We start from the raw sequence: 55960 nt of genomic DNA, 5'->3' as shown, positions 1-55960 counted from the left end.
CAGCTCGACACCCACTCCGATGGCTACGGGCCACTCCGGGGCACGCTCGGCACCGGACGCATGGGCATGATCTGGCTCGCGGCGAATCTGGTGGTCACCACACTCCTCACCGGCACCCTCTTCGTCCCGGGCGTGACCTGGCCCATGGCCGTCGCCATGATCGTGCTCGGCACACTGATCGGCGGCTCCGTGCTGGTCCTGGTGGGCAACATGGGCACCCGGACCGGGCTCGCCACGATGTCCCTCACGAAGGGATCGTTCGGTCTCCGCGGATCCTTCCTGCCCGTCGCCGCCAATCTCGTCACACTCATGGGCTGGAGCTGGGTGCAGGCGATGCTCGCCGGCGTCACGGTGAACTTCGTGGTCGAGGAGATGACGGGCTTCTCCAGCCCTGTCCTCTTCTCGGTGCTCTGCCAGCTGCTGGTGGTGTGCCTCGCGATCTTCGGCCATGCCGGCATCGAGCGCGTGGAGCCCTGGCTGGCCCTCGTGATCCTCGTCTTCATGGCGTACATCTTCATCACGGCCTTCCTCGCCTACAGCCCCGCCGAGTTCGCTGCGATCCCGCAGGACACCGCCGCCGGGTGGACCCCCGCCGTCGTCCTCGACGTCGTGATCGCCACCGCCATTTCCTGGACCGTGCTCTCGGCGGAGTTCAACCGCCTGGCCCGCACGCAGGCCGCCGGCATGATCGGCTCCGGTGTGGGCTACGTGCTGTCCACGGTGCTTGCGATGGTCCTCGGAGCCACCGCCATCGGTTTCGTGGTGCTCGATGGCGGCGACGCGGTCGCGTTCGATCCCACCGTCATCGTCGCGATCTTCGGCGCTCCGCTCGCCGTCGTGATCTTCCTGTCCGTGATGGCCACCAACACGATGGTGGTCTACGGCATGGTGTCCTCCGTGGTGAACATGGTAACCTCGCGCCGCGTCACGTTCCTTCCCACCGCGCTCGTGCTCGGTGCCGTCTCCATCCTCGGGGCAACCTGGCTCGCACTGCTCGACCGATTCGCGGCCTTCCTCACCGTGGTCGGAGCTCTGTTCATCCCGGTCTTCGCGGTCATGCTCGTGGACTACTACCTGGTGCGGTCCCGCCACTACAACAGCGACATCCTCCGCGGTCGCGGCGGTGCGTACTGGTTCACGGGCGGTGTCAACATCGCCGCCGTCCTCGTGTGGCTGGTCGGCGCGGGGACCTCGCTGTTCCTCACGTACACCGTGCCCAGCCCCATCGGAGCGACGATCCCCACCTTCGTCCTCTCGGCGCTGCTCTACCTGGGCTGGGCCGCTGCCACCGGCCGCATCGATCGCACCGCCAGGAAGCACACGCATCTGCTGGACGAACCGGAGGTGGCGGCGGACCATGCGCATCGTTGATCTGTCCCAGCCGATCCACACCGGCATGCAGGTGTTCCCGGGTGATCCTGCTGTCACGGTGACCACCGTGGCGACGGTGGTCGAGGACGGCTATCAGGTGGCCGAGCTCCACGCCGGCTCCCACACGGGCACGCACCTCGATGCCCCACTCCATTCGATCGTCGACGGCGAGCCCGTGGACGCCATTGATCTCCGCCGCCTCGTGGGTACGGCGCGCATCGTGGACTGCGCGCAGGTGGGAGCGCACGACGTCGTCCCCTGGGCAGCGGTCGAGTCCCGGCTGGAGCGGCTGGAGGGGATCGCCATGGTGCTGTTCCGCACCGGCTGGTCGGAGCACTTCGGCGACCGGCGCTATCTCGAGCACCCGGTCCTGGCGCCGGAGATCGCCACCCGGCTCCTCGAGGCGGGGGTGACGGTGATGGGAGTGGACAGCCTGAACCCGGACCCCACCCTCGACAACGACGGGCAGTTGCCGTTCCACGCGATCTTCCTCGGGGCAGGGGGTGTGATCGTGGAGAACCTGACCAATCTGGCCGCGGTCACGTGGGACGATCCGCTGGTCTCCGTCCTCCCGCTTCCGCTCGTCGGGGGCGACGGTGCACCGGTGCGCGCCGTCGCCCTCGAACTGGACGTGCTGCCCGCCCGCTAGGGTGCTGGGCCGGGCTCGCGCGGCGCTACTCCGTGCGGGAGAGGACCTCGATCTCCTCGCTGGAGAGCTCCAGTTCGGTGGCCTGCGCCGAGTCCTGGATGCTCTCGGGCCGGGAGGAGCCCGGAATCGGGATGACGGTCGGGGCGAGCGCGAGCTCCCAGGCCAGGCAGACCTGGTGCGGGCTCACGCCGTGCCTGTTCGCCACGTCCTGGAACGGCGCGAAGTTCTCCCCGAGGTCTCCGGCCTTCTTGATGCCGCCCAGCGGACTCCACGGCAGGAAGGCGATCCCGTTCTCGCCGCAGTAGTCCAGCTCGTCCTGGCTCGACCGGAACGCCGGGGAGAACTGGTTCTGCACCGAGGCCAGGCCGCCGTCCAGGATCTCGTTCGCCTTCCTGATCTGATGCACGGTGGCGTTCGAGATACCCGCCATGCGGATCACGCCCTCGTCGAGCAGGTCCTTGAGCGCACCGATCGAGTCCTCGTAGGGCACGTCCGGGTCGGGCCGGTGGTACTGGTAGAGACCGATAGCGTCGCCGCCGAGCCGCTGCAGTGAGGCCTTCGCCGCGTCCTTGAGGTAGTCGGGGTGGCCGTTCAGGGTCCAGGAACCATCACCTGGGCGCTGCGCACCGCCCTTCGTGGCGACGAGCACACCGGAGGCGTCGGAACCGTAGCTCTTCAGGGCCTTCGCGATGAGCACTTCGTTGTGGCCCACCTCGCCGGCATCGCGGTGATACGCATCAGCGGTGTCGATGAGGGTGATCCCGGCGTCGAGCGCGGCGTGGATGGTACGGATGGAACGGTCCTCGTCGGGCCGCCCCTCGATCGACATGGGCATCCCGCCCAGGCCGATGGCGCTGACCCGGGTTCCTCCCAGTGAGCGTTGCTGCATGGTCTTTCTCCTTCGGATAGACGTGCGGACCATCGTAGACACCGTCGAGCGCGCATCGCGAGTGCCGATCTAATCGTCCAGGGTGAAGATCCTCCGGACCACGCGTCCCTCCGCGAGCGCGTCGAGGCTCTCGTTGAGATCACCGAGCGGCCGGGTGTCGGTGTGGAGCAGCTCCACGGGAAGCCGCCCGTCCCGCCACAGCTCCAGGTAGAGGGGGATGTCCCGTTCAGGGACGGCGTCGCCCATGTAGGAGCCGAGCAGCCGCCGGCCCGTACCCGCGAACTGCAGCGCGGCCGTGATGAGCTCCTGGTCCGGGTGGGGCAGGCCGACGGACACGAGGGCACCGCCGCGGGCGAGCAGCTCCAGGCCCGCCTCCATGACACGGGCACTGCCCACGGCTTCGATGACGACGTCGGCCCCGCCGTCGGTCGCCCGGCGCACCAGCTCCGCGGCGTCGTCGGGTGAGCCGGCGTGCTGCGCGCCGCACTGCAGGCCGAGTTCCTGCTTGGACGCGAGGGGGTCGATGGCGATCACCGTGGTCCCGGGGATCTGCGCGGCGGCCATGACCGCCATCAGCCCCACCGCGCCGAGGCCGAAGACCACCACGGATTGTCCCTCCTGCACGGCGGCCGTGTTCAGCACCGCGCCGATGCCGGTCAGTGCGGCGCACCCGAACATGGCGGCGATGTCGAACGGGACGTCGTCGTCGATCACCACGGCCGATTCGCGCGCCACCACGGCATGCTCGGCGAAGGCGGAGACGCCGAGGTGATGATTGATGCGCTCGCCGCCGCCTGTCTGCAGCAGTGCCGGGCCGTGGAGGAGATCGCCGCTCCCGTTGGATTCCGCGCCGCGGTAGCACAGGGCAGGTCGACCCGCCGAGCAGGCGCGGCAGGAGCCGCAGGCCGGGACGAAGACGAGGACCACGTGATCGCCCACCCGGACGTCCTCCACGCCGTCGCCCACCGTCTCGACGACGCCGGTGGCCTCGTGGCCCAGTGCCATGGGAAGGGGGCGGAGGCGGGAGCCGTTGATGACCGAGAGGTCCGAGTGGCAGAGGCTGGCCCGTTCGATGCGCACCAGGAGCTCGCCCGCACGGGGCTCCGGCACGGGAAGCTGCTCGATCCCCAGCGGGGTGCTCTCCGCGTACGGCGCGGTCCGGTCGTTGGTACGGAGCACTGCGGCGCGCATCATCGGGCTCATGGCATCCCCTCGTGGTGGAGTCGTGGTGGGGGCCAGTCTAGGCGTGGAGGATCGGCGGCGTCCGGACCCGTTCCGCGAATGCGCCTCAGGTACTCAGTTTCAGGCCGATCACGCCGCCCACGATCATCGTGAGGAAGACGATCTTCAGCAGCGAGGCGGGTTCGGTCCCCGTTGCCATGGCGTACACGACCGTGAGGGCCGCGCCGATCCCCACCCACACCGCGTAGGCGGTGCCGATCGGCAGCGTCCGCATGGCGTAGGCCAGACCGGCCATGCTCGCGGTGATGGCGATGGCGAACACCACTGTGGGCGCCAGCCTGCTGAAGCCCTCCGACCTGCCGAGGGCCGTGGCCCAGACGGCTTCGAGGACACCCGAGACGACGAGGACGATCCATGCCATGACTTACTCCCGTGGGCCGTCTTGTCGCACACCGGGTACGGCACCCCTCGTCCGGGAGGCGGTGGACACGCGCCTCGGGTCTCATGGTGTCACGAACGGGCACCGGCCCCATGATCCTCGAGGGCGTCCGTGGTCACCACGGGACGGGCTCCGCCTATCCGATGGTGACCCGGCCGTCGTCGACCTGCCAGCGGGCGTCGAGCCGGACGTTCTCGAGCAGCCTGCGGTCGTGCGTGACGAGGAGCAGGGCGCCCGTATAGGACTCGAGGGCGTCCTCGAGCTGCTCGATCGCCGGAAGATCCAGGTGGTTGGTGGGTTCGTCCAGCACCAGGAGATTCACGCCGCGTGCCTGCAGCAGCGCGAGCCCCGCCCGGGTCCGCTCGCCCGGTGAGAGCGCTGCGACGAGGGCCCGCGCCTGGTCGGCCTTCAGCCCGAACTTGGCGAGCAGCGTTCGTACCTCGCCCTGCGTCAGCTCGGGCACGAGGTTCTCGAAGGCCGTGCTGAGGGGGAGGGCGTCCGCGAGCTGACCCCGGGCCTGGTCGATCTCACCGACGGCCACGCTCGATCCCAGGGCCGCCGTGCCGTCGTCGGGCTGCTGATGACCCAGCAGGAGGCGCAGGAGCGTCGACTTGCCCGCTCCGTTGGGACCGATGATCCCGATGCGCTCGCCCGCAGTGAGCTGGAGCGACACCGGTCCGAGGGTGAACCGGCCCTGGCTGACCGAGGCGCTGCTGAGGGTCGCCACCACGGAGCTCGAGCGCGGCGCCGACCCGATGGTGAACTTCAGCTGCCACTCCTTGCGCGGCTCCTCAACCTCGTCGAGCCGGGCGATCCGCGACTCCATCTGCCGCACCTTCTGCGCCTGCTTCTCGGAGGACTCGGCGCTCGCCTTCCGGCGGATCTTGTCGTTGTCCGGGCTCTTCTTCAGTGCGTTCCGCACGCCCTGCGACGTCCATTCGCGCTGCGTTCGGGCACGTCCCACGAGGTCCTGCCGCTTCTCGGAGTACTCCTCGTAGGCTTCCCGCGCATGCCGCCGCGCCACGGCTCGCTCCTCCAGGAACGCGTCGTACCCGCCGTCGTACACGGACACTTTGGCCTGCGCCAGATCGAGCTCGACGACGGTGGTGACGCAGCGCGCCAGGAACTCGCGGTCGTGGGAGACGAGCACCGCGCCGCCGCGCAGTTCCCGCACGAAGGATTCGAGGCGTTCGAGGCCGGCGAGATCAAGATCGTTCGTGGGCTCGTCGAGGAGGACGATGTCGAAGCGGCTCAGCAGCAGGGCCGCAAGGGCCACCCGGGCCAGTTGGCCCCCGGACAGGGTGATTGTGGGGGTCGACGGGTCGATCCCACCGGCGACGTCCGCGAGGACCGCGGGCATCCGGTCCTCGAGGTCCACCGCGCCGGAGATCATCCAGTGCTCCAGGGCAGCCGAGTACGCGTTGTCTGCGTGCTTCCCGCCATCGCCGAGAGCCTCTGCGGCCTCCTCCATGGCGGTGGTGGCTGCCGTCGTGCCTGTCCGGCGTCCTATGTAAGCCGCGACGGTCTCGCCGGGGCGGCGCTCGTGTTCCTGCGGGAGCCAGCCCACGAAGGCGTCCGGCGGCGTGGTGGAGACGGTCCCGGCGACCGGCTGGTCCGCTCCCGCCAGCAGGCGCAGCAGGGTCGTCTTGCCGACGCCATTGGCCCCCACCACGCCCACCACGTCCCCGGGAGCCACCGTGAGATCGAGCTTCGAGAAGAGCGTGCGGTCCGCCGGGCCCCCGGACAGATCCTTCGCCACGAGGGTTGCGGTCATGCTCCCAGTCTAGGAGGCGGAGGGGCAGGGCCGGGCGTGAGCTTCCGTCAGGCCTCCTGGACGGCAGGATCCGCAGGCGCGTCGTCCTTCGGCGGCGTCGGCGGACCCGGTGTCGCGACCCGCCGTGGAAGCGTGAAGACCAGCAGGAGCGCGACGGCGGCGAAGGCCGCGCTGACCCCCATGGCGGCAGCCGAGGCGTCGGTGAAGCCTGCAGCGCGCCCGGCGGCCGTTGCCATCTCGCGTCCACCCGGCAGTGAGCCGAACAGCACGCTGCCGATGATCGCGATACCCACTGCCGAGCCGATGCGCTGGATGGCCGAGATGACCGCGCTGGCCGACCCGGCGTCCTGCCGGTCCACCGTGGCGACGATGAACTGCACATTGGGCGCGATGAAGAAGCCGTTGCCGAGCCCCGCCAGCAGCAGCGGGACGGCGAACAGCCAGTTGGTCAGATCGGACGGTGCCGTGGTCAGCAGGATCAGCCACGACCAGCCGAGTCCCACCGTCACGAGGGCCGTCCCGAGGACCAGCACGTTGCGGCCGAGCTTCAGGGCCAGGCGATTGCTCTGCGAGGAGCTGATGATGCTCCCGATGGCGAACGGGATGGCCACGGCCCCGGAGGCGAGGGCGGAGTAGCCCAGTCCCGACTGCCAGAGCAACGAGATGGTGAAGAAGATACTGGTGAACGCGGCGAAGTAGACGAGGGCGAGAATGACTCCACCGGTGAACGATGCATGCGAGAACAGCGTCGGAGGGACCAGTGGCACCCGTCCCTTGCGGTCGGTATGGACCTCCCACGCCCCGAAGAGTGCGAGCAGGACGATTCCGCCGACAAGGGAGATCCAGGTCCACAGCGGCCAGCCGTCCTCCTGGCCCTGGATCAGGGGGACCAGGAGAGCCACGAAGGCTGCGGACACCAGGGCGATGCCCATAGCGTCCAGGCCCTTCGCGGCCCGGGGCAACGTCTTGTCGCGGGGCGGCAGCAGGGCGGCGGCTGCGATGCAGGTGATGATGCCGACCGGCAGATTCACGAAGAACACCAGACGCCAGCCATTCTCCACCCCGAAGGCCTCGATGATGAGCCCGCCGATGATGGGCCCGAGCGCCGAGGAGACGCCGATCACCGCGCCCATGATCGCGAAAGCGGTTCCGCGGGTCCTTCCGGGGAAGAGCAACTGGATGAAAGCCGTGACCGCCGGGACGAAGATGCCGCCGGCCAGGCCCTGGAGGACCCGGAAGATCACCAGCTGCAGGTCGCTCTGGGCGAAGCCGCAGGCGAGGCTGGCGACGGTGAACAGGGCGACACCGGAGAAGTAGATCCACTTGTGGCCGATGCGGTCGCCGAGCCTGCCCGCAGGGATCAGCGTCAGGCCGAAGGCCAGCGCGTACCCCGAGATGATCCAGGAGAGCGTGGACTCCGACGCATCCAGGCTGGTGCGGATGGTGGGGAGTGCCACGTTGACGATCGTGGTGTCGAGGAGCGCGATGCTCATGCCCAGCAGGAGGGCTGCGAGGGCGAGCCAGGACTGGCGGGGGATGGTCGGCGCGGCGGCGTCGTTCATGGTCGTGCTCATGCGGAGCCTTTCGCGGGTACGGGGGCAAAAATCGTTTCAGGAGCGTGGTCCGGCCTCGGCACGGCGTTGTGCATGGCTCTCGCGCGGGTGACTTGCCGTCCCATAGTCTACCGAGTGGGCGCGGCGTAGCGGACGAACATCCGGCGCCCGGCCACGGGATGCGTGGCGCGACGAGATGGTGAAGGGATGGCGCCGATGGCACGGTTCACGAAGGACGGCAAGGTCAGGTCGGAGACCCTGCCGAGTACGCTGCAGCGGTCCGGTACGGAGGCGCAGGACACGTTCGCGGCAACGCTGGACTCCGCGGAGGAGCAGTACGGCGACGGGGAGCGGGCCCACCGCACGGCCTTCGCGTCCCTGAAGCACGGGTTCGAGAAGGTGGGAGACCACTGGGAGCAGAAGGAGTCGAAGGGACCCTCGGACCAGCAGGCGGCAACGGGGCGGGCCGAGTCGCGCCCGACGGCGGGAGGGGTCGACGCCAATGCCTCGAAGGCTCATCTCTACGACCTCGCCAAGAAGCTCGAGGTACCGGGCCGCTCCTCGATGTCGAAGAGCGAACTGGTCGAGGCGCTCCAGTGGGCCAATGATCGTGAGACCCGGAGGGCCCGTGACTCCTGAGGACTGTACCGGGGAAGGACTTTTTCCGAGAGGCTAGGGTAGGCTAACCTTACTTTCAGCTGTTCATCCGCCCTTCTCGGGCCAGAAGCCAGGGAGCCCCATGGCCACCTCACGCCTGCTCCGCCTGCTCGCCGTCACCGTCGTCGCAGCGCTGTCCCTCTCCGCCTGCTCCACGGGTCCCTCGGACGGTGCGGGCACCACGACTGCCGGCAGCGCGGCGGAGGCCGATGCGGCAGCCTTTCCGGTCACCATTGATCATGCCTTCGGCCAGACGACGCTGAGGGAGATACCCGAGCGCGTTGCGACAGTCTCGTGGGTCAATGCCGACGTGGCATTGTCGCTCGGCGTCGTCCCGGTGGGCATGCCGATCGATTCCTACGGGGGCAACGAGAACGGCTCCACTCCGTGGAAGGACGCGAAGCTCGAGGAGCTCGGAGCGGCCATTGGCACGAACGGCGCCCCGGTGCAGTACTCCGAGGCCGACGGCCTCGCCTTCGACGACATCGCAGCCACGGATCCCGATGTCATCCTCGCCGCCTACTCCGGTCTGTCGCAGGAGGACTACGACACCCTCAGCAGGATCGCTCCGGTCGTCGCGTACCCCGAGGTGGCCTACGGCACCGCCTGGCAGGACTCCACCCGGATCATCGGGGAGGCACTCGGTCTATCCGGTGCTGCCGAGCAGCTCGTCGACACCACGGAGCAGGCCATCGACGACGCCGCCGCCGAACACCCCGAGCTCGACGGGACCACCTTCATCTACGGCAGTCTCACCCCCGGGGCAGCGGACAGCGTGAGCGTGTACACCGCGAACGACAATCGACCCCGCTTCCTGACGGAGCTCGGCATGGTCCAGGCGAACGTGGTGACCGAGGCCACGGGTGGTTCGGAGGCGTTCTTCATCCCCTGGTCGGCTGAGCGGGCGAACGAGCTCGACTCCGACATCTTCGTGACCTGGGTGGCCGACGAGGACGCGGCGGAGGCCATCGCGGCCGATCCACTGCTGGGCCAGATCCCCGCGGTGGGACGCGATGCCCTGGTGACCACGTCGGACGACACCCTGACGCTGTCCGTCTCCGCCGCGAACCCCCTGAGCCTGGTCTGGGCCCTCGATGCCTTCGTGCCGCTGCTCGCGGGCGCCGCGGCCGGCCGGTGACGGCGGTTTCCGATTGCCCTTCTGCCGCATCTGGGCTGGAATGGACACCGAAGCACCACTCGTTCCAGGAAGGGAACCCCGATGGCTCAGGGCGACATCAGCAAGCTCCAGGCAGCAACGGCCTGGGACAGTGCGGGCAAGAAGCTCGGTGACGTCAATGACGTCCACCTCGAGAAGGAATCGGGCATTCCTGCATGGATCACGGTGTCCCTCGGTATCCTGAACTCCCGCAAGCACTATGCGCCACTGGCCAATTCCCGCCTCGAGCGGGAGGAACTCCATCTGGCCTGGACAAGGAGCCAGATATCCGGCGCACCGGGTGCCGGTAGCGCAGCCGCTCTCTCTGCCGAGGAGGAATCGGCACTGATCGACTACTACGAACTCCGCGACGGCGCGGAATAGGCCTGTAGAGGCAGGTCGCCGTCCTAGGTGAGACCGAAGAGGCCCACGATGTTGCCCACGATGAAGATGAGCACCAGAAGGACGATCAGCCCCACGACGCCGATCCAGACGGCGGTGACCCCCTTTGACTGGGGCTTGTCCTCGGTATGGTTCTGCTCCCAGGTTGTGCTCGCCTCGGCAGGCGGGGTCTCGCCCGGAGGAACACCGCCTCCTGGCTCGAGGCCCGTGATGTTGTTGTCCTCGGGATCGGGATTGCCCGCGTTCGAATTTCCAGGATCGGGGTGCCGGTCGCTCATGGTGTCCTTCGCGTAGTTGGCCGAATGCTTCTGGACCACACTACTCCGAAGATGATCAGCCGACTTATCGATAATGGGCGCCTACGTTCAACGGCGATGCTGGTAGGAGAGCCCTACTGTCCTACCCCTGCGGTGCTGCCGCCGGTCGGGTCGAACCCCTGACCGGCCGCGCTGTGGGAATCGTCGTCGGGCGGTGCGCTGTCCTCGCCGGCATCGGCGGCCACCGTCAGCTCCTCTTGCTCGCGCGGCGTCCAGGACATGGTGATGGACACTCCATCGTCCGTTCCGGTCACGTTGAGGTGCAACTCCTCACCCACCAGCGCCTCGTCGTGCACCGGATCACCGGCCTGCCGGGCCAGGTCCGTGAGTCGGCAGATGGCGACGGCCATGGCTCGCCCCCAGTCCTGCGGGTGCCTGCTCGTCGACTCCTCGGTCACGGTGAACTTCTTGTCGGTCATCGTCGTCGTCTCCCTGCCGTGAACTCACTGCTCCACTGCTCCTCGGTGTGAGCGAGCCTACCAGCGCGGGTGGAGGTGCGGCCGGGATCACCCGAGGGTAGCTTTTTTGGGGGAGGCGGCGGCTATCGTCATCCACGCCATGGTCTAGCAGCAGGCCCTGGCCCCCGACCACCATCGGATACCCATGACAGAAACCGTGATTGCCCTCGACGACGCCGTCGACACCCCGGTGCTTCAGTCGGTCCTGGAACCGCAGCCCGACACCCGCATGACCCCTGTCCTCGCGCCTCCCACGAAGCGGGAGCGCGAAGCGCAGTGGCTCGAATGTGCTGTTCGGGCCGGTAATCTCGCCGACCTGCCGCTGGCCGATCTCCGCGTCATGGCGAACAGGATGTTCCGCCTGCTCGACGGGGAGACGCCACCCGTGGAAGCCCACGAGCGCTACACCGCGGCCGTGGAGGAGATCGAATCACGACTCGAGCGTTCGACTCCCGACGACGAGGACGGGCACGACCGTGCGGTGTTCAAGGACTCCGCCTTCTCCTCGCGCTATGAGCTGTACCTCGACGGTGCCCTTGCCGCCTACATCCGGTACTCCATCGTCAGCGGGCAGCTCACGCTCCGTGCCCTGGTGGAGAAGCCGGGATACGAGGACAGGGGGCTCGATCGGATCCTGCTCCGCCATTCGTTCCTGAACGCGCACCGGCGTCGCCTCGCCGTGGTGCCCGCCTGCCCCGCGGCGCACACCTTCCTCGATCGATATCGGCAATACAGGACCCTCGCGCGCATGGGGGACTGATCGGCACCTCACCGGGGTCGGTCTCGAAGGACGACGCAGGATTTGCGCTGATTCTGCCAGGGTGGGCGTGGAGCGACCAGCCAGACCGTATGATGTGTGGCACAGCGGCCGGGTCTCAGGCCGCCTGCCGTCGGAGTGGTCTCGACCGCGGTGCACGGACAATTCTTGTGATCGGGTAGTGGCATGAACATGGGGTGGGGGCAGGCAGCCGCCGGGAGGCTGACGGCGTTGCCTTCGTGGACGGTTCATGCGGGATTCGCCCTCCTCCTCGCAGCTACAGCGGTTTTCGGACGCACCATCACGCTGGAGTCCTCGAATCTCGCCCTCGTCTGGCCCGCTGCGGCCATCCACTTCCTCTGGGCGGTGTGGGGACTGCGATCCCGTCGCGACCTCGTCATCGCCCTGATCGCCGCCGTTCCGGTGCTGGCCGCGGTCACCCTGGTGACGGGTCTCGGATCCGCATTGGTTGCCGGGGTGGTGCTCGGAAGTACGGTGCAGACCGTCATCGCGGCCTTCCTCCTCCGTCGGTTGGTGCCGCACGTCGGTGTCCGCAACGTCGGTGACTACCTCCGGCTCGGCGGGATCGCTCTCGTCGCCTGCTCCGTCGGTGGGTTGTTGGTCGTCGGAGCCGATGCCCTGGGGGGCGGGCTCTCGCCTGCCTCGGTGTTCGTCCCCTGGCTCATCCGGCACGCCGTGTCCCTGACCGCGATCGGCTCCCTCGGCCTGGTCCTCGCTACAGCCATCTCGGTTCGTGCCTCCGGTACTGCGGCCCCGAAGTCGCGTGTCCGGCCCCTTGAACATGTCCTGATCGCCTTCGTGTCCATCGCGCTGTACACGACAACATTCGGCGCGGACACCGCCTTGCCGATCTCCTACATCGCCATCCCGGTCCATATGTGGGCGGGCCTACGGCTCCTGTCCGGGTGGGCCATGCTGCATGGTCTTGCAAGTGGAGGGATCCTCCTGTTCTTCACGGTGGCCGGCCGGGGACCGTTCCAGGAGCTCGATGGGGGGACCGCGGCCTATGTGGCACAGTCCTTCATGTTCATCGCCTTCTCCCTCTCGGCGGTCCTGGCGCTGAGCATGGACGAGCGCCAGCGCCTGATCACCGGGCTGTACCGCGCGAACGAGGAGGCGGAAGCGTCGGCCGCGCTCCGCGATCTCGTGATCAGTCGGATGCATGACGGAGTGCTGGTGTCCGGACCGGACGGACGTCCGGTCTTCCAGAACGAGATGAGTGCGCGCTGGCTCGGTCCATGGACGGCGCAGCCGGCGGAGGTGTGGCGGCGTGGTTACGACGTCACCACGGTGAACGGTGAGCCGCTGACAGACGCGGACGAGCCGCTCACGCTCGCCCTGCAGGGGGTGGTCACCGAGCGTCTGGATCTCGACCTGACCCACTCGGACGGGCACGTGGTGTATCTGTCCGTGGACGCCATCCCCCTGCCCGATGAGCAGGGGGCCGTCGTCGTCACACGCAACGTGACCGACGACCGTATGTACCAGCGGGATCTAGGCCGCTTCGCCTCCGTGGTGGCCCACGACCTCATGACGCCCCTCACGGTGTTCGACGGGTGGCTCGAGATGTTGGAGGACCCTGACCTACCCGTCGCCGAGCAGCAGGCGAGCGTGGCACGCCTCCAGCAGGCCAGCCTGCGGATGCGCAACCTCATCCGGAATCTGCTCGTCTACAGTCTTGCGAAGGAAGAACGGCTCGCGCCGTCGCATCTCGATGTAACCGACATCGTCGAGGGGATTATCGATCTGCGGACCGCCCTGCGCGGGAGGGACGTTCCGCTGGTGCGCTTCCACGTGCGGACCGCCCATCCGGTGTATGCCGACGAGCGCATGTTCCTGCAGCTCGTGGAGAATCTGGTGGGCAATGCCCTGAAGTACGGCAGGACCGACGGTACGGCGGAGATCACCGTGGCGACTTCGCTCGATGCCGCTACCGGCCGGACGCTGATCTCCGTCCGCGACAACGGTATCGGCATTCCCGAGGCCGACCTGGAACGCGTCTTCGATGACTTCCACCGGGCAGAGAACGGTCTGGGACGGGCCTCGGGAACGGGCCTCGGTCTGGCCATCTGCCGCCGCATCGCGGTGAGCCATGGTGGCTCGATCAGCGTGGCGAACGTACCCGGCGGCGGCGCCGAGTTCACGATCAGCCTGCCTGCCGGACCGGACCACCTCCCTGCCGGGGTGGCGCAGACCGATGCGGACGACGTCTCGATGGTCCCGGCGCACTGATGGTCGCGCTACTTCGGAACACTGACTCCCGGGAGTCAGTGTTCCGAAGTCCTTCAGCCGTCCCGGGCTTCCGTGCGCGGATAGAGCTTCGGCGAGCCGATGTGGCCCCGCCCCGATCTCATGCCCTCGATCACCGTACCCATGGCCTCGCGTGAGGTCCGGCGGGCCTCCCAGCCCAGTTCGGTCCGGGCGCGGGTGGTGTCCATGACGGGGGACTGGGCGGCCATGTCGATCCAGCCAGGATCGGTGCGCTGCAGGCCGAGTGCCCAGCTCCCACCGACGACCCACCTCAGCACGCGGACAGGGATGCCGAGGACGCGGTGTGCTCCCAACAGATCAGCGACGCGCTCCGGAGTGAGTTCCGGCTCCGCCGCGATGTTGAACGCGCCCGATGCATGCTGCTCGACGACCCGCCAGTAGGCCTCGGCGATGTCCTCCGCATGGACGGCCTGGAAGACGAAGGCATCCGGGATGGGTACGATCGGCAGGGGCACCCGGCCCAGGAGGAGTTTCGGGACCAGGGGGCCGAGGAAGTAGCGACCTATTTCACTACCGGCCTGACCCTGGAAGATCAGGCCGGGCCGGAGCCTCGCCACGGTGATCTGCGGATGATTCTGCTCGAAGGCGTCGAGCAGCCCTTCCTGCTCTGCCTTGTGGCGGCTGTAGTGCGACGAGTGGATGCCTCCGGTCGGCCAGGATTCGTCCCTGCGGGTGGCCTTGTCGGACGGGGAGTAGGCACCCACCGAGGACGCGCAGACCACGTGCCGCACACCTGCAGCAGCGGCCGCCTGCAGCACATTGGCCGTACCGATCACGTTGGTCCGATGCATCGCTGCCTCGTCCCGGTTCGGCTGGATGGCCCACGCGAGGTGCACCACGGCGTCGACGTCGGCGAAGGCGGCTTCCAGGGAGTCGTGGCTGTTCTCGGAGCCGATGTCGATGGCGTACCAGTCGACGCCGTCGTAGGGTTCCAGCGTCGTGTCGGGCACGGTACGGGCGATCGCTGCGAGGGAGAGGGCGTCTCCGCCGGATCCCGGGGACCGCTGCTGGGCGCGGAGGGCCTGCTGGAGGCGGGAGAAGAGGGCTGTGCCGACGTTGCCGGTGGCACCTGTGACCATGATGCGCATGACTGACTCCTGGGTCTGGTGGCTGCGGGTATGTCCGGTGGAAGCAGTGCCTCCGGAACGCCCGGAGCGCAACTGGACTGCTCAGCAACCTTATGGTGCAGTTGACGCAGACGCACAGCCTCAGTGGGCACCCGGAACCGGGTCCGCGGCCTGATAGGGAGATCTCCATGAGTAGCAGCAGCAAGGTGCGTACTGCGCCGAAGAGCGAGGCGGGCAGAAGGGCAGAGAATGCTCCGCACCCGGAGGATTCGCGCAAGCCCGACAATCTGAACGACGTGAAGAAGCCGGCCTGGGGGTACGTGTTCAAGCGGACGGTCAGCGAGTTCAGCAAGGACCAGTGCACCGATCTCGCGGCCGGGCTCACGTACTATGCCGTGCTGGCGATCTTCCCCGGCATCCTCGCGCTACTGTCTCTCCTCGGGCTCTTCGGGCAGGCGCAGGCCACCACCGACCAGGTCATGGGCATCGTCGGAGAGTTCGCTCCGCAGGAAGCACTGGACACGATTGAACCCGTCATCTCCAGTCTGGCCTCCAATCAGGCCGCCGGGCTCACCTTCGTGATCGGTCTCCTGGGTGCCATCTGGAGCGCGTCGGGGTACGTCACGGCGTTCTCGCGGGCCGCGAACCGCGTCTACGAGGTGGAGGAGGGCCGGAGCTTCTTCAAGCTGCGCCCGCAGATGCTGCTCATCACCCTGACCGTGCTGGTCCTGATCGTGATCGTGGGTCTGCTGCTCGTGCTCTCCGGCCCGGTGGCCCAGGCCGTCGGCGATGCGATCGGACTCGGCAGTACGGCCCTGCTGGTCTGGAACATTGCAAAGTGGCCGGTCATGGTGGCCTTCGCCGTCGCCATGATCGCGGTGCTCTACTACGGCACGCCGAACATTCAACAGCCCAAATTCCGCTGGATGAGTCTGGGCGGCTTCATCGCCCTGATCGTCCTGGCGGTCACCACGGCCGGTTTCTCCTTCTACGTCTCCAAGTTCGGCAGCTACGACGCTACGTACGGCGCGATCGCCGGCGGTGTGATCCTGCTCCTGTGGCTCTGGCTCGCCAATCTCTCACTCCTCTTCGGTGTCGAGTTCGACGCCGAGATGGAGCGCGGTCGCCAGCTGCAGGCCGGCATCGAGGCCGAGGACACCATTCAGCTCCCTCCGCGCGACACCAAGGCCGCGGAGAAGAAGCACGAGAAGTACCTCAAGATGGTCAACGACGGACGCGAACTGCGGCTGCAGTCCGAGCGGGAGTCCCTCAGGTCCTGACGGACCACACCTCGTGAGAGGAGCCCGGCTGCCATGCAGTCGGGCTCCTGTCATGTCCGGAGCACGTCCTAGACTGGCGCCATGACCAATACCGAGCAGGCCGACACGTCAGGACACAGCACAAAGGGCTCGTATGTGACCTCCGGCGAGGAATTCACCCGCGACACCCAGTACATCGAGACGAGGATCACGCGCGACGGCGCCGACGGCTTCCCCGTCGAGGCCGGGCGCTACCGGCTCATCGCGGCCCGCGCCTGCCCCTGGGCCAACCGGTCGATCATCGTGCGCCGCCTCCTCGGGCTGGAGGACGCCATCTCGCTCGGCACCCCGGGCCCCACGCACGACAAGCGGTCGTGGACGTTCGATCTGGACCCGGACGGGCTCGATCCGGTCCTCGGCATCGCGCGACTGCAGCAGGCGTTCTTCAAGCGCGACCCGGACTACGCGCGGGGCATCACGGTCCCGGCCATCGTCGACACCACCACGGGCGCCGTGGTCACCAACAACTTCCCGCAGATCACGCTCGACTTCTCCAGCGAGTGGAAGGAGTTCCACCGCGACGGAGCCCCCGAGCTCTACCCGGAGCACCTCCGCGAGGAGATCGACACCGTCAACAAGCGCGTGTTCACGGAGGTCAACAACGGCGTGTACCGCTGTGGCTTCGCCGGGTCGCAGGAAGCCTACGACGCCGCCTACGACCGGCTCTTCACCGCGCTGGACTGGCTCGAGGAGCGTCTCACCACCCAGCGCTTCCTGGTTGGCGAGACCATCACGGAGGCCGATGTGCGGCTCTTCACCACCCTGGTCCGGTTCGACCCGGTGTACCACGGTCACTTCAAGTGCAACCGGAACAAGCTGACGGAGATGCCCGCCCTCTGGGGTTATGCCCGTGATCTGTTCCAGACGCCGGGGTTCGGCGACACCGTCGACTTCGAGCAGATCAAGCAGCACTACTACATCGTCCACGAGGACATCAATCCCACCGGTATCGTCCCGAAGGGTCCCGATCTCTCCGGCTGGACCACGGCGCACGGCAGGGAAGCGCTCGGGGGGAAGCCCTTCGGCGACGGGACACCACCCGCCGCCCTGTAGCTGGAGACTTGTAGCCGGTCCCTGTAGCAGTGCAGGGGAGCGCATCCAGAGCCCGAACATGCAGACGATCATTAGGCAACACATTTGTTTCCTAATGATCGGAACATAGGTTAGCCTTACCTAGTCTGATCATCCGGTTCAGGGAGGCGCTCGTGGCAGTCCAGGCTCCTGCCGTCGTCGCCGGGGATCGCTCCGGTGTCAGCGGGCGTCGCCCGTCCTCCGCACGGCGGGCGGGCGCGCTCGTCCTGCTGGTGGCGCTCCTCCTCCTGGTCGGGTGCGCCTCGCTGACCATTGGGGCGCGATCGATCTCCCCGGGCACCATGCTCGACGCCGTCACGGCCTTCGACGCCTCCAACGGTGACCACGCAGTGGTGGTCTCCCGGGTACCACGGACCGTCATCGGATTGCTGGTCGGAGCGGCACTCGCGGCCGCCGGTGCCGCCCTGCAGGGCATCGCACGCAATCCGCTCGCCGATCCGGGCATCCTCGGCATCAACGCCGGAGCCGCGCTCGCCGTCGTGATCGGCATCCACGTGGTGGGCCTGAGCAGTGCCTCGGGGTACATCTGGTTCGCGTGTGCCGGAGCGGGGGCGGCGGCGCTCGTCGTCTACGCCGTGGCGAGCCTCGGCAGGGAGGGCGCAACGCCGGTCAAACTCGCCCTGGCGGGTGCCGGTCTCGCCGCGGGACTGGCGAGCCTGACGAACGCGGTCCTCGTCTCCAGCCAGGAGACGCTCGACGTCTTCCGGTTCTGGCAGGTCGGGACACTCTCCGGCCGTGGCTGGGACGTGATCGGCGCCGTCGCCCCCTTCCTCGTCCTGGGCCTTGCCCTGACGCTGTCCACAGGCAGGGTCCTCAACAGCCTGGCGCTGGGCGACGACATCGCGCGGGGCCTGGGACAGAGGGTCGGGCCGGCGCGGGCACTCACCGCCGTCGGGATCGTGGCCCTGTGCGGCGCTTCCACCGCGGCAGCGGGGCCCATCGGCTTCGTGGGCCTGGTGATCCCCCATCTCGTGCGCCTGCTCGTGGGGGCGGACTACCGGTGGATCCTGCCGTTCTCCGCACTCCTGGGGCCCATCCTGTTGCTCGGCGCGGACATCGTCGGGCGGGTCGTCCTGCCGCCCGGTGAGGTCCAGGTGGGCATCATGACCGCCATCGTCGGCGCGCCGTTCTTCATCTGGCTCGTGCGCCGCCGAGGGACGGTCCAGCTGTGAGCGTCCCGCGCCACGCCCTCCGTGTCCCGGCGCCGGAGACCACGGGCCTGTCGGTCCTCAGGGCGGGCAGGCGGAGGCGGACCGGTTCCAGGTTGCTCGCGGCGGCCGTCGCCGTCGTGGTGCTGTTCGCGGTGAATGTGCTCCTCGGCTCCTACACCGTCACCATCCCCGACTTCTTCCGCATCCTGGGAGGCACGGAGATCCCCGGCGCCGATTTCATCGTCCTGGAGAACAAGCTGCCCCGCGCCGTGACCGGTCTGCTGATCGGCGTGTGCTTCGGGATCGCCGGGGCCGTCTTCCAGACCATGCTGCGGAACCCGCTCGCCAGCCCCGACATCATCGGCATCAGCTACGGGGCCAGCGCCTCGGCCGTGGCCTCGATCGTGATCTTCGGCGCAGCGGGCGCGGCCGTGTCGCTCTCCGCCCTCGCCGGAGCCCTGCTGATCGCCACGGCGATCTATCTCATCTCCCGCCGCGGATCAGTGGCCGGCTACCGGCTCATCCTCGTCGGGATCGGCTTCGCCGCCGTACTCCAGGCCCTCGTGAACTTCCTCATCACACGCACCGATCTCCGGACGGCTGCCCAGGCCGTGCTGTGGCTGAGCGGATCGCTGAACTCGAGTACCTGGGACCGCGTTGGCGTGCTGCTCGCCGCACTGGTGGTCCTGCTGCCCGCCGTCGTCCTCCTGTCGCGGAATCTGCGGGGCCTCGAACTGGGCGACGACGCCGCGGCCGGGCTCGGCCTGCACGTCGAGGCGTCCCGGCTGGGGCTCATGACCACCGCCGTCGCCCTCGCGGCCGTGGCGACGGCGGCCGCCGGACCGGTGGCGGCCGTCGCGTTCCTGTCCGGCCCGATCGCCCGGAAGCTGCTCGACAACCGGACCTCGCTGACCATGGCGGCCCTCGTGGGCTCCGTGATCGTGCTGGCCTCGGACTTCGTCGCCGCCAATCTCCTCGGCGCGACCTCGCTGCCCGTGGGCGTGGTGACAGGGGCACTCGGCGCCCCGTTCCTGCTGTGGCTGCTCGCCACGGCCAATCGATCAGGCCAGGGAGGCTGACCATGGATCCCCACCGCTCCACACCGGACACACTGTCCGCCGAGAACCTGGACCTCGCCTACGGCGACCGCACCGTCGTCGACGGGCTGTCCGTCACCCTCCCCGCTGGGAGGGTGACCGTGATCGTCGGCGCGAACGCGTGCGGAAAGTCCACCCTGCTGCGCGGTCTCGCACGTCTCCTCAAGCCCGCCGCCGGCACCGTGGTGCTCAACGGCGCCGACATCCATGCGCAGCCCACCCGGAAGGTGGCCCGCGTGCTCGGTCTCCTCCCGCAGACCCCCGTGGCGCCGGACGGCATCAGCGTGGCCGACCTCGTGGGCCGCGGACGCTATCCGCACCAGGGCTGGTTCCGCCAGTGGACGGCGGAGGACGACGCCGCCGTCGCGCAGGCCCTCGACGCCACGGGTACCCTCGCCCTCGCGGACCGCGCCGTGGACGAGCTCAGCGGCGGGCAACGCCAGCGCGTCTGGATCGCGATGGCGCTCGCACAGCAGACGGGCATCCTGCTCCTCGACGAGCCCACCACCTTCCTCGACGTGGCCCACCAGATCGAGGTGCTCGATCTCATCACCGACCTGAACCGACGCACGGGGACCACGGTGGTGATGGTGCTGCACGACCTGAATCTCGCGGCCCGCTACGCCCACCACCTCGTCGCTATGCGTTTAGGGCGGATCGTCGCCGAGGGCGCGCCCTCCGACGTCGTCACGGAGCAGACGGTCTCGAGCGTTTTCGAGCTTGAGAGCCGTGTCATCACGGACCCCGTCTCCGGGACACCCATGGTCATCCCCGTCGGCCGGTACCACGGAGCACCCGCGGTCGCCCCGCTCCGGGCGTCGGAGCCCACGCGAACGGGTCTCCGGCCCACCCAGGACACCACCCGTATGGAGGCAGCATCATGACCGACGCGACCCGGGCCGTGCGGCGGACGGCCGTCGCGACCGAACCAATGGTGCTGGCGTTCGACGTGACGGTGGCCGCCGTGCAGGACCTCGGCCCCACCTTCCGCCGCATCACGTTCTCCGGGGCGTGCCTGGCGGGGTTCGGGGTGGCCGGCGCACCGCTGGATCTGCGCATCAAGATCGTGATCCCTCCCGCGGGGTGCCCGGGCCCCGATCTCGCGGGCATGCTGCGGGACGGCGAGGGGAGCTGGTACCAGAGATGGCTCGACCTGGCCGTCGAGGAGCGCGGCACCATGCGCACCTACACGGTGCGCACCTCACGCTGCGACGGGCCGCGACCCGAGCTCGACGTCGACTTCGTGCTGCACCTCGACGACGACGGCCGTGGTGGGCCCGCAGCGGAATGGGCCGCGACGGCGACGCCGGGGGACCGCGTGTGCATCATCGGTCCCAATGCGGCTGCCGCGCAGTGCGCGACGGCGGGCGCGTACGGCGGGATCGAGTTCAGGCCGGGGCTCGCCCAGCACGTGCTCCTCGCCGGGGACGAGACGGCGGTGCCCGCGATCAGCGCCATCCTCGAGGCCCTGCCCGAGCACGTGGGCGGGCACGCGTTCCTCGAGGTGCCGAGTGCCCGTGATGTACAGCCCATCGCCACGCGATCCTCCGTCGCCATCAGGTGGCTCCCCCGGGGAGGGGCCGGTCACGGCGAGGCGCTCGACGCCGCGGTCCGTGACGCCGTGCGTGTTCCGGGGTGGGTCTCGCTCGCCGGGGCAGGCACGGTCCGGGGCGGGAGCGAGCCCGAGGAGGTCGACATCGACCGGACGATCCTGTGGGAGACACCCCAGCTGCGCGAGGCGACCCTCCCGGCGACGGCGACAGCGACGGCGTCATCGGCCCCGGACCGCCCCGCCGGAACGCAGCCGTTCTATGCGTGGATCGCCGGGGAAGCCGCGGTCGTACGCGGGGTGCGCCGCTATCTCGTGCGCGACGTCGGCGTGGACCGGAGGCAGGTCGCCTTCATGGGCTACTGGAGGAAGGGCCGCACCGAGCTGCCGTGACGCCCTCAGTGGCTCGTCCACGGAGGCGCCGGTCGTCCTGGGAGCCCGCATTCCACGTCGAGGTGATCCTCGAGGACGTGAAGGTGGACCCCCTGCTGTGGTTGTGACGGGGCGCGATCAGGGCAGGGGGTCGCTCACGATCGCGGGATCCTTGTACCCCAGCGGCATGCGCAGGCGAAGGGACTTCGGCTTGACCTCGAAGAGCAGGTGCTTCGCCTCGCCGAGCGGGTCACCGTCCAGCTGGACCGCCAGCGGCTCCCGCAGGCTGACCTCGGCCGTGAGGCACTGGTAGTACTGCAGCGAGGGGTCCCGGCCCTTGCCGCGCGCGAACAGTTTGCCCAGCACGGCCAGCCACCCCAGCTTCCCCTTCGGGGCGATGGTCATGAGATCCATCAGGCCGTCATCGATCTTCGCGCCCGGGAAGATCTCGAGACCACCCATGATCTTCCCGCAGTTCCCGCCCATGACGCTGCGCAGACGGCACTCGAAAGGTTCGGCGCCGTCGATCGAGATGGAGGCATGCGCGGGCTCGCCGGGCAGATTCCGGATCCCGGCGTCCACGTAGGCGAGCCAGCCCACCCTGTCCTTCAGGTCCTCGCGTGTGTCGGACATGATGGCGGCGTCGTAGCCGAGACCGGCCATCACGAGGAACACCTGGGTCTCCTGTGCATGGTCCAGGGTGAGGTGCACGACGTCGATGCTGCGTTCCGTGCCCCTGAACGCGGCCTCGACGGCGGCCGTGGGATCATCGACGGCGATGTCGACGTTGCGGGCCAGGAGATTGCCCGTACCCAGCGGGACGAGGGCCATCAGGGTGTCTGTACCCACGAGTTCCTCGGCCACGCACCGCACGGTGCCGTCCCCGCCCGCCGCGATCACGAGATCCACCCCGGCGTCGAGCGCCTGCCGCGCCTGCCCGCTCCCCGGGTCGTCCTTCGTGGTCTCGATGACCAGGGGCGCCTCCCAGCCGTCCTCGGCCGACACGCGCTCGACGGCCTGCCGCACCTCGTCGGTGGACTGCTTCGTAGGGTTGATGACGAGTGCTGCGCGACGCACACCCGATGAGGTCTCGGTCACGGTACCGGAGGGCGCGTCGGTGGGCATGGTGTCCTTCGTGCGATGCGAGCGGGTGAAAGCCGAGCCTATCCCGTTGTGCATCGGGAGTAGTGTTCCAACGGTGACCTTCACCCAGCGATACGTGGCACTCGGCGATTCCTTCACCGAAGGGGTCGGTGATGCGGACCCCGCCTCGCCCAACGGCGTCAGGGGCTGGGCCGACCGCGTGGCGGAGCAGCTGATCCTCGCCGATCCGTCCTGGGGCTTCGCCAACCTGGCCATCCGCGGTAAGAAGATGCGCCAGATCCTGGATCACCAGGTCGACGCGGCGCTGGCCCTCGAACCCACTCTGGTCACCGTCTATGCCGGCGCGAACGACATCCTGCGACCGCGCGTCGACATCGACCGCCTGATGGGCGAGTACGACGACGGCGTCCGTCGCCTCCGCGGGTCCGGGGCCGACGTCGTCCTCTTCACTGGTCTGGACGCCTCCGCGTCGGCGGTCTTCGGCAAGACCCGTGGACGGACGGCCATCTACAACGAATGGGTGCGGGAGATCGCGGATCGGCGCGGAGCGACGATCGTGGACTACTGGCGCCTGCGTGAGTTCCAGGACTGGAGCTACTGGGACATGGACAGGATGCACATGTCCACGGCCGGGCACACCCTCATGGCGGCGAGGGTCCTCGAGACCCTGAACGCCTCGCACCGGATCGACCTGCCCGAGCTCGCCGCGCGCCCTGCCCTGAAACGGCTCGAACAGGTGCGCGCCGATGCGCAATGGGCCCGGGAGTACCTCACACCCTGGGTGGGCCGGCGTTTGCGGCGGGTGTCCTCCGGCGATCTGCTCAGCGCGAAGTATCCGGTGCTGGTGCACCCGCCCTGGGCGCCGATCGACACCTGAGCAGTCCGGGTTTTGGCATCGCCCCGGTGGCCGGTAGCATGGGAAGGCGTTTGGCCCGGGTGCAACCTCGCCTGTCCCAGGACAGGAAGTTGTTGCCCGGCTACCCGCGACCACCTGAAATTAGGGTTCGCATCGGCGGCGACGCCGTATGACGCCCGACCTTCACCGTCTTCCCCGCGGCGAGGCGCTTCGGCAGGTTCTCACCCTGCCAGGCCAACCTCCGGAAAGCTGCAGTAATAGCGGTGTCATTACTGGTGGCGGGACGCTCCACAAGTGATTCCGTCACGTTCATCTAATCTGGAGGAGAGTTATGGCAGCCCACTGCCAAGTGACCGGAGCCGAGCCCGGCTTTGGACACAGCATTTCGCACTCGCACCGCCGCAACAAGCGCCGGTTCGACCCCAACATTCAGAAGAAGCGCTACTACGTGCCTTCCCTGCGCCGCAACGTGACGTTGCAGGTCTCGGCCCGTGGCATCAAGACGATCGACGTCCGCGGGATCGAAGCCGTTGTCGCCTCGATCCTTGCGAGAGGAGTGAAGCTCTAATGGCGAAGGACCGGGACGTACGTCCGATCATCAAGCTGAAGTCCACCGCCGGCACCGGCTTCACCTACGTGACGCGGAAGAACCGTCGCAACAATCCGGACCGTATGGTCCTGATGAAGTACGACCCCAAGATCCGCAAGCACGTCGAATTCCGCGAGGAGCGCTAGGTATGGCAAAGAAGTCAATGATCGCCCGCAACGAGCAGCGCAAGATCGTCGTCGAGCGGTACGCTGCCAAGCGCCTCGAACTCAAGAAGGCCCTCGTGGATCCGAACGCGACCGACGAGGCACGTGAGGCTGCCCGCCTCGGACTGCAGAAGCTGCCCCGCAACGCATCGCCCGTGCGTCTGCGCAGCCGTGACCAGATCGATGGACGCCCCCGTGGGACGCTCCAGAAGTTCGGCATCTCCCGAGTACGTTTCCGCGACATGGCCCACCGGGGCGAGCTGCCCGGCGTGACCAAGTCGAGCTGGTAACAGACCTCTTCGGCAGGAACCGCCGCGGTTCGTCAGCGGCGTGAAGGAGCCGGCGCCCCACGGGGCGCCGGCTTTTTCACGCCCGACGGCGTCGGGGTGGGGGTAAGTTGAGTCTCCGAGCAGCTGGACACGACGGCAGGAGCCAGGACCATGGGCGGCACCGAGAATTCCCCCGATCGGAGCGACGACTTCACGGGTCTGCGTGCGATCTTCCTCAACTGCACGTTGAAGCGCAGCCCGGAACTGAGTCACACCTCGGGCCTGATCGACCTCAGCGCCGGACTGATGCGGGACAAAGGCGTCGACGTGGAGGTGGTGCGCCCGATCGACCATCCGGTGGCAACGGGCGTGTACCCGGACATGACCGAGCACGGCTGGGAGGAGGATGCCTGGCCCGCCCTCTTCGAGAAGATAGACCGGGCCGACATCCTCGTGATCGCGGGACCGATCTGGCTCGGTGACAACAGCTCGGTGACGAAGCGGATCATCGAACGTCTCTATGCGATGTCCGGCATGACGAATCCGCAGGGACAGTACATCTACTACGGCAAGGTGGGCGGTGCCCTGATCTCCGGCAACGAGGACGGCATCAAGCACTGCGCCATGAACATCCTCTACAGCCTCCAGCACATCGGTGTGACGATCCCCCCGGCGGCGGACGCGGGGTGGATCGGCGAGGCAGGCCCGGGCCCGAGTTACCTCGACGAAGGATCGGGCGGCCCCGAGAACGATTTCACCACCCGCAACACGGCCTTCATGACATGGAATCTCATGCATCTGGCCCGCATGCTGAAGCAGGCGGGAGGGATCCCGGCCCGCGGCAATGTGCCCGGTGAGTGGAGCAAGGAAGGGACCTCGGGGCTCGATCCAAACCCGGAGTACCGCTGACAACACCGGAGGACGTCGGCGGCGTTCATCGGCAGAGTGCAGCTACCGAGTACGGCAACCGAGAACAGCGGCGGGCTGTGCCCGGGCTTCGGTGTGCTGGATTACAGACGCCCTGTGCACCGGACCCGTAGCGTCCGGACCTGATATCGGCACGGCCGGATCGTCGCGCCGGCCGGAGTGGCGACGAACGATCACGAGCAGCAACGGACGAAAGGGCACCATGGAACCGAGGAGCGCCGTGATCGACCTCCTGGTCATCGGGGGCGGCACGGCAGGGCTCGTGGGCGCGAAGACGGCAGCGCGCCTCGGCGCGCGCGTCGTCCTCGCGGAACGGGCGAGAACAGGGGGCGACTGCCTGTGGACGGGGTGCGTGCCGTCGAAGACCCTCCTGGCTGCAGCGGCAGCCGGTGAGGCGTCAGGCCCGGGCGATCCGCCGGGCCCGTCCGCCTTCTCCGCCGTGCGGGCGAGGATCGTGGCGGCGATCGCAGCGATCGAACCGGAGGATTCACGTGCCTCGCTCGAGGCGGTGGGGGTGACGGTCCGGCAGGGAGAAGCCCGTTTCCTCGGTCCGGGGCGCGCGGAGATCGACGGTGAGGAGATCCGCTTCCACCGGGCGCTCATCGCCACCGGCAGCGATCCCGCGGTCCCACCCGTCCCCGGTCTGGACCGGGCCTCGGTGGTGACCTCGGAGACGATATGGGATCTCGTGGACCTGCCCCGGAGGCTCGTCATCATCGGGGGAGGGCCGATCGCCTGCGAACTGGGGCAGGCTTTCGCCCGACTCGGCTCCGACGTGGTGATGCTGGTCCGTTCCAGGATCCTGCCGAAGGAGGACCCGGATGCTGCCGACGTCGTGCGATCGGCGCTGGTGCAGGACGGTGTCCGGATCGTGGAGGACAGCACCATCGAGGAGGTCTCCACCGTCGGCGGTCAGGCCGGGGCCGGCGAGAGCCAGGTCCGGCTCGACGACGGCAGGTCGTTCCCCGCGGACACCGTCCTCGTCGCTGCCGGTCGTCGCGCCCGCGTCGCGGGCCTCGGACTGGAGCGGGTGGGCGTGGACGTGGACGACGCGGGACAGGTGCGCGTCGACGCGACCATGCGCACCTCGAACCCCGCGGTGTGGGCCGCGGGCGATGTCACGCAGCACCCGGACTTCACCCACCTCGCCGGGGTGTACGCGAGTACGGCGGCGTCGAACGCCGTCCTGGGCGTGAGCAGATCAGTGAGCACGATCGTGCCACGGGTGACCTATACGTCTCCCGAGGTCGCGGCCGTAGGGGTCACGAGCGTCGGTTCCGCGCGCCGGCGCGTGGTCACGATGCAGCATTCCCACACCGACCGGGCCATCACGGAGGGGCACGAGAACGGGTTCACCCGCCTGGTCGTCGACCGGCGCGGCAGGATCCTCGGCGGGACCATCGTGGGACCGCGCGCAGGGGAGACCATGGGGGAGTTGAGCCTGGCGGTGCAGCGGAAACTCACCACCCGCGATCTCGCCGGTGTCATCCATCCGTATCCGACCTTCAATGACGCCCTGTGGAACGCTGCCGTCCGGGATGCCCGCTCCACTCTCGAGAAGCCGCTGGTGCGGGCGCTGATGGCGGCACTGGTCCGCCTCACGCGGTGGCGCGCGGTCCGCTCGGATCGCACGCAACGCCCCGTGTGAGCCACCCCGAGTGAGCCACGCCGTGCCGGTCCCCCCTGGGCGTGCGGACACCGGACCGGCAGCAGGGTCGGCCGGTCATGATTCCGCAGGATCGTGGCAACGGACTGCCCCGCGGGCCCGTCATCGGACGGGCCCGCGTCGAAGCACACAGGACAAAGTCCCTGTTCCCTCCCCGAAGGATCCATGAATCGTTCGTCCGGCCCCTCGCCCCGTCGACGCACCGTGTGCGTCCTTTCAGCCGTCGCCGCGCTTGCGCTGGGTTCCTGCGCGGGGGAACCACCGGCGGCGCCCACCTATGCGTCGTTCGAGGATGTCCGCGCCGACGCGGACGGCCAGGTGGTGGACCTGTGGATGTACGGCGGTGATGACCAGGGCAACGCCTATGTCGACGACATCCTGGCGCCTGCCGCCGCGGAGGAGGGCGTCACCCTGCGTCGGGTGCCGATCGTCGATACGCTGGACGCCGTGAACCGGATCCTCAGCGAACGCCAGGCCGGGCGGACGGACGGTTCCGTGGACCTGGTCTGGGTCAACGGCGCGAACTTCAGCACGGGGCAGCAGGCTGACGCGTGGCGGTGCGGATGGATCGATCTGCTGCCGAACATGCAGTTCACCGACCCGGGTGATCCACTGCTGCTCGACGACTTCGGCACACCCGTGAACGGGTGCGAGATGCCGTGGCACAAGGCCCAGTTCACGTTCTTCTACAACTCCGCCACCCTCACCGATCCGCCGACCACCCTCGAGGGCATCCTGCAGTGGGCGGCTGAGAATCCGGGCCGGTTCACCTACCCCGCTCCGCCGGACTTCACCGGCAGTGTGTTCCTGCGCGAGGTACTGCTCAGTGTCGCGGGCGGAGCGGAGGCGGTACCGCTGGACTACAGTGCGGAGGCCTTCGATGCGCTCGCCCCCGATGCCCTGCAGGCGCTCGATCGGCTTGCGCCGTCCCTCTGGCGTGAAGGAGCCACCTATCCGCGCGACGAGCAGGCGCTGACCACGCTCTTCGCCGACGGCGAGGTGGACATCGCGATGACCTACGGACCTGCGACGCTTACGGATCTCGTGGGCTCGGGAGCCCTCCCCGCCTCGACCAGGGTCCTCACCCTCGACGAGGGCACGGTCGGTAACGCCAGCTTCCTGGCCATCCCTGCCAACGCGTCCGACCCGGCGGGGGCCATGGTCGTCGCCGATCTGGCGCTGTCCCCGGCGCAACAGGCAGCCAAGGCCGATCCCCGCACCTGGGGGCAGTTCCCCGTCCTCGACACGGACCGGCTCGACGCCGACCAGAGGGCCCGCTTCGCCGAGCTGCCGGCGTCGCCGGTGGTGCCCGGTTACGACGAACTCTCGCGCAATGCGCACAGCGAACTCTCCGCGCAGTGGGTGCCTGCCCTGGACGAGGCGTGGCGCCAGGAGGTCGCAGCGGCACGATGACGAGGTCCCGACAGCACCCGGCGGGCGACGCCGGACACCGCGGGAGTGCTGCGCCGGGGCCCCGGGCCCGACGAGTGGGGACGGGCCGCGCTGCCCGGGAACCCCGACTTCTTCCGGGTCGCGGTGTGCTGCTGGCCGCACCGGCCGTGGTGCCCGTCGTCCTCGTCCTGGGCGTATCGCTCACCGCGGCCCTGGGACAGAGCCTCGGTTTGATGCCCTTCATCGGGAAGCCGTCCCTCAGCCTGCGCGGCTGGAGCGGAGCCGCCGCGGAACTGGCCACCTCGGTGGGCGCCTCCGCCTACATCGCGACCGCCTCCACGGCGGTGGCACTGGTGGTCGGATTCGTCCTCGCCGCTTACGTCCTCGCCGCGCCCCGGCCGGGCCGTGTCGTCGCGGCCCTCAGCGCGGCGACCATCCCCGTCCCCCACCTCATCGGGGCGGGAAGCATGGGCCTGCTCCTCTCCGACAGCGGGTTCCTGGACCGGGTGCTGGGCCTGCCGGACGGGTTTCCCGCACTCGTCGGTAGCCCGTGGTGGTCCGCCGTGATCATCGAGTACGCGTGGAAGGAATCGGCGTTCGTCGCTCTCGTGGTGATCGGGAGCATGTCCCGGTCCATGACCGGCATGTGCGACTCCGCCGCGACGCTCGGGGCGACGGCGTGGCAGCGGATCATCCACGTGGTCCTGCCCCTGTCCGTTCCGGCCCTGGCCGTGTCGGGGCTCATCGTCTTCGTCTACACCCTCGGCTCCTACGAGACGGCCTGGCTGCTCGGACCGATCTCGCCCGAGCCACTGTCGGTCCGTGCGGTGAGGCTGTTCGGGTCCGTGGATCTCGCGGCCCGACCGGAAGCGATGGCCACGGCGCTGGTGTCCGTCGCCGTCGGCGGAGCGGCGATCCTCGGCGGCGTCGCCGTCCTGCGGGCGCGGCGGGACCTGCGATGACGGCGGTCCTGACCCGCGCGCGGGTGGCACGCCGCCGGGTTGTGATGCCCGGTGCGTGGCGTGGCGCGGCAGTGCGGGCGGGCGTGGGGGCCCTGCTCGTCCTCTGGATCCTGGCGCCGCTGCTTCCGCCCGCGCTCTGGTCGGTGGCCGACACCTGGCAGGCCCCTGCCGTACTGCCCGACGGCTACTCGGGCACTGCGTTCACGGTGCTGCTGCAGCCGGGAACGGTCCGGGCAGCGCTGACGTCCCTGCTCCTCGGCGGCTGCGTGGCACTGGTCGCGACACCGCTCGGACTCCTCGGAGCCCTCGCCGCACGGGCGCTGCCCGGGCGGCGTGGCCGGGCCGTGGACCTGATCCTCCTCGCGCCCCTGGCGATCCCACCGTTCGCCCTGGTGATGGGGGTGAACGTCACGCTGCTGCGTCTGCATGTGCCCGCATTCGCGGGTGTTGCCCTGATCCTGGTGGTCACCGCCCTGCCCTACACGAGTTTCATGTTCCGCAGCGCCCTCACCGCCTACGAGGGGCGCTTCGACGACGTCGCACGCACCCTCGGGGCCGCGCCGCACCAGATCCTCCGGCACGTCCGCAGCCCACTGCTGGCCGCGGCGACCACGCGCGCGTTCTTCCTCGCCTTCCTCGTGGGCTGGGGTGACTACATCACCACCCTGCTCGCAGGCGGGGGCAGGCTGAGCACCCTGCCCACGCTGCTCGGAGCCGCAGCGTCGTCGCCGGGGAGCGAGCAGCTCACGGCCGTGCTGTCCCTGGGCGTCGTCATCCCGCCGCTCGTCGTCCTGGCCGCCCTCGCCCTGCCGACGGTAATGGGATCGCTGTCCAGGAGGGAGGGGCCATGAGCTCGGGTCTCGAACTGCGGGCCGTCTCCCGCTCGTTCGGATCGACCGGGGTGCTCCACGACGTGTCGCTGACGGTTCCGCCGTCCCGGTGTGTTGCCCTTCTCGGAGCATCGGGCAGCGGTAAATCCTCGCTCCTGCGGATCATCGCCGGACTCGACACGCCCTCCGGCGGCGAGGTCCTGGCCGACGGCGCCGACCTCGCCGCGGTTCCCGTGGAGGAGCGCGGCATGGCCCTCGTCTTCCAGAAGGCACTGCTCTTCCCGCATCTGAACGTCGTCGACAACGTCGCCTTCGCGGCCCGTATGGCCGGGCGACGGCGCTCCGTGGCGCGGCAGCAGGCCATGGAGTTCCTGGATCTCGTCCAGCTGGCCGACTACGCGCGTCGACCGGTGGGCACACTCTCCGGCGGACAGGAACAGCGCGTCGCCCTGGCCAGGGCGCTGGCCAGGCAGCCCCGCATCCTGCTGCTGGACGAGCCCTTCGCCTCCCTCGATGTGCAGCTACGCCAGGACATGTACGCCCTGATCGATCACATCAGGGCGCAGCTGGCACCGACCGTCGTCGTCGTGACGCACGACCGGCAGGAGGCGTCGATCCTCGCCGACTCGATCGCCGTCCTCGATGAGGGCCGCATCCTGCAGCACGGCACCGTGCACCAGATCCACTACGAACCCGCGACGCAGCAGGTGAACAACCTCCTCGGTGGACTCAACGCCATCCCGGGCGTGGTCCGCGACGGTCGTCACCACTCGGCCCTGGGGGTACTCGCCGTCCAGGAGGATGCGGTGGACGGACCTGCCGTTCTCACCGTGCGCCAGGAAGCGCTCCGGCTCGTCCCGTCCGGCGAGACCGGCGGGCCGACGATCAAGGGTTCCGTGGCAGGACTGACGTCCCTCGGAGCGAGGACCCTGGTCCGGATCCTCGTGGGCGCCGACGACCCCGCCGGATCCACGGGTTCCGCCACCCTCGCGGTCGATGTCCCCGGGCGTCCGCAGCTGCTCCCGGGGCAGGTTGTCGAAGTGGGCCTGCACGAGCACCGCGCATGGGCGGTCCCGCAGCGGTAGCCGCGGATCCGGCGGGACGGAGCGATGCACTGTGTCCCTGATCGCAGAACGCAGGGGCGGGCCGCGCCTACCGTCGAGGAACATTCCCGCTCGGCGCGAGCGTCATGACCGGCGGGACCCACCCCGATACTGCGGATCAGGACGGCGAGCAGCATGACTGCTTCACACGGACAACCCACCCGGACACCGGACATCAGCCGGGTGGATTCATCTCCACCCACGATCGGCGGGCGACTGCTCGCCGGTGTGCTGGGCGGCCTCGGCGGAGGCGTGGTCTTCGGTGCCCTCATGTTCATGATGGGCATGCTCCCCATGATCGCCTCGCTCGTCGGGTCGACCTCGGTCGCCGTCGGTTTCATCGTGCACCTGCTCATCTCGGTCCTGATCGGGCTCGCCCTGACCCTCCTGGGCGCGGGCCTGCTCGACGGCACACTCCGGAGCGCCCTGCTCGGCGTCGTCTACGGGGCGCTGTGGTGGGTCCTCGGCCCGCTCCTGCTGATGCCGGCGGCGCTGAGGATGCCGGTTCTCACCGTCGACGGTTCATCCCTGGCCTCGCTGATGGGCCACGTCATCTATGGGCTTATTCTGGGACTCATCGCAGCGGGAGTGCTGCGACGCCGGTGACCGACCGCCGCTTGAGCGATGCCTGCTCGAGAACGGTCCTGTCGGCCGCCACGCCCGTAACCGAGGGGTGGGCGCCCCACGAACGGGAGGTGGATCTCTTGGCCGAGTCCGGAGAGCATTTCAGCTGCCTCAGTTTTGTCGACATCTTCTCGGATCTCACCGAGCAGGACATCGCAGCCATCGACCGGACGTCACCGCCGAGACTGTTCAGCAGCGGTGAACTCGTCTTCAGCCAGAGCGAGCCCGTCACTGCCCTGTTCATCCTCAAGGGAGGCCGAATCAGGATCTTCCGCGTCGCCGAGGACGGCAAGACCCTCACCATCGCGATCCTCGAACCCGGCGCCGTGTTCGGAGAGATGCTCCTGATCGGCCAGCAGATGTACGACAACTACGCGGAGGCGATCGAGACGTCCGTGGTCTGCCAGCTCAGCGCGGCCGACGTCGAGGAACACTTCCTGTCCAACCCCAGGATCGCCGTGAAGATCTCGCGTCTGCTCGGTGAGCAGGTGGCACGCCTCGAGGAGCGACTCACGGACATGGCGCTGCGTCCCCTCACCGCGAGGACCGCCGCAACACTTCTCACACTGGAGAAGGCGGCACCCCGCACCAGGTTCACCCAGGCCCGGGTGGTGAAGCTCACGCACGAGCAGCTCGCCGGACTCCTCGGCGCCACTCGCGAGGCCACCAGCAAGACGATGGCCGACTTCGCGGCCCGCGGCCTGATCAGGCAGGGCCGTGGACGTATCACCATCGACGACGTGGACGGCCTCCGCCGTATCTCCCGCAGCACCTTCTGACCCGGACCATCCGTCCGGTGATCCGATGGTCATCGCCCGTCAATCATGCCAAAAGCCGCGTGAACACGCGGGAGAAGCCTGCCAAGCTGATAGATTCTCGGACAGAGGCTTTTCGACGACCGAAGAGCTCATTCCGAAGAGAGACTTCCAGGAGGATCTGACGTGGCAAAAAACCGTAGTGAACTCGTTGCCGAGGTAGCAGAGAAGGCCGACACCAGCCAGGCTGCAGTGAACGGCGTCCTCGACGCCCTGTTCGAGGTCTTCGCCGACTCAGTCTCGAAGGACGAGAAGATCACCATCCCGGGATGGCTCGCCGTCGAGCGCACCAGCCGTGCCGCGCGCACCGGACGCAACCCCCAGACCGGGGAGACCATCCAGATCGCCGCCGGCCACAGCGTCAAGCTGACCGCGGGCTCGAAGCTCAAGGCTTCCGCCAAGTAGCACGCATCCGGAGGACCGCTGCCGCTCACGGCAGCGGTCCTCCGTCGTTCCACCAGCATCGTTCCATCGGCCGCGCCGGTAATGGCCCGATGCCCTTGGAGGACGACGATCGCAGCTCGCGGGAGATTGGCCCTATTTCTACTCCGGGTAGAGAATGGTGTACGTGTCCACCACTGCGAAAACGCCGCGCGAAACGCTCCCCAAGCCCTCGCCCGGACGTGCCGTGGGAGCAGCGTGGCTGGTGCTTGCGGGCGTCGTACTCCTGGCCGCACTCGTCATCGGTCTGTTGTACTCGGGAGCTGCGGCGGCACGGCAACTGGGCGATCCCGGCGCACTGACCCGGTGGGGACTGCCCGTCGCCAAGGCGCTCACCAACACCTCGGCCGCCGGGACCATCGGGGCCCTCGTCTTCGCCGTCATCATGCTGCCGCTGAAGGTCGGCGAGAACGGCCGGAAGCCGCGTCAGGGCGCAGCGGAGCACCCTGCGCTCTCGAGGGCACTCCTCCTCGCCTCCGTCGCGGCCGTCAGCTGGACCGTCGGGGCCCTCGGCGTCCTGATCTTCACCTATTCGGACGCAGCAGGGCTGCCCCTGAGTTCGGACCCCACCTACACGCAGGGTCTTGCAGCCTTCCTGACCGACTTCTCCACCGGGCGTGCCTGGCTGGTCACCGCGATCGTCTCCGCCGTCCTCGCCACCGTCCTGTTCGGTGTGCGCTCGCAGGTCGGCCTGGGCCTCGCGCTCGTCCTGGCGCTGCTGAATCTGCTCCCCATGGCCCTCATCGGCCACTCCGCCAGCGGAGACGACCACAATGCGGCCGTCAACTCCATCGCCCTGCACCTCGTGGGCGTGTGCCTGTGGGCCGGCGGCCTGATCGCCCTCGCCGTCGTGAGCGGCAAGCTGGGGGACCAGGCTCTCCCGGTACTCAAGCGGTTCTCCGCACTGGCCGGTTTCGCCTTCGTCCTCGTGGTCGCCTCGGGTGTGGTGAACGCCAGCCTCCGCATCACGGACCTGGAGCAGCTCAGCTCGCCATGGGGTCTGCTGGTCACCTTCAAGACCATCGCCACGCTGCTCCTCGGTGGTATCGGCTGGATGCACCGGCAGTGGATCATCCCCCAGCTCGGAGCCCCGGAGGGGACCTCGGCCGCCTCCCTCTCGGCGCGGCGCGTGCTCTGGCAGTTCATCACGGTCGAACTCCTCGTCATGGGGGCGGTGTTCGGCGTGGCCGGAGCCCTGGGGCGCACCGCTCCGCCGCGCGCCGAGGTGCTCCCCACCGAGGCCGGACCCGCCCGCATCCTCACCGGGTACGATCTGCCGCCCGAGCCGACCCTCTCCCGCTGGTTCACGGAGTGGCGCCCCGACTGGCTGTGGGTGGCCGTCGCGCTGACCCTCGGGGTCGCCTACGTCCTGGGGGTCCTGAAGCTGCGTCGCCGCGGCGATTCCTGGTCCGTCCTGAAGCTCGTCAGCTGGCTCCTCGGCCTGATCCTGCTGACCTACTTCACCTCCGGCGCGCCCGCGGTCTACGGCATGGTGCTCTTCAGCGCACACATGATCGACCACATGGCCCTGACCATGGTGGTCCCGCTGTTCCTGGTCCTGGGCGCACCCGTGACCCTCGCGCTGAGGGCGCTCCGCGCACGCCGCGACGGGACGCGTGGCATCCGGGAGTGGATCCTCGCGATCGTCCACTCGTGGCCGTCGCGGCTCATCACGCACCCTCTCTTCGCGGCCGGGAACTTCGTGGCGTCGATCATCGTCTTCTACTACTCGTCGCTGTTCGGGTTCGCCCTGCGCGAGCACGTTGGGCACGAGCTGATGATCACGCACTTCCTGATCACCGGCTACATCTTCGTCCTCTCGATGATCGGGACCGATCCCGTCCCGTACCGCGCCCCGTATCCGCTCAGGATCCTGCTGCTCTTCGCGACCATGGCCTTCCACGCCTTCTTCGGGGTGGCCCTGATGGGCTCGACGTCCCTCCTGCAGGCCTCCTGGTTCGGCAACATGGGCCGTGAGTGGGGTGGCTCCGCCCTCGCGGACCAGCAGGTCGGCGGAGCCGTGACGTGGGGGGTCGGGGAGATCCCGACGCTCCTGCTGGCCATCGGCGTAGCCGTCATGTGGTCCCGTTCCGACGCGCGGGAGACGAAGCGGACGGATCGCGCGGCGGACAGGAATAACGACGCCGATCTCGCGGCTTACAACAGCATGTTCACCGACCTCGCCGCGCGCGACGTCGGACCCCGGGGCTCCCGGCCCCCGTCCGCGGCGCGGACCAGCACAGCAGGAGACGATGAATGACCGAGACCACCACGCGCACCGGCTACCGGGTGCGCGGCTCAGCCCTGACCGGCCGGAACTGGCTCAACACGGGAGGTAGGCAACTGCAGCTCGAGGATCTGCGCGGGAAGATCGTGATCCTCGACTTCTGGACGTTCTGCTGCATCAACTGCCTGCACGTCATCGACGAACTCCGTCCACTGGAAGAGGCCTACCAGGACGTCCTCGTCACCGTGGGCGTGCACTCGCCGAAGTTCGAGCACGAGGCGGACCCGGTGGCGCTCGCCTCAGCCGTGGAGCGCTACGACATCCGGCACCCCGTCCTGGACGATCCGAAGCTCGACACCTGGGCGGCCTACACGGCCCGCGCCTGGCCCACCCTCGTGGTGATCGACCCCGAGGGCTACATCGTGGCGCATCTTTCCGGCGAGGGTCACGCGGGAGGGCTCGCATCGCTGGTCGAGGAACTGGTGGCCGAGCACGAGGCCAAGGGCACCCTGCACCGTGGGGATGGTCCGTACATGGCGGCTCCGAGCACCGCCGGTGCGCTGAAGTTCCCCGGCAAGCTGCTCGCACTGCCCGAGGCCGGGACGTTCCTCGTCGGCGACACCGGACACCACCGGCTCGTGGAACTCGAGGCCGACCTGACCACGGTGCGTCGAACCATCGGCTCGGGGACCAAGGGCTTCGCCGACGGTGGGCCCACCGAGGCCGAGTTCAACGAACCGCAGGGCCTCGCCCTGCTCCCCACCGCGCTGGCCGCGGAGGTCGGGTACGACGTCGTCGTCGCCGACTCCGTGAACCACCGGCTCCGGGGCGTGGATCTCGCCACCGGCCGGGTGACCACGCTCGCCGGCAACGGGACGCAGCGCCTGCTGGACTCCGGCAACCACACCAGGGCCGGACTGCAGGAGAACGCCCGCGAGGTGGGCGCCGAGAGCGAAGCGCCGCGGCTGACCGAGACCCACCTGGGCACCGACGCCCTGGACGTCTCGCTGTCCTCCCCCTGGGACGTGGTGTACTCGTCCGTCCTGGTGCGGGTGGTCATCGCGATGGCGGGAACGCACCAGATCTTCAGCTACGACCCCCGCAGCCATGCCGTCGACGTCCTGGCCGGCACCGGACTGGAGGGCCTGCTCGACGGTGAGGCGTCCACGGCCTGGTTCGCGCAGCCCTCGGGACTCGCCGAGGACGGCGACGGCACCCTCTGGGTGGCCGATTCCGAGACTTCGGCCGTGCGCTCCTTGGCGTTCGAGGAGATCGACGGTCGGATCCGGACCCGGGTGGGCACTGCCATCGGTACCGGATTGTTCGACTTCGGGTTCCGCGACGGCGACGCCGAGCAGGCGCGGCTGCAGCACCCGCTGGGCGTGACCGCGCTCCCCGATGGTTCCATTGCGATCGCCGACACCTACAACGGTGCCGTGCGCCGCTACGACCCGTCCACGCGCGAGGTGTCGACGCTGCTGCGCGGCCTGGCGGAGCCGTCGGACGTGCTCGTGGACATGGGTCCGGTGGCCGACGGTGGGGATCCCCTGCTCATCGTGGTGGAGGCCAACAGTCATCAGCTCGTGCGGACGCCCCTGCCCCGGCAGGCGCTCGCCGTCGACGAGGGGGCGTCCCGTACCCAGCGGCCCACGACGCCGGTGACCGAGGGGCCGCTCGCTGTCACGGTCCGCTTCACCGCCCCCACCGGCCAGAAGCTGGACGACCGCTGGGGCGATCCAACGCAGCTGAAGATCAGCTCGTCACCGGAATCCCTCATCGTCTCCGGCGGCGGGACCTCCCAGGGGCTGACGCGGGAGGTGGTGCTCTCGCAGGAGGCGGGCGACGGCGTCCTGCACATCACCGCGCGGGCGGCGTCCTGTGACGGCGAGCCGGGCGGAGAGATCCCCGATCACGCGGCGTGCCATCTGTACCAGCAGGACTGGGGGATTCCCGTGGCCGTCTCCGGCGACGGAGAGAGCACCCTGACGCTGGAACTGCGCGGCCTGGACTGACGCCCGGCTGCCCTGGGGCGCCGGCCGGGTGCCTCAGGCGAGACTGAGGAAGAGCTTCTCGAGTTCCTTCTTGTCGAGGCTCGCGTCCTCCTGGACGATGCACTGCTCGAGCCCGCTGGCGATGATGGCGAACCCTGCCCGGTCGAGGGCCTTGGATACCGCGGCCATCTGGGTGACCACGTCCTTGCAGTCCCTGCCCTCCTCGAGCATGCGCGTCACGGCCGCCAGTTGGCCCTGGGCTCGCTTGAGCCGGTTGATCACGGGGGTCAGTTCAGTGGGATCGAGTTGCATCGGAGTCTCCAGAGGTCGTGGCAGCATACCTCTCCACTATACCCCCGTGGGTATTTGACGACCTATCCGACGGTGGGGAATACTCCTGGGGGTATCCATCCCCGCAGTGTTCGAAAGGTCCCCATGAGCGCCCCCACCATTCCCGGCTCCACCACCTCCCAGACCGCCGCCCCGGGAGCCCTGTCACCCGCTGAGCTGCAGAGCTTGATCTCCGAGCGACCGGACCTCCTCGTCCTCGACGTCAGGTCGGCGGCCGAATTCGAGGCCCTCCATATCGAGGGGTCCTTCAACGTGCCGCTGCCCCTCCTGCTGGAGCACCCGGACGAGCTCGCCGTCCGGCTCGGCAGTGATGTGGTCCTCGTGTGCCAGTCCGGCGTCCGGTCCGAACAGGCCCGGCAGCGCCTCGCCGCCTCGGGCGTCGCCGACCTCCAGGTCCTGGCCGGCGGTGTACCCGGCTACGCAGCCGCAGGTGGAGGCGTGAAGCGCGGGCCCGTCCGCTGGCACCTCGAGCGGCAGGTCCGCATGGCGGCCGGGTCTCTCGTGATCGCAGGCCTCGCCGGAGGGCGTTTCGTCTCCCCGAGAATCCGCATGGTGGCCGGCGTCATCGGCACGGGGCTGACGTTCTCGGCCGCGACGAACACCTGCGCCATGGGCCGCGCGCTGGCCGTGATGCCCTGGAACAGGGCGGCGAAGGAGCCCACCCGGGAGAGCGCCATCCTCGGTCTGCCTGTCGGCTCGCGGCGCGCACCGGGAATCATCGACGGAGCCGACGCGGCGTGAGTACCACCCTGATCCTCGTCCTCGCCCTGTCGATCCTGATCGGACTGTCGCTGGGCGTACTGGGCGGGGGCGGGTCGATCCTCACGGTCCCGATCCTGGTCTACGCAGCAGGATTCGAACCGAAGGAGGCGATCGCCGCCTCGCTGTTCGTGGTGGGGGTGACCTCGGCGGTGAGCGTGGTCTCCCACGCCCGCAGCGGCCGCGTCAGATGGCGGACCGGTCTGATCTTCGGTGCTGCAGGAATGGTCGGCGCTTTCGCCGGCGGGCTGCTCGGGGGCTTCATCCCCGGGCAGTTCCTGCTCGTCGCGTTCGCCCTCATGATGGTTGCCACCTCCGTGGCGATGATCCGCGGCCGGAAGCGGCCCGCAGCTCCGGCGGACCCGCACGCGAGCGTGGCGGACGGAGATCGAGACCTCCCCCTGGCCCGCGTCCTGCTCGACGGCGCGGTGGTGGGCCTGGTGACAGGCCTGGTCGGAGCCGGGGGCGGTTTCCTCGTGGTCCCGGCCCTGGCCCTGCTCGGCGGGCTCCCGATGTCCGTGGCGGTCGGCACCTCGCTGGTGGTCATCGCGATGAAGTCCTTCGCGGGACTGGCCGGGTACCTCACCACCGTCGACATCCCGTGGGGACTCACCCTGGGCGTCACGGCCGCCGCGATCGTCGGATCCCTGATCGGCGCGAAGCTCTCGGGCCGGATCCCGGAGACCGTCCTGCGCAAGGCTTTCGGGTGGTTCGTCCTGGTCATGGGCGCCTTCGTCCTCATCCAGCAGGCGCCCGAGGAGCTCCGCGCGGTCCTCGCCGTGACCGTTGCGGTCCTCGGACTCGCCGGCGTGCTCGCCTGCAGGTTCCTGGCGCCGTCCTGTCCCCTCGGCGCTCGCGGCGCGCCCCCGGCGGTGCGCGCCCCCTGATCGGTGGGTGGCCGGAACCGTCCCGTCCCGGATCCGGCCAGCCATCCCCTTGTGACATACCCCCTGGGGTATTACAGTAGGTAAATGAATACCCCATGGGGTATCACAACAGACCTCCAGGGACATCTCACACAGCACCGACGAAGGAGCGCACCAGATGCTTTTCGAACGCATTTACGACGAGGACCTCTCCCAGGCCAGCTACCTGATCGGCTGCCAGGCCACAGGGGAGGCGATCGTGGTCGACGCCCGCCGTGACATCGCCGTCTACCAGGAGCTGGCGGCGAAGAACAACATGACCATCGGCACCGTGACCGAGACCCACATCCATGCCGACTACCTCTCCGGGACCCGCGAGCTGGCAGCGGCGACCGACGCGACGATCTACGTCTCCGGGGCCGGGGGCATGGACTGGCAGTACGGCTTCGAGGGCGAGCGGCTCCAGGACGGTGACACCATCACCATCGGCAACCTCACTCTGCAGGCCGTCCACACCCCGGGCCACACCCCCGAACACCTGTCGTTCCTCGTTACGGACGGCGCCTTCAGCGACCAGGCCGGCTACCTTCTCTCCGGAGACTTCGTCTTCTCCGGGGACCTCGGCCGCCCCGACCTCCTCGACGAGGCCGCCGGCGGTGTCGACACGCGGTTCGAGGGCGCCAAGCAGCTGTTCCGCAGCCTGCAGGAGAAGTTCCTGACCCTACCCGACTACGTGCAGGTGCACCCGGCACACGGCGCCGGAAGCGCATGCGGCAAGGCGCTGGGCGCCATCCCGTCCTCGACCGTCGGCTACGAACGCCTCTACTCCTGGTGGGCGCCCTACCTCGCCTCCGGCGACGAGCAGGGCTTCATCGACGAACTGCTCGACGGTCAGCCCGACGCCCACGCCTACTTCGGCCGGATGAAGCGCGAGAACCGTGACGGCCCCGCTGTCATGGGAGAGCGCGCACCGCTGCAGGAACTGGCTCCCGGGCAGGTCGCCGCTGATCTCGCAGCCGACACCGTGACCTTCATCGACACCCGGTCCGCGGACCAGGTCCATCAGGGTACGGTGGCCCGATCCCTGAACATCCCCGCCGGGGGGTCCGTGGCCACGTACGGGGCGTGGGTGGTGAATCCCGAGCAGGACCGGAATCCCCTCGTGCTGCTCGCCGCCGACCAGGAGCAGGCCCACGAGCTGTGGGACCACCTGGTGCGGGTGGGCATCGACCACGTCGCCGGGTACGTGACCAGCCTGGACGGTCTGCCCCTCACCACACCGGCCCTGATCCAGCCGGCCGAGCTGTCCGACCTGGACCCCGCGATGGTCCTCGATGTCCGGAACCGCACCGAGTACGGTAACGGGCACATCCCCGGAGCGCACCAGCTCAACGGTGGCCGGCTCATGTGGCACCTCGATGAACTGCCCGAGCAGGGGACCATCGTGTCCTACTGCCAGAGCGGGCTCAGGAACTCCGTGGCTGCGAGCGCCCTGCGCCGGGCCGGGTACGACGTCGTCGAGCTCGACGGCAGCTACTCGGCCTGGACCACCTGGCAGCAGAGCCGCGAAAGCGCTCCCACCTCCTGATCGACTGCCGGACCCCCGGTCCTCACCGGGGGACTCCTCACCGGGGGACTTCGGGGGTGACGGTGACCTCGTCGCCGGTGACGGCGAGGTCCGCCTCGAACTCGAAGCCGATGGACTCGGAGACGTCGGTCTCCGCGCCGGAGAAATAGGTCTTGAGCGTCGTCTCCAGACGGGCCGAGCCCTTGAGGGACGAGACCGTCCAGTCGTCGCCCTCCTCGGTGACCGTCACAGGGGGATATTCCTCGATGGTCCACGCGATGTCGCCGGCCAGCGGCTCGGTGGTGACATAGGTGAACGGGCACCCCGTGGGCTGGAAGACCGCCTGGTCCGCGCACGTGTCGAGGAAGGCATGCACCTGGTCGTCGACCGCGCGGGCGAGCTCGGGTGTCTGCTCGGGGACAAGCTCCAGCGGAGCCGGTGACCCGGTTCCCGCGACGACAGCGCGTTCCTCGGAGGAGACGAGGTACGGGGTGTCGTACCGTGCGGACACAGCCGCCGGATAGAACGAGGCGAGCTCGACATTGCCATCTGGCAGCCCCACATCGACGCCGTTGACGCTCGCTTCCTCGCCGTGGCGCGTGGAGACCCCGACCGTCGGCAGCACGCCCGGCTCGAACTCCCAGACCTCGAACACACCCCACTCGGTGCCGGTCTGCTCGAGCGGAAGGAGTGTGGTGTGGTCCTCATCATTGACGCGGTAGGTCACCGGAACCTCGACCGTGTCCGGACCTGTGTCGCGGGCATCCTGGATCGTGGTGTCCTCGAGGGGCGCTGTCGCCGCCCGCAGGGCGTCTCCGTCCAGCAGGCTGGCATCGGAGCCGTCGGGGACCGTCGCGTTGAGAAGCCCGAGCGCCCGCCCTCCCTCACCCTGCTGGAGCGCGCCGAGGTACAGGTCCACCCGGTGTTCGGGACTGTAGAGCCTCGCATTGAGGCTGCTCACCACCGCCACGAAGGCGGCGATGAGCAGGAGGAGGCAGAGCAGCCAGGCTGCGGTGACCTTCACGACCGGGGTTGTCTGCACCCCCCCACGGTACCGGCTGGCCGGTCAGCCGGGCAGGAAGCCCAGGAGTGTTCCGACGACGGCGCATGCGAACCCGACGACGGCCAGGACGCGGGTGCCCCGGTAGGGTGCCCGGAGCGAGAAAGTGCGCGGTGCACGGGCATGGTAGTAGATGTCTACCTCGTCGCCCGGAGGCGGGGCAGAACCGTCACCGTCACGGGCGCGAACCCGGCTGGTCCACAGCGCCTCGACGATCCGGTACCGGTGGTCGTGCCAGCGCAGATAGGGATGCCCCTCGAGTTCGAACGTGATGGCCAGCGTCCGGGTCCACGAGCCGTACACCAGCCGGATCAGGACCGCGGCGAGCAGGAGCCCGAGTCCCAGTGCGGTGAGGGTGGAGCTCAGGATCTCGATCACCACCACCGAGATACCCCCATAGCCGCTGCGTGCGCAGAGGGTCCCGGGGTCACCGGCGTCTGCGACGGCGCTGGGTACCGAAGAGCCCACGGGCCAGTTCCCGTCCGATCACGCCGGCGGCCTGCAGCGCGAGATCGGCCATGTCGGTGGTCTCCCGGGAGCGCGCGGGGGCTCGTCGGTCGGGTCCAGGACCGGGCCGGCACTCCGCGCCGGAGGGCTCCGCGCCGGACCCGGACGGACGGGACGGAGCGCCCAGGATGTCCTCCTCGATGCGCCTCGCCTCGTCGTCGTGATCGGGGCCCGGCGCGGACGGTCCCGCTCCGCCCGGGCTTCCCGGGGAGGCGACCGTCGGCACCGCGCCCGCTGCGGCCCGTCCGGTCAGCTTCTCGGCGGCCGAGTGGCTGTCGACCGCCTCACGGTAGCGGGGCAGCAGCGCCGATGCCGCGACGACGGCGGACACGGTGCCCTCCGGTGCCCGCCCCATGACGGACTGCGGGGAGCGGAGGCGGGTCCAGGCCACGGGGGTGGGGGCGCCGCGGTCGTTCATCACCGTGATCACAGCCTCCCCGATCCCGGCCGAGGTCAGGACCTCCTCGAGGTCGTACGGGCTGATGGGGAAGGTGGACACCGTGGCGCGCAGGGCCTTCGCGTCGTCCGGTGTGAAGGCCCGCAGCGCGTGCTGCACCCTGTTGGCCAGCTGCCCGAGCACCTCGCCCGGGAGGTCCTTGGGCGTCTGCGTGATGAAGAAGATCCCGACGCCCTTGGAGCGGATCAGCCGCACCGTCGCCTGGATGGACTCGCGAAAGGCCTTGGACGAGCCGGTGAAGAGCAGATGCGCCTCGTCGAGGAAGAACACGAGCCGCGGCTTGTCCACGTCCCCGATCTCCGGCAGTTCGGCGAACAGATCGGCGAGCAGCCACATCAGGAACGTGGAGAACAGCCGGGGCTGCTGCTGCACGGTGGCGAGCTCGAGGCACGAGATGATGCCGCGCCCGTCCGCGGCCGTCCGGAGCAGATCGGCGGTGTCGAACTCGGGCTCACCGAAGAAGGAGTCCATGCCCTGCGCCTCGAGGGTGACGAGCTCACGCAGGATCACCCCGGCGGTGGACTTCGACAGGCCCCCGAGCGAGGCGAGCCCGTCCTTGCCCTCGTCCGAGGTGAGGAAGGTGATGACGGCGCGGAGATCGGTGAGGTCGTAGAGCTCCAGCCCGTTCCGGTCGGCATAGTGGAACACGAGCTGGAGGCTCGACTCCTGGGTCTCGTTGAGGTCCATGACCCGGCTGAGGAGCAGGGGGCCGAAGGAGGAGATGGTCGCCCGGACGGGGACGCCGTCGCCGTCGGCGCCCAGACTCAGGAACTCGACGGGGAAGCCGGCGGGGCTCCAGTCCTGGCCCACGCTCTCGGTGCGTTCGCTCACCCTGTCCGATGCCGTGCCGGGTGTGCTCAGGCCCGTGAGGTCGCCCTTGATGTCGGAGAGGAAGACCGGCACCCCGTGGGTGGAGAGCTGCTCGGCCATCACCTGCAGGGTCACGGTCTTGCCGGTCCCCGTGGCGCCGGCGATCAGCCCGTGCCTGTTCATCATCGCCAGTGGCAACCGCACCTGCGCCTCGGCGTGCAGCTCGCCGTCCACGAGGGCCGCCCCGAGCTGGAGGGTGGGCCCGCCGAACACGTAGCCGGCCGTGATGTCTGCGAGCTGCGCGGTCGCGTCGTGTTCGGCCATAGGGCCAGAGTACACAGCGGGACCGTCACCCCCGGGGGCGACGGTCCCGCGCCGGTCGTGCCGGATCCCGGCCGGGCGTCTCAGCCCGCGGAGTGCTTCCCGCCCGCTGCGGTGGCACCGGAGGAGTGGCCGGCTCCCGTCCTGACTGCCTCGGTATCGTGTCCGGTCCCACCCGTCCCGGTGCCCCTCTCGCCGTCGGCCTGCTGTGCGGTGGCGATCTCCTCCGCACGCTCCTCGTTGGCCTCGCGGGTGAGCTCTGCTCCTGCTTCGGCATCCCGCGTCAGATTCTCGCCGGACTCGGCGTCGAACAGATGGAGCTTGCGCGTGTCCAGCCACAGCTCCGCCTCCCGGCCGCCACGGATACGGCTCGCCGCGTCCAGGGTGACCACGATCTGCGGGCGCAGTTCGTCCGCGTCCATCTCACGGGCAAGATTGTCGAGCAGCCCGCGTACCTCCGGTGCCGGATCGAAGTCTATGTACCCGTACTGTTCGTTGCCGAGCCATTCGGTGTGCGTCAGGGTGGCCGTGAACACGGTCCCGTTGGCCCGCTTGTGGTCCTCCACGAGCTGGGCGTCCTCGAAGAACTCGGGGCGGAGGCCCACGAGCACCACCTTCTTGCCTGCGGCCTTCTCGGCCTTGGCCGCCGGGATCTCCAGGTCCCCCAGCGCCGTCCGCAGCGTGTTCCCATCGAGGGTGGCGGGGAGGAAGTTCATCGACGGAGAGCCGATGAACCCGGCGACGAAGAGATTGACGGGCTGTTCGTACAGCTCCCGCGGCGAGGCGATCTGCTGGAGTTCGCCCTTCTTCAGCACCGCCACGCGGTCGCCGAGGGTCATGGCCTCGGTCTGGTCGTGCGTCACGTACACCGAGGTCACACCCAGCCGGCGCTGCATCTGGGAGATCTCCGAGCGCATCTGCCCGCGGAGCTTGGCGTCGAGGTTGGACAGCGGCTCGTCGAACAGGAACGCGTCCGCCTGCCGGACGATGGCCCGGCCCATCGCCACCCGCTGACGCTGGCCACCCGAGAGATTCGCGGGCTTGCGCTGCAGGTGGTCCGTGAGCTCGAGTGTCGCCGCGGCCTCGGTGACGAGCTTGTTCACCTGGTCCTCGGAGTGCTTGCCCTTGGCGAGCCGCAGTGGGAACGCGATGTTCTCGTAGACCGTCAGGTGCGGGTACAGCGCGTAGTTCTGGAACACCATGGCCAGATTGCGGTCGCGCGGGGCCTTGTCGTTGACCCGCTCACCGTCGATCAGGAGGTCGCCGTCGGTGATGTCCTCGAGTCCCACGATCATGCGCAGCAGGGTGGACTTCCCGCAGCCGGAGGGACCCACGAGAATGATGAACTCGCCGTCGGCGATATCGATGCTGATGTCGTTCACGGCGGGGAAGCCGTCGCCGTACTTCTTGACCAGATTATTCAGGGTGATTGAAGCCATGGTGCGAATCCTTTACTTGAACCGGAGGGCGTCAGCCCTTGACGGCGCCCGAGGTCAGGCCCGAGACGATCTGGCGTTGGAAGAGGAGGACGAGCAGGACCACCGGGATGGTGACGATGATCGCTGCTGCCGAGATCGCCCCGGTGGGCGCCTCGAACTGGGAGGCTCCCGTGAAGAAGGCGAGCGCGGCCGGAACCGGGCGCGCCGTCTCGGTGGAGGTCAGCGAGATCCCGTAGACGAAGTCATTCCACGCGATGAAGAAGGCGATGATCGCCGTCGTGAAGACGCCCGGGGCCGCCAGCGGCACGATCGCCTTGCGGAACGCCTGCCATGTCGTCGCGCCGTCCACCTGCGCGGCCTGCTCGAGCTCCCACGGGATCTGCCGGAAGAAGGCGGCGAGGGTCCAGATGGAGATCGGCAGGGTCAGCGACAGGTACGGGATGATCAGGCCGAGCCATGTGTCGTACAGGCCGATGGTCCGCCAGAGGTTGAACAGCGGCGTGACGATGGAGATGACGGGGAAGATCGAGACCGCGAGGGCCGTGGTGAGGACCAGTCCCTTCCCCGGGAAGTCCAGTCGTGCGATCGCGTAGGCACACAGGGTGGCCAGCACGACGGCGATGAACGTCGCGATCAGCGAGATGCCGATCGAGTTGCGCAGCGCGGAGAGGAAGAGGCCCTGCGCGTCACCGACGAGGATCTGCTCGTAGTTCGACGTGGTGGCCGTCCCCGAGGACGGCAGGAACGTGCCGCTCGTGAGATCGCTGGGCGCCTTGAACGAGGTGGCCAGGATGGACATGACGGGGAACAGCGCGTACACGAGCACGAGGACCGTGACGATGGCCCAGAGAACCTTTTTCTTGGTGCCTGAGTTCGTCATCACTTTCCTCCCTGGGTGCCGGCGAGATCGACCTTGAACAGTCTGATCGCGATGAAACTGATGATCAGGACGCACAGGAACAGCAGCACCGAGACGGCCGAGCCGAGTCCTATCTCGAGCCTGCTGATCGATTGTCGGTACGCGAGCAGGGACAGGACCTCGGTCCCGTAGGCGCCGTTGGTCATGATGAACACGTTGTCGAAGATCCTGAACGCATCCAGCGCCCTGAAGAGGACGGCTACCATGATCGCCGCCTTCATGTTCGGGATGATGACCCGGCTCATCTGCTCCCACCAGGTGGCGCCGTCCACCTTCGCCGCCTCCGTGAGCTCGCCCGGCACCTGCGCGAGGCCGGCCAGGAGCAGGAGGGAGATGAACGGGGTGGTCTTCCAGATCTCGGACGCCATGATCACGAACAGGGCGGTGCCCGTCTGGGCGAACCAGTTCGTGTTCTCATCGATACCGGGAAGCCAGTCGAACCAGGAGTTGACGTACCCCGAGTTGATGTCGAAGGCATAGAACCAGGCGAACGCGGAGACGACGGTGATGATGCCGTACGGCACCAGGATGGCGGTCCGGAGGACGCCCTTGATGGACTTGAGGGCCTTGTCCATCACGAGGGCCAGGGCGAAACCGAGCACGAGCTCCACGGCCACGGTGACGACGGTGATGAGCAGGGTGGTGCCGAGGTCGCGCCACCACACGGAGTCGGTGAGGATCACGGCGTAGTTGCCGAGCCCCACGAACTCGCGCTCGTCGGGGGTGGTCAGACGGAACTGGAACAGGGACTCGAAGGCTGCCTGGAGGATCGGATAGAGCGTCACGAGCAGCATCACGATGAAAGCGGGTCCGGCGAGCAGCCAGCCGAGGCGTCGCTCGGCCCGGACGCGGTCGCTGTACTGCCGGCGGGCCTTCTTCTCCGGAGTGGATCGCGTCTTCACGCTCGGCGTGTTCTCGGGGGAGCTGGTGGGCTCGGCCGGTGGAGCGGGTATGGCGGAGGTCATAGCAGCCTCTCTCCTCGTAGGACCGCGGTGATGAAGTCGGAGGATTCCTCCGGGGTGGTGTCCGGGTTCACCGCGCCCGGCGGGGCCCACAGCTGCTGGATGCCCGTGGACACCTCGTTGTAGAACGGTGTCTGCGGACGGGGCGCCGCGTCCTGGAGGGAATCGCGGATCACCGGGGCCATGGGGAAGGACTCCTCGATGCGCGGATCCTCGTAGGCCTCGGTGTTGGAGGGCGGATTGCCGTTCGTGACGAAGTACTCGGCCTGGTTCTCCACCGAGACGATGCACTGGACGGCCTCGTAGGCGAGCTCGGGGTTGTCACTCTCCGCCCCGACGCCCAGATTGATGCCACCGAGCGGAGGAGCCGCGGCCTCGTCATCGAGCACGCGCGGGAACACGCCCCAGCCGATGTCTTCGACCAGCGCCTGGTCGAGGGTCCCGGATTCGACGGCGCCCACCGTGGCGGGCCAGACGAAGGGGTAGTTGACCATGAACGAGCCCGAGTCGCTCTGGAACAGGTCCAGCGATGCGTTCTCGTTCTGGGTGGCCAGACCGGGCCCGCCCAGATTCTCGTCGCCGATGGTGGAGATGATCCGTGCCGCCTCGCGCCCGGCGTCCGAGACGAGCCCGAGTTCGATCTCGTCGGAGGGGGCTTCCGGATTGGTGACGATCGACCCGCCGGCGGATTCGATCAGGGCGTTCACCCAGACCGTCATCGACTCGGCCTGGGTGCCCTGGACCCCGAGTTCCTTGTCCTGGGTTTCGGCGGCCTCGATGAGCTGGTCCCAGGTGACGGGCTTCGTCATGTCCATGCCGGCGGCCTCCGCCACCGACTTCCGGTACCAGAGGATCTGCGTGTTGGCCCAGAACGGCACGGTGACGAGCTCGTCCTTCCAGGTGGCACCGGCCAGGGCACCCTCGACCACGTTCTCGGTGGTGGCCTCGGCGACGTCGTCGGGTACCGGCGCGAGGAAGCCCGCGAGTTCCGGGACGAAGGGTGGGTCCAGGCTCATGATGTCGAGCGAGGAATCGCCCGCCGCGAGACGGCGGGCGAGCTGCTCACGCTGGGAGGCAGCGTCACTGGGCAGGAGCGAGGTCTCGATGCGGTACCGACCATCGGCCTCGGTGGTGCACTTCTCGGCGATGGCGGCCTGGCCGCCGGCATCCGGATTGATGTACCAGGTGAGGGTGTTCTCCGATTCCCCGGACCCGCACCCGGTCACCAGGAGTGTGCCCATCAGGATGCTTGCCAGCGCCGCGGCCCTGGGGCGGTTCTTCACCGGATTCGGTGTTCTTCGACTGGTCGGCATACGTACCGAGCCTCCACATCCTCTGTAGGTGGGCCGGTCACCGACCCGATGGAACCGTCAGCCGGGCCGACGTGCTTTTGACCATATGCCCTGACGCATCAATCCGCTAGGCAGTACCCTTATGGTTTTGCACCATGACCGGTCGACGCCCGGATCGCGGCAGGGCAGGGCTGCGGATTTCCGGGGAGGGCGCAGCGGCAGATGATGCCGGCATCGAGGGGGAACTGAGCGGGCGACGGGAATCGAACCCGCGTATCGAGCTTGGGAAGCTAGCGCTCTACCATTGAGCTACGCCCGCGTGGGATCTGGCGGTCGTCGACCGGATCCCTGCTGTCCGGCACATACCCGCCGAGCAACGAGATCGAGCCTACCCCACCGTCGGGCGCGCTCAAACACTGTCCCGGAGCTGCAGCTACGACGGCGGGGTGGGTCCGCCGGGCTCCTTCGGGGCGATCGACCGGGCGTTGTCCGATGGATGAGGGTGCGGTGCCGTGGTGTCGGCCCGTGCGCGGTCGATCAACTCACGCCAGGGCTCCTCGAGCCTGCTCTCGGGGAGGCTCACCTCGGTGTACCCGATGGTGATGACGTAGGTGAACCGGTCCCGCTGGTCGTCCGGCGGATCCGGGGCCGCCGCTTCGGCCTCGGCGAGGGGGAGCCACCGCTGTTCGGCCTCCGTGGTGCTGACGTCGACGCTCCAGCGGCGCGTGAGCCCGCCGACGCCGCCCGATCGGGTGATCTCGATCCTCACGGCGTCACGCCCACCTCCGCCCACGCACCGGTGACGGCCTCGGCCTCGCGGCTCCCGACGCCGAAGCGCCGCGCGGCGGCGTCCTGGGTGGCCCGCGCGAAGGTCGGGAAGTCGCAGTCGGCGGGAATCCCGCCATCGACCACGGTGTCGAACCAGATGTTCCCCGCGCCCTTCCAGGCCGGTCCGCCCAGGGTCGTCGCGGCGAGGTAGAAGGCGTGGTTCGGAATGCCGGAGTTGATGTGCACACCGCCGTTGTCGGAGGAGGTCTCCACGTAGTCCGCCATGGTGGCGGGCTGCGGATCCCTGCCGAGGACGTCGTCGTCGTACGCCGTGCCCGGCGCCTTCAGCGAGCGGAGCGCCACCCCCTCCACCTGGGCCGTGAAGAGGCCCTCGCCCACGAGCCATGATGCGGCGTCCGCCTGCTGACCGAGCGTGCGCTGCTCCACGAGGACACCGAAGACGTCCGAGAGCGACTCGTTGAGTGCGCCCGACTGGCCCTGGTACTCGAGATTCGTGGAGTACTGGGTGAACCCGTGCGTCAGCTCATGGCTGATCACGGTGAGCGACGCCGTGAACCGGCCGAAGATCTCGCCGTCGCCGTCACCGAACACCATCTGTTCGCCGTCCCAGAAGGCGTTGTCGTACTTGGTGCCGTAGTGCACCGTGGCGAGCAGGGCCTTGCCCGCGCCGTCGATCGAGGACCTGCCGTACTCCTCGCTCAGGAGGTCGTAGGTGGCGCCCAGGCCACTGTAGGCCTCGTCCGCCGAGACGTCGCCCGTGGCGGGATCGCCTTCCTCCCGGACCAGCCGGCCGGGCAGCTCCTCCCGGCTCCCGGCGTCGTGGATCCTCCGGGTCAGCGTGCCCGGTACGGCGCTGCCGCGGCGGATAGGCGCGCGGAGCGCGTCGGCGCGGGCCTGCAGGACCGGGTCCATTTCGGCCAGGGCGCGGCTCGCCGCCCGGGACGCCGGGGCGAACCGGGGATCATCGAGTGCGGCGATGCGGTCGAGCAGGTGCGGCGGGACGATACTGCAGTGGATCTGCTGCATGGGGGCCTCCTTCGCTGTGTCCCACCGTAGACCCAGGGGCCCACGAAGTCAGGGGCACGTAGGCTGGGGTCATGAGCGTGGAGCGGAACACCCGCAAGCTGGAGCGCGGTATCGAACGGGACTTCTCGGACAAGATGAGCTACGGCTCGTACCTGGAACTGGACCGGCTGCTGGATGCGCAGCGGCCCGTGAGCTCCCCCGAGCACCATGACGAGATGCTGTTCATCATCCAGCACCAGACGTCCGAGCTGTGGCTCAAGCTCGTGCTCCATGAGCTCCGCGCCGTGCGGACGGCGCTGCGCTCGGACGATCTGCGGGCCGCCATGAAGGGCATTGCCCGCATCAAGCACATCCAGCGGTCGCTGACCGAGCAGTGGTCGGTGCTGGCCACCCTCACGCCCACCGAGTACGCGCAGTTCCGCGGTGACCTGGGATCCTCGAGCGGCTTCCAGTCCTACCAGTACCGTGCGGTGGAGTTTCTGCTGGGCAACAAGAACGCCGCGATGATCGACGTCTTCGACGCCGACCCGGCCGCCCAGGAGCTGCTCCGGGAGCTGCTGGGGCAGAGCAGTGTCTACGACGAGTTCATCGCGCTGCTCGCCCGGCGCGGGTACGGCATCCCGGAGACCCTGCTGGAGCGCGACGTGAGCGTTGCCCACGAGTTCTCACCCGCGCTCGTCGCCGTGTACAAGGAGGTCTACGAGGACGCCGTGGGCCACTGGGACATCTACGAGGCGTGCGAGGAACTGGTGGACCTCGAGGACAACTTCCAGCTGTGGCGCTTCCGTCATCTCAAGACCGTCGCGCGGACCATCGGATTCAAGACGGGCACCGGTGGTTCCTCGGGGGTCGGCTTCCTCCAGCGGGCCCTGGAGCTGACGTTCTTCCCCGAGCTCTTCGCGGTCCGCACCGAGATCGGCCGCTGACGCGGGCGCTCGGGAGGGCCCGTGCAGGGCTGGTAGTTTTGGACGGTGCTGATCTCAGACCGCGATATCCGGGCGGACATCGCCGCCCGGCGCATCATCCTCGATCCCTTCGATCCGGCGATGGTGCAGCCCTCCAGCGTGGATGTCCGGCTCGATCGCTACTTCAGGCTCTTCGACAATCACAAGTACGCGCATATCGACCCCGCGGAGGACCAGCCGGAGCTCACCCGGCTCGTCGAGGTGGCTCCGGATGAGGCGTTCGTCCTGCATCCGGGCGAGTTCGTCCTCGGTTCCACCTACGAGACCGTGACCCTCCCGCACGATGTCGCCGCGCGGCTCGAGGGCAAGTCCTCCCTCGGGCGCCTCGGCCTGCTCACGCATTCCACGGCCGGTTTCATCGACCCGGGTTTCTCGGGGCATGTGACCCTCGAGCTGTCCAACATGGCCACCCTGCCCATCAAGCTGTGGCCCGGGTCCAAGATCGGCCAGCTGTGCTTCTTCAGGCTCACCTCCCCGGCCGAACACCCCTACGGGTCGGGGGAGTACGGCAACCGCTACCAGAACCAGCGGGGCCCGACGGCGTCGCGCAGTCACCTGAACTTCCACCGGACCGCGATCCCGGGACCGGACGGACAACCTGCCAGCTGACCGGTGGACGATCACCGGAGCCGTCAGGCCTCCGGCAGGACGGACGGCGCCACGCGTGCGGGCGGCTTCACCGGGATCAGCAGGAGCAGGCCTGCGAGCAGCACCACGAGAATCCCGATGACCCCGTAGAGCTGCGAGCCGAAGATGCCGATGCACAGGGCGAAGAGCGTCGGGGCCAGGAAGCTCACCGCCCGGCCCGTGGTCGCGTAGAGGCCGAACAACTCCCCCTCGCCACCGGGGGGCGCGAGGCGCGCGAGGAACGCGCGCGACGACGCCTGGGCCGGGCCCACGAACAGGGTCAGCAGCAGGCCGAAGACCCAGAACGTGGTGTCGGAGGTCCACTCCAGGCCGAAGACGGAATAGGTTCCGGTGCCGAGCAGCAGGATCGCCGACCCGGCCACCAGCAGTCCGATCAGCGCCCCGATGATGACCCGCTTGGGGCCGATCCTGTCGTCCAGGAACCCCCCGATCACCGCTCCGGTGGCCGCGATGACATTCGCTGCGATCGCGAAGACGATCACCAGGGCCGCCGAGAAGCCGAACGCCCCCGCCGCGAGGACCCCGCCGAACGTGAAGACCGCCGCGAGCCCGTCCCGGAAGATCGCACTGGCCAGCAGGAAGTAGATGGTGTGCGGGCTCTGCCGGTACATCGCTGCCACGCGCCTGAGTAGCAGGCCGTAGGACGCGAGGAACCCGAGCTGGGCGGCAGCCGCCCTGCGTGGCAGCTCCGGGATGGTGAACAGCACCGGCAGGGCGAAGGCGGCGAACCAGAGCGCCGAGAAGACCGCGACGAGCCGGATGTTCAGGCCGTCCTCGCCCGAGGCTCCCTGCCAGTCGACCACGGGTGAGATGAACACCAGGAGGACCACCACGAGCGCCGCGATACCGCCCACGTATCCCATGGCCCACCCGAAACCACTGACGCGTCCGATGGTGGACGGCGTGGAGATCTGGGTCAGCATGGCGTTGTAGTTGACGCCGGCGAACTCGAAGAAGATGTTCGCGGCTGCGATGAGCGCCACCCCGAGGATCAGCATCTCCGGGCTCGGGTAGACGAAGAAGCACAGGCCGGTCAGGACCACGACGATGAGCGTGTTGATGCCGAGCCACCGTTTCCGCCGGCCCCCGGTGTCGGAGCGCTGCCCGGTGACGGGGGCGAGGAGTGCGATGAGCAGACCGGCGGCGGCGAGCCCCCAGCCCAGGACCTGGGAGGTCCGTGCTTCACCACCGAAGGCCTCGGAGGTCAGATAGACGGTGAAGACGAAAGTGGTCATGACCGCATTGAAGGCGGCGGACCCCCAGTCCCAGGAGGCCCAGGCGAGAACGGGTCGGCTGAAGATGCGCCCCGAACCCACGGTGGGCAGGGTCGCTGCGACCGCAGGCGTACCCGGGGGCTGCTGATGCGCGCTCATGGGTGAATGCTAGCCCCGTATGACCCAGGTCATACGGGTACGGTCCGCTCGTCCCGCGCCTGTCATCGATGCCGGGCGGCGATCGGCCCGCCTATAGACTGCAGGAGCCCGACCGTCCCACCGCAGCGGAAGATCGAGACCCATGCTCACAGTGCTGATCGCGATGTTCGCGCTGGCATTCGCGGCACCTTCGCTCTTCTCCCGCCTCGGACGGTCCGCCTTCTTCATCCTCGCGGCCGCGCCCGCGGCCGCCTTCGCCTGGCTCCTCGCCATGCTGCCCGCCGTCCTGTCGGCGGACCAGAGCGCCGCCGGCGATCAGCCCGGGGCGCCGCCGTCGGTCACCGTGCCCTGGATCCCGAGCCTGGGGCTCCAGCTCGCCTTCCGCCTCGACGCCCTCGCGGCCGTGCTCTGCATCCTCGTCCTGGGCGTCGGTGCCCTGGTGCTGTTCTACTGTGCGCGCTACTTCAAGAACGACGACGCTGACGTGGGCGCCTTCGGAGGGCAGCTGCTCGCCTTCGCAGCGGCGATGTTCGGGCTGGTGCTCGCCGATGACCTGATCCTGATGTTCATCTTCTGGGAACTGACCACGATCCTGTCCTACCTGCTCATCGGATACTCGCGCCAGCGACTCTCGGCCCGTCGCTCGGCGCTGCAGGCGCTGATCGTCACGACCGCCGGTGGCCTGACGATGCTCGTCGGCCTCATCGTCCTCGGGCAGGAGGCCGGGACCTACCGCATCTCCGAGATCCTGGCCGCTGCGCCGTCCCTCGTGGCGCGTGGCGCGATCATCGACGTCGCGATCGTCCTGATCCTGGTCGGTGCCATCACCAAGTCCGCCCTGGTGCCCTTCCACTTCTGGCTACCCGCCGCGATGGCCGCGCCCACGCCCGTCAGTGCCTATCTGCATGCCGCAGCCATGGTGAAGGCGGGAATCTTCCTCACGGCGCGTTTCGCCCCGGGGTTCAGCGAGACCACCTTCTGGTATCCGGTGATCCTCGTCCTCGGGATGACGACGATGCTGCTCGGCGGGTGGCGTGCCCTACGGCAGTTCGACCTCAAGCTCGTGCTCGCCTACGGGACGGTGAGCCAGCTCGGTTTCCTGACCATGGTGGTGGGGCTCGGGGGTCGCGACGGAGCCGTGGCAGGCCTCGGTCTGCTCCTGGCACACGGATTCTTCAAGGCCACACTGTTCCTGGTGGCCGGCATCATCGACCACCAGGCCGGAACCCGCGATCTCCGGGTGCTCTCGGGAGTCGGCTCCACCTCTCCGGTCCTGTTCGTCGTGTCCCTCATCGCCGCCGCGTCGATGGCCGGAGTGCCACCGCTGGTGGGCTTCGTCGCCAAGGAGTCGGTGTACGAAGCCTTCGTGCACCGGTCCGAGGACGGGCTCGTGGGAACCCTCCTGCTCGGGGGCATCGTGCTCGGGTCGGTCCTGACCTTCGCCTACAGCGCGCGCTTCCTCTGGGGAGCATTCGCCCTCAAGCATGGGACGCCCCGGACCAAATTCTCCCGGGTCCGGCCGTCCTTCCTGCTCGCCCCGGCGGTCCTCGCCGTGGCCACCGTGGTGTTCGGTCTCTGGCCCGTCCCGCTCGATCTCCTGGTCCAGCCGTACGCCACCCTGTTCGCCTCGGACATCGCCGCGCCGCACCTGGCCCTGTGGCACGGTGTCAGCCTGTCGCTCGTGCTCACCGTCGTCACGCTCGGCGCGGGTGTGGCGCTGTTCGTCCTGCGCAACCCGCTCGAGCGGTTCCAGGCCAAGCTGCCGCAGGTCCCCGAGGCCGCCGCCGTCTACCGTTCCACCGTGAGCGTGCTCGACGCCGTCGCCTTCTGGGTCACGGGCCGCACGCAGAGGGGCTCCCTGGCGTTCTACCTCTCCATCATCCTGTCCACCGCCGTCCTCGTGCCGCTGACAGCCCTCATCCTCTTCGACGGACCCGTGCCCACCGCCTACCAGTGGGCGCAATCACCCGCCCAGGGGGTTGTGGCCGTCGCGATCCTCGTGGGGATCGTGGGTGCGCTGAGAGCCCGCAAGCGTTTCACGGCGGTGGTCATGGTGGGGATCACCGGGTACGGCCTGGCCATGATCTACGCCCTGCACGGGGCGCCGGACCTGGCCCTGACGCAGCTGCTCGTGGAGACGATCGTGCTCGTGGCCTTCGTCCTGGCGCTGCGGTCACTGCCGGCCAGGCTGTGGAGCAGGGCGGGCCGACAGCGCCGACTGCTGCGCGCAGGCCTCGGGATCGCCTTCGGTTCCATCATGGCCGTCATCGCCACGTCGGCCATGGCCGCCAGGACCGCAGCGCCCATCTCGCTGGCCTATCCCGAGCTGGCGTACGAGGAAGGCGG

General features: G+C 68.8%; 54 protein-coding genes, 1 tRNA gene and 1 riboswitch (2 of these 56 running past the window's edge). Of the genes, 34 read left to right on the top strand and 21 right to left on the bottom strand.

The annotated features are described in order from the left end of the window. Positions 1-1371, top strand: partial view of a purine-cytosine permease family protein gene (locus tag FQ377_RS02655; RefSeq protein ID WP_148599673.1) — the 3' portion only. It extends 57 nt beyond the left edge of the window; the window shows 1371 of its 1428 coding nt (coding positions 58-1428); its start codon lies off the left edge, out of view; it ends in the stop codon at positions 1369-1371. After that, complete coding sequence (locus FQ377_RS02650) at positions 1358-2020, top strand: cyclase family protein (RefSeq protein ID WP_148599672.1); 663 nt, start codon at positions 1358-1360, stop codon at positions 2018-2020. The genes FQ377_RS02655 and FQ377_RS02650 overlap by 14 nt, the downstream gene beginning before the upstream one ends. Positions 2021-2045: 25 nt before the next feature. Here FQ377_RS02650 and FQ377_RS02645 read toward each other — a convergent pair whose 3' ends face one another. From FQ377_RS02645 to FQ377_RS02625, 5 genes are all read right to left on the bottom strand, one after another. Next, positions 2046-2909 carry an aldo/keto reductase gene (locus FQ377_RS02645; protein ID WP_148599671.1) on the bottom strand — a complete coding sequence of 288 codons (864 nt, stop codon included), beginning with the start codon at positions 2907-2909 and terminating at the stop codon, positions 2046-2048. A 69-nt stretch (positions 2910-2978) separates the two neighbouring features. Next, positions 2979-4100 carry an alcohol dehydrogenase catalytic domain-containing protein gene (locus tag FQ377_RS02640; protein WP_148600060.1) on the bottom strand — a complete coding sequence of 374 codons (1122 nt, stop codon included), beginning with the start codon at positions 4098-4100 and terminating at the stop codon, positions 2979-2981. Positions 4101-4197: 97 nt separating this feature from the next. Beyond that, positions 4198-4512, bottom strand: a complete 315-nt coding sequence (locus tag FQ377_RS02635) for a DMT family transporter (RefSeq protein ID WP_148599670.1) — start codon at positions 4510-4512, stop codon at positions 4198-4200. A 10-nt stretch (positions 4513-4522) separates the two neighbouring features. Then, positions 4523-4591: riboswitch (guanidine-III (ykkC-III) riboswitch) on the bottom strand. 75 nt (positions 4592-4666) lie between these two features. Continuing rightward, positions 4667-6304 carry an ABC-F family ATP-binding cassette domain-containing protein gene (locus tag FQ377_RS02630; RefSeq protein WP_148599669.1) on the bottom strand — a complete coding sequence of 546 codons (1638 nt, stop codon included), beginning with the start codon at positions 6302-6304 and terminating at the stop codon, positions 4667-4669. A 47-nt stretch (positions 6305-6351) separates the two neighbouring features. Beyond that, entirely contained in the window at positions 6352-7878 is a 1527-nt protein-coding gene (locus FQ377_RS02625) for a DHA2 family efflux MFS transporter permease subunit (RefSeq protein ID WP_148599668.1), read from the bottom strand. Between the two features lie 195 nt (positions 7879-8073). Here FQ377_RS02625 and FQ377_RS02620 point away from each other — a divergent pair, with 195 nt between their 5' ends. From FQ377_RS02620 to FQ377_RS02610, 3 genes are all read left to right on the top strand, one after another. Next, a complete protein-coding gene (locus FQ377_RS02620) occupies positions 8074-8496 on the top strand; it encodes a ChaB family protein (RefSeq protein ID WP_148599667.1) in 423 nt (140 codons plus the stop codon). Between the two features lie 100 nt (positions 8497-8596). Next, positions 8597-9652, top strand: a complete 1056-nt coding sequence (locus FQ377_RS02615) for an ABC transporter substrate-binding protein (RefSeq protein ID WP_148599666.1) — start codon at positions 8597-8599, stop codon at positions 9650-9652. 81 nt (positions 9653-9733) lie between these two features. Next, a complete protein-coding gene (locus FQ377_RS02610) occupies positions 9734-10054 on the top strand; it encodes a PRC-barrel domain-containing protein (protein WP_148599665.1) in 321 nt (106 codons plus the stop codon). Between the two features lie 23 nt (positions 10055-10077). Here FQ377_RS02610 and FQ377_RS02605 read toward each other — a convergent pair whose 3' ends face one another. Further along, entirely contained in the window at positions 10078-10389 is a 312-nt protein-coding gene (locus FQ377_RS02605; protein ID WP_262364224.1) for a DUF6480 family protein, read from the bottom strand. Positions 10390-10463: 74 nt separating this feature from the next. Continuing rightward, complete coding sequence (locus FQ377_RS02600; protein ID WP_148599664.1) at positions 10464-10808, bottom strand: hypothetical protein; 345 nt, start codon at positions 10806-10808, stop codon at positions 10464-10466. A 184-nt stretch (positions 10809-10992) separates the two neighbouring features. On the opposite strand from FQ377_RS02600, the gene FQ377_RS02595 reads away from it, so the two are divergent. Next, complete coding sequence (locus FQ377_RS02595; protein ID WP_148599663.1) at positions 10993-11607, top strand: GNAT family N-acetyltransferase; 615 nt, start codon at positions 10993-10995, stop codon at positions 11605-11607. Between the two features lie 183 nt (positions 11608-11790). Then, a complete protein-coding gene (locus tag FQ377_RS02590) occupies positions 11791-13857 on the top strand; it encodes a sensor histidine kinase (RefSeq protein ID WP_148599662.1) in 2067 nt (688 codons plus the stop codon). A gap of 53 nt (positions 13858-13910) precedes the next feature. Here FQ377_RS02590 and FQ377_RS02585 read toward each other — a convergent pair whose 3' ends face one another. After that, complete coding sequence (locus FQ377_RS02585) at positions 13911-14984, bottom strand: NAD-dependent epimerase/dehydratase family protein (protein ID WP_148599661.1); 1074 nt, start codon at positions 14982-14984, stop codon at positions 13911-13913. Positions 14985-15151: 167 nt separating this feature from the next. Here FQ377_RS02585 and FQ377_RS02580 point away from each other — a divergent pair, with 167 nt between their 5' ends. The 6 genes from FQ377_RS02580 to FQ377_RS02555 all read left to right on the top strand — a co-directional run bounded on the left by FQ377_RS02580 (position 15152) and on the right by FQ377_RS02555 (position 21564). Next, positions 15152-16243 carry a YihY/virulence factor BrkB family protein gene (locus FQ377_RS02580; RefSeq protein ID WP_148599660.1) on the top strand — a complete coding sequence of 364 codons (1092 nt, stop codon included), beginning with the start codon at positions 15152-15154 and terminating at the stop codon, positions 16241-16243. 81 nt (positions 16244-16324) lie between these two features. Further along, on the top strand, positions 16325-17335 hold the full coding sequence (locus FQ377_RS02575; protein ID WP_148599659.1) for a glutathione S-transferase family protein: 1011 nt from the start codon (positions 16325-16327) through the stop codon (positions 17333-17335). Between the two features lie 152 nt (positions 17336-17487). Continuing rightward, the gene (locus FQ377_RS02570; protein WP_148599658.1) at positions 17488-18546 is read left to right on the top strand and encodes a FecCD family ABC transporter permease; all 1059 of its coding nucleotides are present in this window, start codon (positions 17488-17490) and stop codon (positions 18544-18546) included. 47 nt (positions 18547-18593) lie between these two features. Next, complete coding sequence (locus FQ377_RS02565) at positions 18594-19604, top strand: FecCD family ABC transporter permease (RefSeq protein ID WP_395858462.1); 1011 nt, start codon at positions 18594-18596, stop codon at positions 19602-19604. A gap of 2 nt (positions 19605-19606) precedes the next feature. Next, positions 19607-20506: an ABC transporter ATP-binding protein gene (locus tag FQ377_RS02560; RefSeq protein WP_148599656.1), complete on the top strand. Its 900-nt coding sequence runs from the start codon at positions 19607-19609 to the stop codon at positions 20504-20506. Next, positions 20503-21564: a siderophore-interacting protein gene (locus FQ377_RS02555; protein ID WP_262364223.1), complete on the top strand. Its 1062-nt coding sequence runs from the start codon at positions 20503-20505 to the stop codon at positions 21562-21564. Before FQ377_RS02560 ends, FQ377_RS02555 begins: the two co-directional genes overlap by 4 nt. 117 nt (positions 21565-21681) lie before the next feature. Here FQ377_RS02555 and FQ377_RS02550 read toward each other — a convergent pair whose 3' ends face one another. Beyond that, positions 21682-22668 carry a diacylglycerol/lipid kinase family protein gene (locus FQ377_RS02550; RefSeq protein ID WP_148600057.1) on the bottom strand — a complete coding sequence of 329 codons (987 nt, stop codon included), beginning with the start codon at positions 22666-22668 and terminating at the stop codon, positions 21682-21684. A gap of 73 nt (positions 22669-22741) precedes the next feature. Between FQ377_RS02550 and FQ377_RS02545 the strand changes: the two genes are divergently transcribed. The 15 genes from FQ377_RS02545 to FQ377_RS02475 all read left to right on the top strand — a co-directional run bounded on the left by FQ377_RS02545 (position 22742) and on the right by FQ377_RS02475 (position 37524). Then, on the top strand, positions 22742-23524 hold the full coding sequence (locus FQ377_RS02545) for an SGNH/GDSL hydrolase family protein (RefSeq protein WP_148599655.1): 783 nt from the start codon (positions 22742-22744) through the stop codon (positions 23522-23524). Positions 23525-23834: 310 nt separating this feature from the next. After that, positions 23835-24071, top strand: coding sequence for a 50S ribosomal protein L28 (gene rpmB, locus FQ377_RS02540; protein ID WP_136452626.1), 237 nt, complete (start codon positions 23835-23837; stop codon positions 24069-24071). Beyond that, positions 24071-24238 carry a 50S ribosomal protein L33 gene (gene rpmG, locus FQ377_RS02535; RefSeq protein WP_136452625.1) on the top strand — a complete coding sequence of 56 codons (168 nt, stop codon included), beginning with the start codon at positions 24071-24073 and terminating at the stop codon, positions 24236-24238. Before rpmB ends, rpmG begins: the two co-directional genes overlap by 1 nt. Before the next feature lie 2 nt (positions 24239-24240). After that, the gene (gene rpsN, locus FQ377_RS02530; protein WP_148599654.1) at positions 24241-24546 is read left to right on the top strand and encodes a 30S ribosomal protein S14; all 306 of its coding nucleotides are present in this window, start codon (positions 24241-24243) and stop codon (positions 24544-24546) included. Between the two features lie 150 nt (positions 24547-24696). Then, a complete protein-coding gene (locus FQ377_RS02525) occupies positions 24697-25434 on the top strand; it encodes a flavodoxin family protein (protein ID WP_148599653.1) in 738 nt (245 codons plus the stop codon). 220 nt (positions 25435-25654) lie between these two features. Next, positions 25655-27100, top strand: coding sequence for a dihydrolipoyl dehydrogenase family protein (locus tag FQ377_RS02520; RefSeq protein WP_148599652.1), 1446 nt, complete (start codon positions 25655-25657; stop codon positions 27098-27100). Between the two features lie 183 nt (positions 27101-27283). Then, positions 27284-28531 (top strand): ABC transporter substrate-binding protein, encoded by a 1248-nt coding sequence (locus FQ377_RS02515; protein ID WP_148599651.1) that lies wholly within the window; start codon positions 27284-27286, stop codon positions 28529-28531. Then, positions 28528-29472, top strand: a complete 945-nt coding sequence (locus FQ377_RS02510) for an ABC transporter permease subunit (RefSeq protein ID WP_222861822.1) — start codon at positions 28528-28530, stop codon at positions 29470-29472. The genes FQ377_RS02515 and FQ377_RS02510 overlap by 4 nt, the downstream gene beginning before the upstream one ends. Further along, positions 29469-30323 carry an ABC transporter permease gene (locus tag FQ377_RS02505; protein ID WP_222861821.1) on the top strand — a complete coding sequence of 285 codons (855 nt, stop codon included), beginning with the start codon at positions 29469-29471 and terminating at the stop codon, positions 30321-30323. The genes FQ377_RS02510 and FQ377_RS02505 overlap by 4 nt, the downstream gene beginning before the upstream one ends. Beyond that, positions 30320-31387, top strand: a complete 1068-nt coding sequence (locus FQ377_RS02500) for an ABC transporter ATP-binding protein (protein WP_148599650.1) — start codon at positions 30320-30322, stop codon at positions 31385-31387. Before FQ377_RS02505 ends, FQ377_RS02500 begins: the two co-directional genes overlap by 4 nt. Before the next feature lie 153 nt (positions 31388-31540). Then, the gene (locus FQ377_RS02495) at positions 31541-32011 is read left to right on the top strand and encodes a hypothetical protein (RefSeq protein ID WP_262364222.1); all 471 of its coding nucleotides are present in this window, start codon (positions 31541-31543) and stop codon (positions 32009-32011) included. A gap of 89 nt (positions 32012-32100) precedes the next feature. Continuing rightward, on the top strand, positions 32101-32808 hold the full coding sequence (locus FQ377_RS02490) for a Crp/Fnr family transcriptional regulator (RefSeq protein ID WP_262364221.1): 708 nt from the start codon (positions 32101-32103) through the stop codon (positions 32806-32808). Positions 32809-32970: 162 nt separating this feature from the next. Continuing rightward, on the top strand, positions 32971-33249 hold the full coding sequence (locus FQ377_RS02485; RefSeq protein ID WP_148599648.1) for an HU family DNA-binding protein: 279 nt from the start codon (positions 32971-32973) through the stop codon (positions 33247-33249). 154 nt (positions 33250-33403) lie between these two features. Then, a complete protein-coding gene (locus tag FQ377_RS02480; protein ID WP_148599647.1) occupies positions 33404-35545 on the top strand; it encodes a bifunctional copper resistance protein CopD/cytochrome c oxidase assembly protein in 2142 nt (713 codons plus the stop codon). Continuing rightward, a complete protein-coding gene (locus FQ377_RS02475; RefSeq protein ID WP_148599646.1) occupies positions 35542-37524 on the top strand; it encodes an NHL domain-containing thioredoxin family protein in 1983 nt (660 codons plus the stop codon). Before FQ377_RS02480 ends, FQ377_RS02475 begins: the two co-directional genes overlap by 4 nt. A gap of 33 nt (positions 37525-37557) precedes the next feature. On the opposite strand, the gene FQ377_RS02470 is transcribed toward FQ377_RS02475, so the two are convergent. Next, positions 37558-37815 carry a metal-sensitive transcriptional regulator gene (locus FQ377_RS02470; RefSeq protein ID WP_148600053.1) on the bottom strand — a complete coding sequence of 86 codons (258 nt, stop codon included), beginning with the start codon at positions 37813-37815 and terminating at the stop codon, positions 37558-37560. A gap of 123 nt (positions 37816-37938) precedes the next feature. On the opposite strand from FQ377_RS02470, the gene FQ377_RS02465 reads away from it, so the two are divergent. From FQ377_RS02465 to FQ377_RS02455, 3 genes are all read left to right on the top strand, one after another. Further along, positions 37939-38595 carry a rhodanese-like domain-containing protein gene (locus FQ377_RS02465; protein ID WP_148599645.1) on the top strand — a complete coding sequence of 219 codons (657 nt, stop codon included), beginning with the start codon at positions 37939-37941 and terminating at the stop codon, positions 38593-38595. Continuing rightward, positions 38592-39500, top strand: coding sequence for a sulfite exporter TauE/SafE family protein (locus FQ377_RS02460; protein ID WP_148599644.1), 909 nt, complete (start codon positions 38592-38594; stop codon positions 39498-39500). The genes FQ377_RS02465 and FQ377_RS02460 overlap by 4 nt, the downstream gene beginning before the upstream one ends. Before the next feature lie 157 nt (positions 39501-39657). Further along, complete coding sequence (locus FQ377_RS02455) at positions 39658-41067, top strand: MBL fold metallo-hydrolase (RefSeq protein WP_148599643.1); 1410 nt, start codon at positions 39658-39660, stop codon at positions 41065-41067. A 37-nt stretch (positions 41068-41104) separates the two neighbouring features. Here FQ377_RS02455 and FQ377_RS02450 read toward each other — a convergent pair whose 3' ends face one another. The 10 genes from FQ377_RS02450 to FQ377_RS02405 all read right to left on the bottom strand — a co-directional run bounded on the left by FQ377_RS02450 (position 41105) and on the right by FQ377_RS02405 (position 50628). Further along, positions 41105-42088, bottom strand: a complete 984-nt coding sequence (locus tag FQ377_RS02450) for a hypothetical protein (RefSeq protein WP_148599642.1) — start codon at positions 42086-42088, stop codon at positions 41105-41107. Between the two features lie 24 nt (positions 42089-42112). Continuing rightward, positions 42113-42574 (bottom strand): hypothetical protein, encoded by a 462-nt coding sequence (locus tag FQ377_RS02445; RefSeq protein WP_148599641.1) that lies wholly within the window; start codon positions 42572-42574, stop codon positions 42113-42115. After that, positions 42534-44204 (bottom strand): helicase HerA-like domain-containing protein, encoded by a 1671-nt coding sequence (locus tag FQ377_RS02440; RefSeq protein ID WP_148599640.1) that lies wholly within the window; start codon positions 44202-44204, stop codon positions 42534-42536. Before FQ377_RS02440 ends, FQ377_RS02445 begins: the two co-directional genes overlap by 41 nt. Before the next feature lie 80 nt (positions 44205-44284). Further along, entirely contained in the window at positions 44285-45640 is a 1356-nt protein-coding gene (locus tag FQ377_RS02435; RefSeq protein WP_148599639.1) for an ABC transporter ATP-binding protein, read from the bottom strand. A gap of 31 nt (positions 45641-45671) precedes the next feature. Further along, a complete protein-coding gene (locus tag FQ377_RS02430; protein WP_148599638.1) occupies positions 45672-46520 on the bottom strand; it encodes a carbohydrate ABC transporter permease in 849 nt (282 codons plus the stop codon). Next, positions 46520-47524 (bottom strand): carbohydrate ABC transporter permease, encoded by a 1005-nt coding sequence (locus FQ377_RS02425; RefSeq protein WP_148599637.1) that lies wholly within the window; start codon positions 47522-47524, stop codon positions 46520-46522. Before FQ377_RS02425 ends, FQ377_RS02430 begins: the two co-directional genes overlap by 1 nt. Continuing rightward, entirely contained in the window at positions 47521-48834 is a 1314-nt protein-coding gene (locus FQ377_RS02420) for a sugar ABC transporter substrate-binding protein (RefSeq protein WP_148599636.1), read from the bottom strand. Before FQ377_RS02420 ends, FQ377_RS02425 begins: the two co-directional genes overlap by 4 nt. A gap of 227 nt (positions 48835-49061) precedes the next feature. Then, positions 49062-49132, bottom strand: a tRNA-Gly gene (locus FQ377_RS02415). 114 nt (positions 49133-49246) lie between these two features. Then, positions 49247-49582 carry a protealysin inhibitor emfourin gene (locus FQ377_RS02410; protein WP_148599635.1) on the bottom strand — a complete coding sequence of 112 codons (336 nt, stop codon included), beginning with the start codon at positions 49580-49582 and terminating at the stop codon, positions 49247-49249. Continuing rightward, positions 49579-50628 carry a M4 family metallopeptidase gene (locus FQ377_RS02405; RefSeq protein ID WP_148599634.1) on the bottom strand — a complete coding sequence of 350 codons (1050 nt, stop codon included), beginning with the start codon at positions 50626-50628 and terminating at the stop codon, positions 49579-49581. Before FQ377_RS02405 ends, FQ377_RS02410 begins: the two co-directional genes overlap by 4 nt. A gap of 71 nt (positions 50629-50699) precedes the next feature. Between FQ377_RS02405 and FQ377_RS02400 the strand changes: the two genes are divergently transcribed. Together FQ377_RS02400 and dcd are read left to right on the top strand one after the other, a co-directional pair. Further along, the gene (locus FQ377_RS02400; protein ID WP_148599633.1) at positions 50700-51554 is read left to right on the top strand and encodes a tryptophan 2,3-dioxygenase; all 855 of its coding nucleotides are present in this window, start codon (positions 50700-50702) and stop codon (positions 51552-51554) included. 45 nt (positions 51555-51599) lie between these two features. Next, positions 51600-52202: a dCTP deaminase gene (gene dcd, locus FQ377_RS02395; protein WP_148599632.1), complete on the top strand. Its 603-nt coding sequence runs from the start codon at positions 51600-51602 to the stop codon at positions 52200-52202. A 23-nt stretch (positions 52203-52225) separates the two neighbouring features. Here the strand turns inward: dcd and FQ377_RS02390 are convergent, their stop codons facing one another. Then, on the bottom strand, positions 52226-53614 hold the full coding sequence (locus FQ377_RS02390) for an MFS transporter (protein WP_148599631.1): 1389 nt from the start codon (positions 53612-53614) through the stop codon (positions 52226-52228). Between the two features lie 142 nt (positions 53615-53756). Here FQ377_RS02390 and FQ377_RS02385 point away from each other — a divergent pair, with 142 nt between their 5' ends. After that, positions 53757-55960, top strand: partial view of a Na+/H+ antiporter subunit A gene (locus FQ377_RS02385; protein WP_148599630.1) — the 5' portion only. It continues 793 nt past the right edge of the window; 2204 of the gene's 2997 nt are visible here — the first part of the coding sequence; its start codon is at positions 53757-53759; its stop codon lies off the right edge, out of view.

Source organism: Arthrobacter echini (assembly GCF_008107445.1).
Classification (GTDB): domain Bacteria; phylum Actinomycetota; class Actinomycetes; order Actinomycetales; family Micrococcaceae; genus Arthrobacter_D; species Arthrobacter_D echini_A.
The sequence above is the reverse complement of the archived record's forward strand: the minus strand, read 5'-3'. Positions and strand labels throughout refer to the sequence as shown.

Excerpts from the sequence above, each read along its gene's own strand:
- FQ377_RS02635 (WP_148599670.1), bottom strand. The coding sequence starts at position 4,512 with ATGGCATGGATCGTCCTCGTCGTCTCGGGTGTCCTCGAAGCCGTCTGG.
- FQ377_RS02640 (WP_148600060.1), bottom strand. The coding sequence starts at position 4,100 with ATGCGCGCCGCAGTGCTCCGTACCAACGACCGGACCGCGCCGTACGCG.
- rpsN (WP_148599654.1), top strand. The coding sequence starts at position 24,241 with ATGGCAAAGAAGTCAATGATCGCCCGCAACGAGCAGCGCAAGATCGTC.
- FQ377_RS02480 (WP_148599647.1), top strand. The coding sequence starts at position 33,404 with ATGGTGTACGTGTCCACCACTGCGAAAACGCCGCGCGAAACGCTCCCC.
- FQ377_RS02475 (WP_148599646.1), top strand. The coding sequence starts at position 35,542 with ATGACCGAGACCACCACGCGCACCGGCTACCGGGTGCGCGGCTCAGCC.
- FQ377_RS02405 (WP_148599634.1), bottom strand. The coding sequence starts at position 50,628 with ATGCAGCAGATCCACTGCAGTATCGTCCCGCCGCACCTGCTCGACCGC.
- FQ377_RS02430 (WP_148599638.1), bottom strand. The coding sequence starts at position 46,520 with ATGACGAACTCAGGCACCAAGAAAAAGGTTCTCTGGGCCATCGTCACG.
- FQ377_RS02440 (WP_148599640.1), bottom strand. The coding sequence starts at position 44,204 with ATGGCCGAACACGACGCGACCGCGCAGCTCGCAGACATCACGGCCGGC.
- FQ377_RS02520 (WP_148599652.1), top strand. The coding sequence starts at position 25,655 with ATGGAACCGAGGAGCGCCGTGATCGACCTCCTGGTCATCGGGGGCGGC.
- FQ377_RS02525 (WP_148599653.1), top strand. The coding sequence starts at position 24,697 with ATGGGCGGCACCGAGAATTCCCCCGATCGGAGCGACGACTTCACGGGT.
- FQ377_RS02645 (WP_148599671.1), bottom strand. The coding sequence starts at position 2,909 with ATGCAGCAACGCTCACTGGGAGGAACCCGGGTCAGCGCCATCGGCCTG.
- FQ377_RS02495 (WP_262364222.1), top strand. The coding sequence starts at position 31,541 with ATGACTGCTTCACACGGACAACCCACCCGGACACCGGACATCAGCCGG.
- FQ377_RS02500 (WP_148599650.1), top strand. The coding sequence starts at position 30,320 with ATGAGCTCGGGTCTCGAACTGCGGGCCGTCTCCCGCTCGTTCGGATCG.
- FQ377_RS02390 (WP_148599631.1), bottom strand. The coding sequence starts at position 53,614 with ATGAGCGCGCATCAGCAGCCCCCGGGTACGCCTGCGGTCGCAGCGACC.
- FQ377_RS02555 (WP_262364223.1), top strand. The coding sequence starts at position 20,503 with ATGACCGACGCGACCCGGGCCGTGCGGCGGACGGCCGTCGCGACCGAA.
- rpmB (WP_136452626.1), top strand. The coding sequence starts at position 23,835 with ATGGCAGCCCACTGCCAAGTGACCGGAGCCGAGCCCGGCTTTGGACAC.
- FQ377_RS02470 (WP_148600053.1), bottom strand. The coding sequence starts at position 37,815 with ATGCAACTCGATCCCACTGAACTGACCCCCGTGATCAACCGGCTCAAG.
- FQ377_RS02560 (WP_148599656.1), top strand. The coding sequence starts at position 19,607 with ATGGATCCCCACCGCTCCACACCGGACACACTGTCCGCCGAGAACCTG.
- FQ377_RS02435 (WP_148599639.1), bottom strand. The coding sequence starts at position 45,640 with ATGGCTTCAATCACCCTGAATAATCTGGTCAAGAAGTACGGCGACGGC.
- FQ377_RS02585 (WP_148599661.1), bottom strand. The coding sequence starts at position 14,984 with ATGCGCATCATGGTCACAGGTGCCACCGGCAACGTCGGCACAGCCCTC.
- FQ377_RS02590 (WP_148599662.1), top strand. The coding sequence starts at position 11,791 with ATGAACATGGGGTGGGGGCAGGCAGCCGCCGGGAGGCTGACGGCGTTG.
- FQ377_RS02510 (WP_222861822.1), top strand. The coding sequence starts at position 28,528 with ATGACGAGGTCCCGACAGCACCCGGCGGGCGACGCCGGACACCGCGGG.
- FQ377_RS02600 (WP_148599664.1), bottom strand. The coding sequence starts at position 10,808 with ATGACCGACAAGAAGTTCACCGTGACCGAGGAGTCGACGAGCAGGCAC.
- FQ377_RS02455 (WP_148599643.1), top strand. The coding sequence starts at position 39,658 with ATGCTTTTCGAACGCATTTACGACGAGGACCTCTCCCAGGCCAGCTAC.
- FQ377_RS02610 (WP_148599665.1), top strand. The coding sequence starts at position 9,734 with ATGGCTCAGGGCGACATCAGCAAGCTCCAGGCAGCAACGGCCTGGGAC.
- FQ377_RS02400 (WP_148599633.1), top strand. The coding sequence starts at position 50,700 with ATGAGCGTGGAGCGGAACACCCGCAAGCTGGAGCGCGGTATCGAACGG.
- FQ377_RS02515 (WP_148599651.1), top strand. The coding sequence starts at position 27,284 with ATGAATCGTTCGTCCGGCCCCTCGCCCCGTCGACGCACCGTGTGCGTC.
- FQ377_RS02615 (WP_148599666.1), top strand. The coding sequence starts at position 8,597 with ATGGCCACCTCACGCCTGCTCCGCCTGCTCGCCGTCACCGTCGTCGCA.
- FQ377_RS02425 (WP_148599637.1), bottom strand. The coding sequence starts at position 47,524 with ATGACCTCCGCCATACCCGCTCCACCGGCCGAGCCCACCAGCTCCCCC.
- FQ377_RS02505 (WP_222861821.1), top strand. The coding sequence starts at position 29,469 with ATGACGGCGGTCCTGACCCGCGCGCGGGTGGCACGCCGCCGGGTTGTG.
- FQ377_RS02620 (WP_148599667.1), top strand. The coding sequence starts at position 8,074 with ATGGCACGGTTCACGAAGGACGGCAAGGTCAGGTCGGAGACCCTGCCG.
- FQ377_RS02420 (WP_148599636.1), bottom strand. The coding sequence starts at position 48,834 with ATGCCGACCAGTCGAAGAACACCGAATCCGGTGAAGAACCGCCCCAGG.
- FQ377_RS02650 (WP_148599672.1), top strand. The coding sequence starts at position 1,358 with ATGCGCATCGTTGATCTGTCCCAGCCGATCCACACCGGCATGCAGGTG.
- rpmG (WP_136452625.1), top strand. The coding sequence starts at position 24,071 with ATGGCGAAGGACCGGGACGTACGTCCGATCATCAAGCTGAAGTCCACC.
- FQ377_RS02595 (WP_148599663.1), top strand. The coding sequence starts at position 10,993 with ATGACAGAAACCGTGATTGCCCTCGACGACGCCGTCGACACCCCGGTG.
- FQ377_RS02625 (WP_148599668.1), bottom strand. The coding sequence starts at position 7,878 with ATGAGCACGACCATGAACGACGCCGCCGCGCCGACCATCCCCCGCCAG.
- FQ377_RS02575 (WP_148599659.1), top strand. The coding sequence starts at position 16,325 with ATGACCAATACCGAGCAGGCCGACACGTCAGGACACAGCACAAAGGGC.
- FQ377_RS02465 (WP_148599645.1), top strand. The coding sequence starts at position 37,939 with ATGAGCGCCCCCACCATTCCCGGCTCCACCACCTCCCAGACCGCCGCC.
- FQ377_RS02630 (WP_148599669.1), bottom strand. The coding sequence starts at position 6,304 with ATGACCGCAACCCTCGTGGCGAAGGATCTGTCCGGGGGCCCGGCGGAC.
- FQ377_RS02580 (WP_148599660.1), top strand. The coding sequence starts at position 15,152 with ATGAGTAGCAGCAGCAAGGTGCGTACTGCGCCGAAGAGCGAGGCGGGC.
- FQ377_RS02550 (WP_148600057.1), bottom strand. The coding sequence starts at position 22,668 with ATGCCCACCGACGCGCCCTCCGGTACCGTGACCGAGACCTCATCGGGT.